Annotated in this window: 44 protein-coding genes and 6 tRNA genes; 10 read left to right on the top strand and 40 right to left on the bottom strand. The window is 51.6% G+C overall.

Going from position 1 to position 48552, the window contains the following annotated elements:
- Positions 1-26: 26 nt before the first annotated feature.
- From GXX34_02750 to GXX34_02660, 19 genes are all read right to left on the bottom strand, one after another.
- Positions 27-102: transfer RNA gene (locus GXX34_02750), tRNA-Phe, on the bottom strand.
- 11 nt (positions 103-113) lie between these two features.
- Positions 114-190, bottom strand: a tRNA-Asp gene (locus GXX34_02745).
- 6 nt (positions 191-196) lie between these two features.
- Positions 197-272 (bottom strand) — tRNA-Val (locus GXX34_02740).
- Between the two features lie 100 nt (positions 273-372).
- Complete coding sequence (gene speB, locus GXX34_02735; protein ID HHW06443.1) at positions 373-1257, bottom strand: agmatinase; 885 nt, start codon at positions 1255-1257, stop codon at positions 373-375.
- A 12-nt stretch (positions 1258-1269) separates the two neighbouring features.
- Complete coding sequence (gene speE, locus GXX34_02730) at positions 1270-2103, bottom strand: polyamine aminopropyltransferase (GenBank protein ID HHW06442.1); 834 nt, start codon at positions 2101-2103, stop codon at positions 1270-1272.
- Between the two features lie 137 nt (positions 2104-2240).
- Positions 2241-3371, bottom strand: coding sequence for an SAM-dependent methyltransferase (locus tag GXX34_02725; protein HHW06441.1), 1131 nt, complete (start codon positions 3369-3371; stop codon positions 2241-2243).
- Between the two features lie 42 nt (positions 3372-3413).
- Positions 3414-4103: a hypothetical protein gene (locus tag GXX34_02720; protein HHW06440.1), complete on the bottom strand. Its 690-nt coding sequence runs from the start codon at positions 4101-4103 to the stop codon at positions 3414-3416.
- 117 nt (positions 4104-4220) lie between these two features.
- Positions 4221-5000 (bottom strand): helix-turn-helix transcriptional regulator, encoded by a 780-nt coding sequence (locus GXX34_02715; GenBank protein HHW06439.1) that lies wholly within the window; start codon positions 4998-5000, stop codon positions 4221-4223.
- A gap of 157 nt (positions 5001-5157) precedes the next feature.
- Positions 5158-5394, bottom strand: coding sequence for a zinc ribbon domain-containing protein (locus tag GXX34_02710; GenBank protein HHW06438.1), 237 nt, complete (start codon positions 5392-5394; stop codon positions 5158-5160).
- Between the two features lie 78 nt (positions 5395-5472).
- A complete protein-coding gene (gene ychF, locus GXX34_02705; protein ID HHW06437.1) occupies positions 5473-6567 on the bottom strand; it encodes a redox-regulated ATPase YchF in 1095 nt (364 codons plus the stop codon).
- Positions 6568-6673: 106 nt separating this feature from the next.
- Positions 6674-8446: an acyl-CoA dehydrogenase gene (locus GXX34_02700; GenBank protein HHW06436.1), complete on the bottom strand. Its 1773-nt coding sequence runs from the start codon at positions 8444-8446 to the stop codon at positions 6674-6676.
- 22 nt (positions 8447-8468) lie between these two features.
- Positions 8469-9647 carry an acetyl-CoA C-acetyltransferase gene (locus GXX34_02695; protein HHW06435.1) on the bottom strand — a complete coding sequence of 393 codons (1179 nt, stop codon included), beginning with the start codon at positions 9645-9647 and terminating at the stop codon, positions 8469-8471.
- Positions 9648-9665: 18 nt separating this feature from the next.
- The gene (locus tag GXX34_02690) at positions 9666-12041 is read right to left on the bottom strand and encodes a 3-hydroxyacyl-CoA dehydrogenase/enoyl-CoA hydratase family protein (GenBank protein HHW06434.1); all 2376 of its coding nucleotides are present in this window, start codon (positions 12039-12041) and stop codon (positions 9666-9668) included.
- A 20-nt stretch (positions 12042-12061) separates the two neighbouring features.
- Positions 12062-12652 (bottom strand): TetR/AcrR family transcriptional regulator, encoded by a 591-nt coding sequence (locus GXX34_02685; GenBank protein ID HHW06433.1) that lies wholly within the window; start codon positions 12650-12652, stop codon positions 12062-12064.
- Between the two features lie 141 nt (positions 12653-12793).
- Positions 12794-13453, bottom strand: coding sequence for a cytochrome b/b6 domain-containing protein (locus GXX34_02680; protein ID HHW06432.1), 660 nt, complete (start codon positions 13451-13453; stop codon positions 12794-12796).
- 2 nt (positions 13454-13455) lie between these two features.
- Positions 13456-14433, bottom strand: a complete 978-nt coding sequence (locus GXX34_02675; GenBank protein HHW06431.1) for a 4Fe-4S dicluster domain-containing protein — start codon at positions 14431-14433, stop codon at positions 13456-13458.
- 137 nt (positions 14434-14570) lie between these two features.
- Positions 14571-16502, bottom strand: coding sequence for an aconitate hydratase (locus GXX34_02670; GenBank protein HHW06430.1), 1932 nt, complete (start codon positions 16500-16502; stop codon positions 14571-14573).
- 116 nt (positions 16503-16618) lie between these two features.
- Positions 16619-17365, bottom strand: a complete 747-nt coding sequence (locus tag GXX34_02665) for a hypothetical protein (GenBank protein ID HHW06429.1) — start codon at positions 17363-17365, stop codon at positions 16619-16621.
- A gap of 269 nt (positions 17366-17634) precedes the next feature.
- A complete protein-coding gene (locus GXX34_02660) occupies positions 17635-18852 on the bottom strand; it encodes an MFS transporter (GenBank protein HHW06428.1) in 1218 nt (405 codons plus the stop codon).
- A gap of 136 nt (positions 18853-18988) precedes the next feature.
- Between GXX34_02660 and GXX34_02655 the strand changes: the two genes are divergently transcribed.
- From GXX34_02655 to GXX34_02640, 4 genes are all read left to right on the top strand, one after another.
- A complete protein-coding gene (locus GXX34_02655; GenBank protein HHW06427.1) occupies positions 18989-19699 on the top strand; it encodes a hypothetical protein in 711 nt (236 codons plus the stop codon).
- A 94-nt stretch (positions 19700-19793) separates the two neighbouring features.
- Positions 19794-19955, top strand: a complete 162-nt coding sequence (locus tag GXX34_02650; protein HHW06426.1) for a spore coat associated protein CotJA — start codon at positions 19794-19796, stop codon at positions 19953-19955.
- A 19-nt stretch (positions 19956-19974) separates the two neighbouring features.
- Positions 19975-20223: a spore coat protein CotJB gene (locus tag GXX34_02645; GenBank protein ID HHW06425.1), complete on the top strand. Its 249-nt coding sequence runs from the start codon at positions 19975-19977 to the stop codon at positions 20221-20223.
- 18 nt (positions 20224-20241) lie between these two features.
- The gene (locus GXX34_02640) at positions 20242-20814 is read left to right on the top strand and encodes a manganese catalase family protein (protein ID HHW06424.1); all 573 of its coding nucleotides are present in this window, start codon (positions 20242-20244) and stop codon (positions 20812-20814) included.
- 82 nt (positions 20815-20896) lie between these two features.
- Here GXX34_02640 and GXX34_02635 read toward each other — a convergent pair whose 3' ends face one another.
- The 5 genes from GXX34_02635 to GXX34_02615 form a co-directional block, all read right to left on the bottom strand.
- On the bottom strand, positions 20897-22462 hold the full coding sequence (locus GXX34_02635) for a sodium/proline symporter (protein HHW06423.1): 1566 nt from the start codon (positions 22460-22462) through the stop codon (positions 20897-20899).
- 160 nt (positions 22463-22622) lie between these two features.
- The gene (locus tag GXX34_02630; protein ID HHW06422.1) at positions 22623-23168 is read right to left on the bottom strand and encodes a hypothetical protein; all 546 of its coding nucleotides are present in this window, start codon (positions 23166-23168) and stop codon (positions 22623-22625) included.
- Between the two features lie 18 nt (positions 23169-23186).
- Entirely contained in the window at positions 23187-23924 is a 738-nt protein-coding gene (locus GXX34_02625; GenBank protein ID HHW06421.1) for an amino acid ABC transporter ATP-binding protein, read from the bottom strand.
- A gap of 20 nt (positions 23925-23944) precedes the next feature.
- Positions 23945-24598, bottom strand: coding sequence for an amino acid ABC transporter permease (locus tag GXX34_02620; protein HHW06420.1), 654 nt, complete (start codon positions 24596-24598; stop codon positions 23945-23947).
- 22 nt (positions 24599-24620) lie between these two features.
- On the bottom strand, positions 24621-25484 hold the full coding sequence (locus GXX34_02615; GenBank protein ID HHW06419.1) for an amino acid ABC transporter substrate-binding protein: 864 nt from the start codon (positions 25482-25484) through the stop codon (positions 24621-24623).
- A gap of 169 nt (positions 25485-25653) precedes the next feature.
- Here GXX34_02615 and GXX34_02610 point away from each other — a divergent pair, with 169 nt between their 5' ends.
- A complete protein-coding gene (locus GXX34_02610) occupies positions 25654-26658 on the top strand; it encodes a polyprenyl synthetase family protein (GenBank protein ID HHW06418.1) in 1005 nt (334 codons plus the stop codon).
- A 3-nt stretch (positions 26659-26661) separates the two neighbouring features.
- Here GXX34_02610 and GXX34_02605 read toward each other — a convergent pair whose 3' ends face one another.
- On the bottom strand, positions 26662-27726 hold the full coding sequence (locus GXX34_02605; GenBank protein HHW06417.1) for a tetraprenyl-beta-curcumene synthase family protein: 1065 nt from the start codon (positions 27724-27726) through the stop codon (positions 26662-26664).
- Positions 27727-28065: 339 nt separating this feature from the next.
- Here GXX34_02605 and GXX34_02600 point away from each other — a divergent pair.
- The 3 genes from GXX34_02600 (at position 28066) to GXX34_02590 (ending at position 30967) form a co-directional block, all read left to right on the top strand.
- Positions 28066-28141 (top strand) — tRNA-Met (locus GXX34_02600).
- A 391-nt stretch (positions 28142-28532) separates the two neighbouring features.
- Positions 28533-29624 carry an inositol-3-phosphate synthase gene (locus tag GXX34_02595; protein HHW06416.1) on the top strand — a complete coding sequence of 364 codons (1092 nt, stop codon included), beginning with the start codon at positions 28533-28535 and terminating at the stop codon, positions 29622-29624.
- Positions 29624-30967 (top strand): NTP transferase domain-containing protein, encoded by a 1344-nt coding sequence (locus GXX34_02590; GenBank protein HHW06415.1) that lies wholly within the window; start codon positions 29624-29626, stop codon positions 30965-30967. The genes GXX34_02595 and GXX34_02590 overlap by 1 nt, the downstream gene beginning before the upstream one ends.
- Here the strand turns inward: GXX34_02590 and GXX34_02585 are convergent.
- From GXX34_02585 to GXX34_02575, 3 genes are read right to left on the bottom strand one after another with little or no spacing between them, the layout of a single operon-like run.
- On the bottom strand, positions 30948-31814 hold the full coding sequence (locus GXX34_02585) for a histidinol-phosphatase (GenBank protein HHW06414.1): 867 nt from the start codon (positions 31812-31814) through the stop codon (positions 30948-30950). The genes GXX34_02590 and GXX34_02585 overlap by 20 nt on opposite strands.
- Before the next feature lie 44 nt (positions 31815-31858).
- On the bottom strand, positions 31859-32974 hold the full coding sequence (locus GXX34_02580; GenBank protein ID HHW06413.1) for a glycosyltransferase: 1116 nt from the start codon (positions 32972-32974) through the stop codon (positions 31859-31861).
- Positions 32975-32981: 7 nt separating this feature from the next.
- Positions 32982-34091, bottom strand: a complete 1110-nt coding sequence (locus GXX34_02575) for a DUF362 domain-containing protein (protein HHW06412.1) — start codon at positions 34089-34091, stop codon at positions 32982-32984.
- 154 nt (positions 34092-34245) lie between these two features.
- Between GXX34_02575 and GXX34_02570 the strand changes: the two genes are divergently transcribed.
- Positions 34246-34330, top strand: a tRNA-Leu gene (locus GXX34_02570).
- 53 nt (positions 34331-34383) lie between these two features.
- Here GXX34_02570 and GXX34_02565 read toward each other — a convergent pair.
- From GXX34_02565 to GXX34_02520, 10 genes are all read right to left on the bottom strand, one after another.
- The gene (locus GXX34_02565; protein ID HHW06411.1) at positions 34384-35232 is read right to left on the bottom strand and encodes a copper transporter; all 849 of its coding nucleotides are present in this window, start codon (positions 35230-35232) and stop codon (positions 34384-34386) included.
- Between the two features lie 77 nt (positions 35233-35309).
- Positions 35310-36908: an ABC transporter substrate-binding protein gene (locus GXX34_02560; protein ID HHW06410.1), complete on the bottom strand. Its 1599-nt coding sequence runs from the start codon at positions 36906-36908 to the stop codon at positions 35310-35312.
- A gap of 81 nt (positions 36909-36989) precedes the next feature.
- A complete protein-coding gene (locus GXX34_02555; GenBank protein ID HHW06409.1) occupies positions 36990-38030 on the bottom strand; it encodes a nicotinate phosphoribosyltransferase in 1041 nt (346 codons plus the stop codon).
- Between the two features lie 28 nt (positions 38031-38058).
- Positions 38059-38646, bottom strand: coding sequence for a lytic transglycosylase domain-containing protein (locus GXX34_02550; GenBank protein ID HHW06408.1), 588 nt, complete (start codon positions 38644-38646; stop codon positions 38059-38061).
- A gap of 75 nt (positions 38647-38721) precedes the next feature.
- Positions 38722-39330: a dephospho-CoA kinase gene (locus tag GXX34_02545; protein HHW06407.1), complete on the bottom strand. Its 609-nt coding sequence runs from the start codon at positions 39328-39330 to the stop codon at positions 38722-38724.
- Positions 39331-39343: 13 nt separating this feature from the next.
- On the bottom strand, positions 39344-40183 hold the full coding sequence (mutM, locus tag GXX34_02540) for a bifunctional DNA-formamidopyrimidine glycosylase/DNA-(apurinic or apyrimidinic site) lyase (protein HHW06406.1): 840 nt from the start codon (positions 40181-40183) through the stop codon (positions 39344-39346).
- Positions 40176-42809, bottom strand: a complete 2634-nt coding sequence (polA, locus tag GXX34_02535; protein HHW06405.1) for a DNA polymerase I — start codon at positions 42807-42809, stop codon at positions 40176-40178. The genes mutM and polA overlap by 8 nt, the downstream gene beginning before the upstream one ends.
- A 153-nt stretch (positions 42810-42962) precedes the next feature.
- Positions 42963-44147: a hypothetical protein gene (locus tag GXX34_02530; GenBank protein ID HHW06404.1), complete on the bottom strand. Its 1185-nt coding sequence runs from the start codon at positions 44145-44147 to the stop codon at positions 42963-42965.
- Between the two features lie 14 nt (positions 44148-44161).
- Positions 44162-44764 carry a sigma-70 family RNA polymerase sigma factor gene (locus tag GXX34_02525; GenBank protein ID HHW06403.1) on the bottom strand — a complete coding sequence of 201 codons (603 nt, stop codon included), beginning with the start codon at positions 44762-44764 and terminating at the stop codon, positions 44162-44164.
- Positions 44765-44934: 170 nt separating this feature from the next.
- Positions 44935-45297, bottom strand: coding sequence for a winged helix-turn-helix transcriptional regulator (locus tag GXX34_02520; protein ID HHW06402.1), 363 nt, complete (start codon positions 45295-45297; stop codon positions 44935-44937).
- 196 nt (positions 45298-45493) lie between these two features.
- Here GXX34_02520 and GXX34_02515 point away from each other — a divergent pair, with 196 nt between their 5' ends.
- Complete coding sequence (locus tag GXX34_02515; GenBank protein HHW06401.1) at positions 45494-46072, top strand: GDSL family lipase; 579 nt, start codon at positions 45494-45496, stop codon at positions 46070-46072.
- A gap of 472 nt (positions 46073-46544) precedes the next feature.
- Here GXX34_02515 and GXX34_02510 read toward each other — a convergent pair.
- Both GXX34_02510 and GXX34_02505 read right to left on the bottom strand, forming a co-directional pair.
- A tRNA-Leu gene (locus GXX34_02510) sits at positions 46545-46631 on the bottom strand.
- Positions 46632-47010: 379 nt separating this feature from the next.
- Positions 47011-48474: an ISLre2 family transposase gene (locus tag GXX34_02505; protein ID HHW06400.1), complete on the bottom strand. Its 1464-nt coding sequence runs from the start codon at positions 48472-48474 to the stop codon at positions 47011-47013.
- Between the last annotated feature and the right edge of the window lie 78 nt (positions 48475-48552).

Below are 48552 nucleotides of genomic sequence, written 5' to 3'. Positions count from 1 at the left end.
TCTACCACTGAGCTACTTCCGCGTGATGGTGCCTCAGGGCGGAATTGAACCGCCGACACGAGGATTTTCAGTCCTCTGCTCTACCGACTGAGCTACCGAGGCAGGAAAGAAGATGGCGGAGCTGACGGGATTCGAACCCGCGATCTTCGGCGTGACAGGCCGACATGTTAAACCCCTACACTACAGCTCCGTACCGTGGTGGGCGATGACAGACTTGAACTGCCGACATCCTGCTTGTAAGGCAGGCGCTCTCCCAACTGAGCTAATCGCCCATCATGCAAAGTTTATTATACACAAATTGCTATCCAATGTCAAAGACATTTTTGCCCGCCCCGCCGCCGGGACAGCAACGTCATTCTATCACAAGGGCCATCACTTGTCAAAAGTTTTTTCTTTCCTGAGTTGGAGCCCGATCAATGCTTCCCGCACCAGTTTGGCCGCCAGTAAAGCCGTCCGCTGGGATACATCCTTGTCCGGCAGCACCTCTACGATGTCCAGGGCAACTACCGGCAGTTTCATCACCAGCAATAAAGCCTCCAGTATTTCCTGTGAAGAGCATCCTCCCGGTTCGGGCGTACCGGTACCCGGGGCAAAAGCGGGATCAACCACATCGATATCAACGGTCACATAGACCGGTCTCCCATCCCAGTCTGCAACAACGCCCCGGAGGGGTTCCAGCACCCGGTGGGCAAAAAAGTTGGTATTGTTCTTGCCGAAACTGTATTCCTCAGCCGTGCCGGAACGAATGCCGAATTGGTACACGTTTTCCGGCCCCACCAGGCCGGCCACTTGATACATGACCGTGGCGTGCGACAACTCCTCCCCAAGGTAGTCCTGCCTAAGGTCGGCGTGAGCGTCAAAATGAAACACAGCCAGGTCCGGGAAAAAAGCCTTCGCCCCTTGCACCAGCGGCAAAGTAACCAGGTGTTCACCGCCTAAAGCGATGGGGATCTTGCGATCCCCATGACAGGCTTGGGCCACTGCCTCAATGCGTGCTAAACTGGCCTTCACGTTGCCAAAGGGCAAGTCCACATCGCCGGCATCGAAGAACCGCACTTCCTCCAGGGAACGGTGCTGGTAAAAGCTGTACTCCTCCAGCCCCTCTGACACATTCCTGATGGCCTGCGGGCCGAAACGGGAACCGGGCTGAAAACTGACGGTGAAATCCATGGGTACACCGAACAAGACAAAGTCCGCCGTTGCGTAATCAGGCTGGCTTCCCATAAAACCCAGGCTGCGGCGCACAAAAGGATGCATGCCGGCCTCCCCCTAAGCCTCAATGATTTCCTTTACAAAAGGAGGCAGCACAAAAGCAGCTTTATGAATTTCAGGAGAGTAATACTTCGTATCCAGCTCCGGCATGCCTACAGGGTCCACCTGTTCCGGATCGTATTTCTTGCTTCCCAGGGTGAACGACCAGCAGCCGCCGGGATAAGTAGGAATATGAGCCAAAAAGAGCTTGCCAATGGGGAAGATATCCCTGACGTCTTTCATGACCCGCTTGATCAAATCGGCGTTAAAGAACGGGGACTCGGTCTGGGCCACCAGTATACCTTCATCGGTCAGGGCTTCATACACAGAAGCATAGAATTCCTTAGCAAACAACCCCACCGCCGGCCCCACGGGATCCGTGGAATCCACTACGATTAAATCATAAGTGTTCTTGTGTTCTTTCACATGCTTAATCCCATCATCAAAGATTATTTCCACCCGGGGATCCTGCAATCCAATGGAAATTTCCGGCAAGTATTCTTTCGACACTTCCACCACCCTGCGGTCGATTTCTACCAGGGTAGCCTTTTCAATACTTTTATGTTTGAGGATTTCCCTGATACTTCCGCCGTCGCCGCCGCCGACGACCAGGGCCCGCTTGGGATTCTTGAGCGTATTCAAAGCCACATGAGTAATCATTTCGTGGTAAACAAACTCGTCCTTGACGGACGTCTGGATCACACCATCTAACAACAGCATGCGCCCGAAAGCCTCAGTATCAATTACCATTAAATCTTGAAACTCCGTCTTTTCACTGTGCAAAGTGGCTTTTGTGCGGCAGGAAATGGCCAAAGACGGCGTTTGCAATTCGCTGAACCACAAGCCTTCCATTTACGTCTCCTCCTTAGCTTTGGTAATATTACGCCACTGAATTCTTATTATAACAACCTGGGCCAATTCCAGCAAGACCAGCCTTGCAATACCTGGCAGCATCGCTTAATATGCCCATCACCCGCCAAATAACACGGTTACATGACAGAAAACCCTTTTAGACCCAGCAAGTCCGGGATTTCATCCAGTCCTTTTTGCTGGATTAGTACCCGAAAGCGCTCTCCCATGCGATCCGGCATTAAGAGCTCTTTCAGGGCTAAGGCCATTCTCTGCTTTTCCCACGGGCTCAAATCAGGGTCCTCCAGAGCTTTTCCTACGCCCAAGCCTGCCAGGAATTTCATTTGATTGGTAAAGCCCGTGGTCTTGAAACCATACTGCTCACCATATTTCATTAATGCGCTAAAATTAACATGGCTGGTGATGTCCTTAAGCCCTACGTCTTTCAAGGGTTCTGCATCGGCCCGGTGCTGCCGGTAGCACATCACCGTACCGGCCCTGCGCAAGGGATGAGCCAATTCCCGGACTTCATAGCCATAATCGACGGTCAGGACAAAACCACAGAACAGGTACCGGCCGATATGGGATAACCAATCCAGGGCCCGGAGGTTAATTTCCGCCTCTTGTCCTTCTTCCAGTTGAAAACCAAGAAAAGGAAAATACTCCGCCAATTGAGGGTGAGACAAGGGGCCCAGGATTTCCACGAGCTCTCCGTCCCGGTAATCCACATAGATTTCTTTCAGTTCACCGTCCACCAGTTTCACCCGGTGAACCGGGAAAGCATCAATCAACTCGTTGGAAAAAACAATACCTTTGACAGGCTTGCCTCCGTTGACGGCCGCCAGGTCATCAATCCATCTTACTTGCGACAAAAAAGGCTGCAGCAAGCTGCGCTGCTCTTCACGCATGTAATGGCTTCTTTCGCAAATATAGTATGTAACCCCGCCTTGCAGTTCCGGCCGTTCCTTGGCAAAACTCTCCAGGATATCCTTGGCCAAGAATCCCTCACCGGCCCCGTATTCTACCAGCGCCAGCCCCTCCCAACCCAAGAAGGAACCCATCTGGATTAACTGACGCGCCAGGGCCTGTCCAAACAGGTGGCTCACATGGACACTGGTGTAAAAGTCTCCCTGGCGGCCGATTTTCTTGCCCGGTTTAGTGTAATAGCCGTACTCGGGATGATAGAGGGCTAATTCCATAAAAGAAGCGAAGTTGACCGGACCCTCGTTTAAAACTTTCCGGATGATGATCTCTTCCAGCTGACCCATCATTGTTAACCGTCCTTACACAAGTATTGATTAGTCACTTTGTATTCATATCTCGTCAAAATATTGCTGGGCGGCTATGCGCCAACCTTCATCCAGGTGCTGCAGTTTGATAACTCCATGAAAATAAACCGGCTCCTCGCCGGGAGAAAAAGTCTCCTGGACTGTCACCTGTACCAACAACCAATCCTGTCCCCCATCGAGCCGCAAGCTCTCCGTCAACCGGTACACGCTGTGCCAATCGGTCTCCCCTTCAACAAAAAGCCAGGTGTCATCAAGTACTTCCTCTACCAGGGCCTGGGTGTAGTATTGGGACAAATGCCGGGCCAATTCCTCTTTAGAAGACAAGCTCAACCACAAAGTATCAGCCAGGGCCTCAGCGATGATTTTGCTGGCTTGCTCCGGAATCACCTGATCGTCACCACGGTTTGAAATAATGATGGCTTGAATCCCAGGTATCCATTTGACCTTCAGGCCAAGTTCCTCCCAAAAATCTCGCAGGGGCAGCCAAGACCGTTCATCAGACCTTGACAACCGTTGGCCGGGCTGCAGCTTTGCTGCCAAGTTAATCAATTCGGTTTGCAGGGCGTAAACCCTGCCGCCTTCTTGTCTTAAAGTTAAATTTACTTCTTCTCCCAGCAAATAAACCCGGTAATCCGGCCCTTGTGCCAGGGCAGGGCCCATACCAGGTAACCATAAGACCAAGGCCAGCAACAGTACCCTTGAAACAACTTGCACTCCCATCTACCTCCTCATGCACCGTTACATACTTATTCTTTTTCCATTTTCTGGTTCCTCCTCCCCATAAAAAAAACCAGTCATCATTTTCTGACAACTGGTCCCTCAGCATGACGTTTAATGGCTAAATACATGGCTGCCGTGCTTCTTGTAAAGCTTGATAAAATCAAAAATGAATTTCAGTTCCTCCGCCGTACAACTGCAGATCAAGCGCAACACCGATTGGACTTTGGGATCTTTCAGCAGCTCCCTCAGCTCCGGGGACATGGCCCTGAGCAAGTCTTCCACCCCGGCATCATCAATGAGAAAATAACAGGGCGAAACACCTACCGCTTCGGCAATTTTCTCCACTGTCTGCAGGGAGGGCTGAACTTTGCCTTGTTCAATTTGCCCTACCAATCCAGCCGAGATGCCGGCTTGTTTAGCCAGCTCTCCCTGGGTCAGACCCTGCTCTTCCCGGATCATTCTTAACTTGCTCCCTAAAATACCACCCCTGCCGACCAGGTCTTGCAGGCTAACCTCCAATGTGCGAGCAATCTTCTTCAATGTGTCAATCGCAGGGTACACATTCCCTCGTTCAATCTCACTCAGATAAGAGACGGATATATCAGCTTTCCCGGCGAATTCAGACAAGGTCCACCCTTTCTTCTCTCGCAGCAGCCGCAGTTTTTCACCCAGCATGATTCCTTTCGAGTCAGTGGTTATTTCTACCAGCTGGCTCTTCGGCACGTTGAGAGCTGCGGCAATTTTGTCAATGGTTTTCAAAGAAGGCTTTTTTGCCCCTCTCTCGATTTCGCTGAGATATGAGACTGATATACCGGCCTTGGCAGCAAATTCAGCCAGGGAACAATCCCTTTCTTCCCTTAGCTGGCGTATTCTCTCACCTTTGATTAGCATTACCGGTCGCTCCTAATCCAAGAAATTTTCGGAAATACTATATTCCACTAAAAGAATCTTATACTCTTTGCGTAACACTGTCAAGACCGACACACCGGCCCACGTAGCCAAAGCCAGGCAAAAATTAAGGGAGGCACCCCCTCCCTTGCTCTTAACCTCACGTAAACCGGGAACCAGGAGGACTGGAGCAACCGCTGCCCCCAACCCCGAGGATGTTGATACCGGTAAACAGTTGGGTCAACTCCCGGGCCCCACATTCCGGGCAGGTGACGTTCTTTCGCTCCCTCATCGGTACATTGACCGCGAACCGGTAACCACAAGCATTGCATTTGAAATCGTAAAACGGCATCCGCTGCCCTCCTTCCTGGCGCACAATTCTGTTATTATCATACATCGAGGGTGTTCCGCTGTCAATAGTTTCAGCGAAATATGCTCAGCGTCTCACTGGTCGCCAGGAAACAGGTTTTCCCAGCTACACATTGAACCGGAAATTAATAATGTCCCCGTCCTGCACAATATAGTCTTTTCCTTCGAGCCGGGCCAACCCTTTTTCTTTCACTTTCGCCATGGAGCCAAGCTCGAACAAATCTGTGAAACTGACCGTTTCCGCCCGGATGAAGCCCCTTTCAATATCGCTGTGGATTTTGCCGGCCGCTTGTTTGGCGTTCAGCCCCTTTGTAATGGTCCAGGCCTTGACTTCATCTTCCCCGACGGTCAGGAAAGATATTAAACCTAAATGCTCATAAACAGTTTTGGCAATGCGCTTCACCCCCGGCTCGGCAATGCCCAGCTCGCCCATGAACTCAGCCCGGTCTTCCGGGTCCAGCTCGTCTATTTCCACTTCCGCCTTCAAGCATACCTCCAGCAAAGGTAACCCCTTTTCCCGGGCATATGCACGGACGGCTTCCCGCTGGGGATAATCCTGATTAGTTAACTGCTCCTCATCAACATTAACGACAATAATCATGGGTTTAGCGGTGAGAAACCGCATGTGCCTGAGGGACTCTCTCTCCTCTTCCGTCAACTGGATCTGGGACAAGGGAATTTCATTTTCGAACGCCTGCTGGAGTTTTTCCAGGGCGCTGAGCTCCATGGCGTTTTCCTTCCCTTTTTTCTTACCCTGGTTAATCCGGCTGATCCGCTTTTCTATTAACTGTAAATCAGCAAACAATAATTCCAGATTGATGGTCTCCAGATCCCGTATAATGTCTATGGACCCTTCCACGTGCATAACCTGACCATTATTAAAAGCTCTTACCACATGAATCAGGGCATCTGCTTCCTGCACCGCGGACAAAAACTCATTTCCGGAACCCATGCCCTGGCTGGCACCCCGCACCAGCCCCGGCACGTCCGTTACTTCCAAAGTGGCATAAGTGACCTTCTTGGGCTTGTACAGCTGCGCTAAAAAATCCACCCGCTCATCGGGTATTTGAGCCAGTTGGGTGTGAGTGTTGGTCTTCCCGGTCATGTATTCGCTGGTAGCCAAGCCTGCCTTGGTGAGCAGGTTGAATAACGTGGTTTTTCCTACCATGGGCAATCCAACTATACCGCAAGATAATGCCATTTTTTGTTCACCTCTTGTTCATGTTCCCTCCCTATTTTACTGAATCAGCCCATGACTGTAAAGAAATAGAATAGACCCCTCCGCCCGGAGGGGTCTACGCAGGCGCCTAGCAAATATACTTTTCGGCGTCAATGATGGCATCGGCGATGGCACGTCTTAAAGTAATGGTATTCTCCACATCAAACCGTGCCAGTTTCTTCAGGGCCGACTGCAGTGTCTTGAGGCTGTCGCCGGTCTCCACGGCAGCCAAGGTATTCTTGGCAATGAGCTCGCATTTTTGGAAAGCGTTATGGGTGTACAGTTTCGCCATCTTGATCTTCAGATCGGCAGCGGCTTCCCCGGCGGCCTCCAGAGCCTTCTTCGCCCGCAGCAAGGCGCTCTCGGTGGCGTAAATCTCGATAATCATATCGGCGGCATTCATGAGGATTTCTTGTTCATCTTTCAGGGCCATGCCCAGTTTCTGCACCGCCGTGCCGGCTGCCATGAGGAACATTTTCTTCATGTTGGCCAGCTTAGCAAACTCGACGCCCAGTACACCCTCCGGTGCGGCAGGCATCAGGCTCAGCAGTTCACCCTGTAGCTTTTGGGCCGCGCCGAGCAGGTTCAACTCGCCTTTCATGGCCTTTCTCAACAGCGTGGCAGGAATGAGGAGACGGTTAATTTCGTTGGTTCCTTCAAAGATCCGGTTGATCCGGGAATCCCGGTACATTCTTTCTACCGGATACTCCTGGGTAAAGCCGTAACCACCATGGATCTGGACCGCTTCATCCACGCAGAAGTCGGCCACTTCGGACCCGAAGACTTTGTTAATAGAGCACTCGATGGCATACTCACCGATGGCGTTAGCTGCAGCCCGGCCCGCATCTTCCGCATTGGGGTCCAGGGTAGCAAGGATGCTGTCAATTAAGCCACCGGTCCGGTACACCACGGACTCCGCCACATAGATCCTGGAAGCCATTTCGGCGATCTTGTGCTTGATGGCACCGAATTCGGCAATGCTCTGGTTGAACTGCTTTCTTTCCTTGGCGTATTTTACGGTCACGCCCAAACCCTCTTTAGCGGCGCCTACGGCAGCGGCGGCCAGCTTGTAACGCCCGATATTGAGGATGTTGAAAGCCACCAAATGGCCTTTGCCGACTTCACCCAGCACGTTCTCCACAGGGACTTCACAGTCTTCAAAGATAACGCTCCTGGTGGAAGAACCTTTGATCCCCATTTTCTTTTCTTCGGCACCGGTACTCAAACCGGGGGTGCCGGCATCCACGATGAAGGCGGTAAAGTGTTCCCCGTCAATTTTCGCATAGGTGACGAAGACATCGGCAAAACCGGCGTTGGTAATGAAGATTTTTTCCCCGTTTAATATATACTTGGTGCCGTCCGGGCTCAGCACCGCCTTGGTCTTAGCCGCCAGGGCATCGGAACCGGCGCTGGGCTCCGTCAGGGCGTAAGCCGCAATCTTTTCCCCGCTGGCCAAGGCCGGTAGGTACTTTTCTTTCTGGTCCTTGTTGCCGAAGAAGACAATAGGCAGCGTGCCGATACCGGTATGGGCCGCAAAGGACACGGCAAAGGATCCGCCGGAGGCAACTTTTTCCGTAATGAGAATGGAGCTGATTTTATCTAATCCGGCGCCGCCGTATTCTTCCGGAATATCAGCGGACAATAGACCAAGTTCCCCGGCACTCCGGAGCAGTTCTTTGCTTAATCCTTCTTCCTGGGCTTCAATCCGGTCGATGTGAGGTTTGACTTCACCGGCAACAAAATCCTCCGCCGTCTTGGCAATCATCCGGTGCTCTTCCGTAAAATCTTCCGGGGTAAAGATTGAAATATTCTCGGCATCTTCAATTAAGAAACTTCCACCTCTGACAAAATCATTGGACATGTCAATCCCTCCTGAGCAAAAGTTATACTCTTTCAAAGACCGCCGCAGCACCCATACCGCCGCCGATGCACATGGACACAATGCCGTACTTGCCGTTACGACGGGCCAGCTCATGCATGAGGGTCACCGTCAGCTTGGTCCCGGTGCATCCCAGCGGGTGGCCCAAAGCAATGGCTCCGCCGTTGACATTGACTTTGTTGACATCCAATCCCAATTCCCTGATGCAGTAAAGGGCCTGGGAGGCAAAAGCTTCATTCAATTCAATCAAATCAATGTCTTCTAACTTCACGCCGGCCAGTTTCAAAGCCTTGGGAATTGCTACTACAGGCCCGATGCCCATAATATCCGGGTCAACGCCTCCCACGGCAAAGGAACGGAACACGGCCATGGGTTTTAACCCCAGCTGCTGGGCTTTTTCGGCGGACATCACCACTACTGCCGCCGCGGCATCACTGGTCTGGGAAGAGTTACCGGCAGTCACTGTCCCGCCTTGCTTGAAAACAGGCTTAAGCTTCGCCAAAGCTTCCATGCTGGTTTCCGGGCGCACGCCTTCATCGGTGTCAAAGACCACTTCCTTGGTAACTACTTTATTATCAGGCCCGATGCTGGTTTTTTTCACCGTAACAGGCAAAATCTCGTCTTTAAACTTGCCTGCTTGAATAGCCTGCCAGGCCTTGCGGTGGCTTTCCACGGCAAAGGCATCCTGATCCTCACGGCTGATGCCAAACCGGCTGGCTACTTCTTCGGCCGTTAACCCCATGGTCATGTACGCTTCGGGCATGTGCTCCATCAAATAGGGGTTGGGAGCGATCTTTTGCCCGCCCATCGGTACTACGCTCATGCTTTCCACGCCACCGGCCACAATCACGTCGGCGAAACCGCACATAATTCTTTCGGCGGCCAGGGCGATGGATTGCAAGCCGGAGGAGCAAAACCTGTTGATGGTAAAGCCGGGCACGGAATTCGGCAGCCCGGCACGGAGCGCCACAATCCGCCCTAAATTCATGCCCTGTTCGGCCTCAGGGAAAGAGCAGCCGATGATCACGTCGTCTATTTCCTGCGGGTCCAGTCCTTTGGCCCGTTCTACCGCTTCCTTAACTACGGCACCACCCAAATCCTCAGGGCGGCAGTGTCGTAATGTACCCCGGGGGGCTTTACCCACCGCAGTTCTTACTCCAGATACAATTACCGCTTCACGCATCTTGTACCCTCCTCTCTTTTAGTTCCGTAAGGGCTTGCCCTTTAACAGCATATGCCGCATCCGGTCTTGGGACTTGGGCTCACCGACCAGGCTCATGAAGGCTTCTCTTTCGATGTCCAGGAGATACTCTTCGGTCACCACCGTACCGGCGGGCACCTTACCACCGGACAAGACAAAAGCTACCTTCCTAGCCAGGTGAGCATCATATTCGCTGATGTAATTGCCTTTGAGCATGGTGTAAATAGCCGCTTCCATCACAGCATAACCGTTTTCGCCCACGACGGGAATCTGCACCGGTGCAGGGGGCCGGTAACCCTTCTTAACCATCTCTAGCACAGCGTTCTTGGCGGCGTGCAGCAGGAAATCGCCGTTGACGCAAATCTCATCGGAAGCGCGCATATAACCTAAGTCTTTCGCTTCTTTAGCACTGGTGGACACTTTGGCCATGGCAATAGTTTCAAAGGTTTTGTTGACAAATGGCTGCAAGTCCACTCTGTCCACATTGGCGGCACCTTCTAAGTTCCGGATCAGCAATTCTTTATTGCCACCGGCGCCGGGAATGAGACCCACACCCAATTCAACCAGGCCCATATATGTTTCGCCGGCAGCAACGATTTTGTCCGCAGCAGCTGAGATCTCATAACCCCCGCCTAAAGTCATACCAAAGGGAGCAGCTACTACCGGGAAGGTGGCCCGCTTCATCCGGAGGAAGGAATACTGGAACTCTTTCACCATTCTTTCGATGTCGTCCCAATTCTCGTCTTCCGCTTCCATCAGGATGAGCATCAGGTTGGCGCCGACGCAGAAGTTCTTGCCCTGGTTACCGATAACCAAACCCTCGAAATTCTTCTCCAGGTTATCAACGCACCAGTTGATCATTTGAATGATGTCAACACCCAGTGCATTGTTGGGAGAAGTAAATTCCAAGCAGGCCACCCCGTCACCCAGGTCAATCAACGCGGCCCCGGAGTTGGAGTGTACCGCTTTATTCTGTTTTTTCAAATCTTTTAGAACAATTAATTCTTTCGGCTGCTCAATCAACTTGTACTCCTGCGACTTGAAGTCGTAGCAGAACAAGCCTTCTTCGTTTTTCACATAGAAGCTCTTGTTGCCTTTGGCCAGGAACTCAGCCACGACGGCCGGTATCTCTTCGCCTTCTTCCTTCATCCTGGCCACAGAGGCTTCCACGCCAATGGCGTCCCACACCTCAAAGGGACCTAGGGACCAGTTGAAGCCCCACTTCATGGCTTTGTCAATGGACGGGATGTCATCAGCGATAACGCCGAGCTGTCTAGCACTGTACAGCAAGGTCTTCTTCAATGTTTTCCATGCCAGATTCCCGGCCCTGTCCTTAGCATTTACCAGGTTCTTAATCTGGTTGGCCAGCCCCGGTATATTCTTGCTTTGTTCCACGGAAGCAAATTTCGGTTTTGCCAGGGGCTCGTATTCCATGGTTTGATAATTCAAATAATAGATTTGCTTGCCGGCCTCGGTCGTCTTCTTCGTGTAGAAACCTTGTTTCGTCTTGTCCCCCAAAAGGCCCTTCTCGACCATGTTTTTTAATAATTCCGGCACTTTAAAAGCTTCTTTTTCAAAGGGGTCATCAACATTTTCCAGCACGTTGTTGGCCACATGGAGGAAAGTGTCCAATCCTACCAAATCCAAAGTACGGAAGGAAGCGCTCTTCGGCCTCCCCATGGCCGGTCCGCTGATGGCATCCACTTCTTCCACGGTATAACCGTCTTCCAGCATGATCCTGGTGGTTTCCAGCATCCCGTAAGTACCTATCCGGTTAGCAATGAAGTTGGGTGTATCTTTGGCCACCACGACCCCTTTGCCCAAGACCTTTTCGCCAAACCTGACCATTCCCTCCAGGATTTCAGGCAGGGTGTCGTTGCATGGAATGATTTCCAACAGCTTCATGTAACGGGGTGGATTGAAGAAATGGGTTCCCAGGAAATGCTGCCGGAACTCTTCAGGCAGATCTTCCACCATTTTATTGATGGAAATTCCGCTTGTATTGGAACTGACAATCGTCCCCGGCCGGCGATGCTGGGCCACTTTCTGCAGCAGCTGTTTCTTAATGTCTAATCTCTCTACGACGACTTCAATAATCCAATCCACTTCACTCAGCCAGTGCATGTGGTCTTCAAAGTTACCTACTTTAACCAACCTGGCATCGTTCTTGCTGTAAAATGCCGCCGGTTTAGACTTAATTGCCGCTTCCAAACCTTTCTGGGCCAAGCTGTTTCTCTGTTCCGGGCCGGCGCCCTCAGGTAAGTCCCGTGGTACGATATCCAAGAGATATACCGGAATACCCACGTTGGCCAAATGAGCGGCGATACCACTTCCCATGATACCGGCGCCCAATACCGCCGCCTTGCGAATCTTAATCACGAAACCATTCCTCCTTTTTATTTATTTTTTACCAATGCAGCTTTGAGCATGGCATACAGTGGCTCAGCCAGGGAGATTAGTTCATATTTTTTGGTGGTCATTACCCAACAGGTAACTACTTCATCAATGGCACCAAAGACCAGCTTGCGGGCCAGTCTTACATCCAGGTCCTTGCTCACCTGTCCCTCTTGCTGTCCTAGCCGGATCACCTCCTCAATGACATTAAAATAACTCTTAAGCGGAGCGGAAATGCCCTGATTTATCTTAGGATCTATTTGCCTCAACTCGATTTGCGTCACCATCGCCTGAGCCGGGTTAGCCCCCAGCATTTCTAAATGGTGGTAAACCAAGGTTTTCAACTGCTCACAGAAGCCCTTTGACGCCTCCAGTTTATTCCTCAATGCGGCTACAAAGTCCCCCATCTTTTCGGTAAACAAAGAAATCAGGATGTCCTCTTTGCTCTCAAAATACAAATAAATGGTTCCGTCAGCTACTCCGGCCTCCTTAGCAATGCGTGACACTTGCGTCTTGTGATAACCGTTTTCGGCGAATTCCTTGACGGCCGCTTCCAGTATCTGTAGGTATTTTTCTCCTTTTTTGATCGGCATAAGGGTCTCCCTTTCAAATTGATGAATGACCATTCATTCTTAACTTCCATTATATGAATTCCAGGCCATGAAGTCAATCAAAATTCAAAGAATTTTCTTGCAAAAGACAGCAAAGAAAAAATGCCTGTGCGGTACAGGCATTCAGGCTGAGGGTTTATCCGTCCGGTGCAGTTTCGCATAGTACCACAAGGGATGTCTCTTCTTGGCATATTCCGGATTAACCCTACCGGTAAACATACTCGGCACGAGAGGCCAGTTGGGCTTTAGCAGGAAAGCCGCCAAATGGGCGATGATGCCGAGCAAGAGAAATATCATCGACAAGTTGTGTAGGTGGGTATTGAGGGATATAAAACCTGCGGGCAAGTACACGCCCGGGAAGTTTTTGATCATCTTGACTATCCCGGTGATGATGATTACAGCGAACCAGAAGACCATATAAGCGTAGGCCAGTCTCTGCTCCGCCAGGTATTTCCCTTGGGGCGGTTCTTCTCCCAGGCCGAACATGGCCTTGATAATTAAGAAGCTTTCCTTCACGTCCCCTTTCCTGGGGATAATGTCATAATTCTTCGTAAAAAACAGGTAACAAAGATGAAGAACGGCGGCAAAGACCAGCACGATGCCGGCAATATAATGCAGCATCACCGTAATGCCATAATCTGAACTCCAAGCTAAACCGGGTAACTGGTCCACCATGTACCGCTTGTAAACGGGCATCTGGCCAATCCCGGTAAAAATCAACGTAAAGGTGGAGAGCACCACCAACCAGTGTTGGATACGGACCGCCAGGTTATGTCGCTGCATTCCTATTCCTCCCCTTTCATGGTTTTGACCGCAGCATAGCCGGCGGCAAAAATCCCGGCCAGCGGGGCAATGACCAGACTCTTAGCGATGCCGTTCACCGAATCCAGGTAATTCTCTACCTCCGGTTTCATACCCGGGACTGCCCCTTTCTCAACCAGGGCCTCATGGATTTTCTCGAAAGGTACCGGCGATACGTAAAAGGTAGAGGTCCCACCGTTTTCAACCTCACCATAAATGTAACCGTTCATCCCTTGGGCCCTGGCCCGGGCTTCTTGTAACATTGTTTCCTTTGCACCAAACAACAGGGCCTCCCGGGGGCAGGCTTCCACACAAGCCGGTACTCCTCCCGCCTTAATCCTGTCATAACAGAGATCACATTTGTACATTACACCGCCACCCACGTACTTTGGCGCCACCTGCATGTATAAACCCACCCCCGCCTGTCGCTGCGGTATCTGCCAGGGACAGACGTCACGGCACTTGGCTCCTCCAAAGCAAAGAGAGTGATTAATTAACACCGGGCCTTCCGGGGTCTTTTCCTGAGCACTGAATGGGCACAGGTTGGCACAAGGCGGGTTGTCGCAGTGCATGCACCTGCGTTGAATGTGCAGCTCATACTGCCGGCCCTCATGTTCCACCTGGACCGTTTCTACGTAGGTCCAATTGTACGGCGTCAGGCGATTTATCAAGTCCTGTTTGCCGGACCAGTCCTCATGCTTTTTCTGCGGCCAGTAGTTGGGGATGTCTTTTACTTCTACCCGGGGAAACTTTTCTTTATTCTCCGTCCGGCAGGCCTCCACACAAGCCGGCACGGGCCGTTCCTTACACCCATTACACTTACTTAAATCAATTAAAGTGCCCACGGCTCCACTGCCGGTCGCAGCCCTTGCCCATTTCCCGGCTCCCGACAAAGCGACAGTGCCTGCGACACTCGACGCAACGGCTCTTTTGATGAAAGTCCTCCTCGAAATAGGCGGCAATCGTATTCCCTCCCCTTAAATATACCCCCATGGGGTTTGATGTTTTTATTTTACCAACCGAATAATTCGCTGTCAATATGATTCAGCGAATGCCGGGCATGAAAAAAAGAGAGGCCTTTGGCGGCCTCTCCACCGTATCAGTGTGCCCGTGATTTTCTTACATAATTTAGCAGACCACCGGCCAGCACAATGGCCAACTCCCGGCCGGTCAGGTTGTGTTCCAGCACGATTTCCGTTCCCTTGGTGAGGTTCTGGAACACGATCTTGTTCCCTGCTTGCAGCTGTGCCGGCAGGTTCACAACGCGCAAGCGATCATCCCGGTCGATGCCGTCGTAATCCTGGCTGTTAACAAAAGTAAGCGGCAGGATCCCCATGTTAATCAAATTGGCTTTATGAATTCGAGCGAAGGATTTAGCGATCACGGCTTTAATCCCCAGGTACATGGGCGCCAGCGCAGCATGCTCCCGGCTTGAACCTTGCCCATAGTTTTCGCCACCGACAATAAAACTCTTGCCTGCTTCTTTAGCCCTGGCGGCAAAAGCAGGATCAATGCCGGAGAAAGTATATTCCGAGATGGCAGGAATGTTGGAACGCAGGGGCAGTACTTTGGAACCGGCTGGGACGATATGGTCGGTAGTAATATTGTCCCCCACTTTGAGAATAACCGGTGCCTCAATTTCCTCCGGTAAAGCTTCATTGATCGGCAGGGGTTTAATATTCGGACCCCTGATAATCTCTATTTCCGCCCCGTTTTCCGCCGGCGGCAAGATCATGCTGTCGTCGATGATAAACTTGTCCGGCATGGGGACGCTGCGATATTCGCCCAGGGTACGCGGGTCTACCAGCTTCCCGGCCAGGGCTGCGGCGGCTGCCACTTCCGGGCTGGCCAAATACACCTGTGCACTCTTGGTCCCGCTTCGACCCTCAAAGTTGCGGTTGATGGTGCGCACCGAAACGGCATTGGTGGCAGGTGCTTGTCCCACCCCTACGCAGGGACCGCAGGCGCACTCCAAGATACGGGCTCCCGCCATGATCAGGTCACCCAGGGCCCCGTTGTCGACTAGCATCTTCATCACCTGGCGGGATCCCGGCGCCACCACCAGGCTCACGTCCGGATGGATTCTCTTTCCTTTCAGAATCCAAGCCGCTTGCATCAGGTCTTTGTAGGAGGAATTGGTGCAGCTCCCTATCACCACTTGATCGACCTTGATTTCCCCTAATTCCGCTACAGGCCGCACCGCATCAGGACTATGGGGGCAGGCTACCAGGGGCACCAGTTCGTCCAGTTGGATGACGATTTCTTCGGCATAAACGGCATCCGGATCCGCCGCCAGCGGCTGCCAGTCCTCTTCCCTACCCTGGGCCTTAAGATACTGGCGGGTTAACTCATCGCTGGGAAAAATAGAGGTGGTAGCACCGAGTTCCGCCCCCATGTTGGTAATCGTGGCCCTTTCAGGCACGGTCAGGTGCTGCAGTCCATCACCGGCATATTCGATGATTTTCCCAACGCCACCTTTAACTGTTAAGCGGCGTAACACTTCTAATATAATATCCTTCGCCGTCACCCAAGGAGCCGGTTTACCGCGCAGCTCGATTTTGGTAATACTGGGCATCCGGAGGTAAAAAGGCTCTCCTGCCATCGCCGTGGCTACATCCAAACCGCCGGCTCCGATGGCCAGCATCCCCATGGCCCCGGCGGTAGGAGTGTGGCTGTCAGCGCCCAGCAGCGTGTCACCGGGCTTGGCAAAGCGTTCCAAATGCACTTGATGGCAGATACCGTTCCCGGCTTTGGAATAATAAAGACCGTATTTCTTGGAAAAAGTCTGCAAAAAGCGGTGATCGTCGGCGTTTTCAAACCCGTTCTGTAAAGTATTGTGATCCACGTAACTAACCGAAAGTTTCGTTTTCACTCTCGGGATCCCCAGGGCTTCAAACTGCAAATAAGCCATGGTGCCAGTAGCGTCCTGCGTCAGGGTTTGGTCGATCTTGATAGCGATTTCTTCACCCGGCACCATTTTCCCTGAAACTAAGTGCTGCTCAATGATTTTTTCCGCCAGAGTTTTGCCCAACATCCATCTCTCCTCTTCTAAAACCTGTGCAAAGTCTATCTATTTTAATAAGTATACTAAAAATCATGTAAAAAAGCCACAGGGTCAACTGTGGCTTTAAGAGTTAAAGTTGATTTCTATTTACCGATAAACATCTGGGTCCAGTAGTGACCGTAACTGCCGCCTTGGGCATAACCCACGCCGATATGAGTATACTGGCTGTTCAGGATATTAGCCCTGTGGCCGGAACTATTCATCCATGCCTGCACCACTTGCGCCGGTGTGGCTTGTCCGGCAGCGATGTTCTCCCCTGCCGTACGGTAGCTGATACCGTACTTCTTCATCATGTCGAAGGGAGAACCGTAAGTGGGTGACGTATGGGAGAAGTACTTTTTGTCCCTCATGTCTTGAGACTTTAATCTTGCCACTTGGGACAGCTGGGCATCATAAGTCAAAGGCTTTAATCCGGCTTTAGCTCTCTCCTGGTTTACCAGCTCCACTACCTGCATTTCAAAACTGCTGGCATTAGACGGGGTAGAGGGGCTGGGAGCCGGCTTTTGGGGCTGGGTAGGTGTTTCCTGCGGCTTAGCAGGTGTACCGGTGCTGCCGGAGTTGCCCGCATTACCGGTATTGCCGGGTGTTACAGGAGTTTGTGAGGCAGGTTGCTGTACCCAATAATACTTACCTGTGGCAGTATCATAATACAATTTGTAAGTGGTTGTATAATTAACCGTCTGAGTTGGAACCGAGTAGGAGTAATAGTACGTGGTCTTATAGTTAGTTACATATCTACTTGCCGCATCTGCACTTTCCGTTGGTAGGACCGGTAAAACCACCAAAGACAGAACCAGTGCCACGGTTGCCAGATACTTTGCTAACTTCATCTCGTTACCCCTTTCCAAAGATTAGGATTGAATTGCATCCCCAAATTTTCCCAAACACTCTAAAACGGTAACACCCCCTTGTCCACCAGCTCGAGCTCCCACAATCAACGTTCCTCAGAGTGTAAAGGAAAAAATGGGAATTATCACTTGTATACTAAGATTATACTCGTCCATCTCAGGGATGGATAGTAGTAAATTGTTCCAAAAGCCTCTCAAGCCAAGGGCGTCAATGCTTGGCGAGTTCAAAAAAAAGAACCTTGCGGTTCTTTTTAGCTCACCACACCGACGTACTTCCGCTGCACTTTAGCGAAGATGAGAGACAGCAGCAAGCCAACGGCCGGCAAGAAAGCTATGGTCAACATCGTCACATCAATCCCCAGGTGGTCAGCCACCAATCCCAGTAACACGGCCCCCAGTCCACCGGTACCGATGGCAAACCCCAGCATCAGCCCCGAAGCAATCCCGACGGCGTTGGGCATGAAAGACTGGCCCAGCACGATGGTAGAAGAAAACGTGGAAATCAATACCCCGCCGGTCAGGCTTAAGGCTATCACGCTTAGCCAGGGCGGCGCAAACAGGAACAACAGAATCAACGGCGGCATTAAACCCATGGACCAGGCGATTAATTTCGTTTTACCCATGCGGTCCGCTAAGGGTCCCCCCAACACGGTACCGACAGCACCTGACAATAGGAAAACGGAAATCAGCGTGCTGCCGTAACTCTCCGACGCCCCGAGATAAGTCACAAGATAAAGAGGGATGAAGGTAGTGAGCCCAGTCTGAATGAAAGATCGCAGCACTACGATGATGCACAACAGGATGAGGGGCTTCCAGTACACCTGGCTGCCGGAACTTTCAGGCGCACCACCTTTCGCCGCGCCGGAGCCACGGGGTGCACTGGGTATGTAGGGCAAGTAATGCCACAGCAGCCCTGCGACAATAATCCCCGGAATCAATAGGTAGACTGTCCCCTTCACTCCCCCCACCGCAAGAAAGGCTGCCATAATAGCCGCTCCCAAACCATAACCTAAATTACCCCCAACGGAAAAAATGGACATGGCTGATGCTTTGGCGGTACCGCTGGCAAAATGAGCAGCTTTAGAACCTTCGGGATGGTAACTGGCGACTCCGATGCCGCTCAGCAGAACCAGTAATAAAATAAGGCCGAGATTCCCGGCAAATCCCATCAAGGCCATCCCTAAAGAGGCCAGCAACACTCCTCCCGGCAGTAACCATAAGGCTGTTTTCCTGTCACTATACCAACCGAAAACAGGCTGGATGATGGAAGAGCTAAAATTAAAAACCATCATGATGGTAGCCGCCAAGGTATAGGACAACCCGTACTCAGTGAACAACCTGGGCAGAATCACAGGTAAAGCACCCTGATTGATGTCAGCGGCCAAATGACCCAAACTCAACAACACTAACACACGATAGTCCGGCTTGATTGACACGTTGCTCTTAATCAATTCAGGATTAACTGACAAGCTTTTTTCATCTCCTTTCACTGTAATTCAAGATTGTAACTCTTGCCAATGCAACCTGTCAACCCGGGAATTACGATTGACACGACGGATTTTAATACGTAATATGATTTCAAAGAGTGATAAAGGACTGAAGGTTATGTACCCGTTAAGTCATATCTATGTGTCATACTGCACCTTGAATGAAATGGATGCCCCTACGGCGCTGGGCAGTGTTTTGCCAGACATTTTGGTAGGTACCGGCATTCTCTGGCGCAAAGCCCATCGTTCCACCGAAGCTCCCTTCCGGGAACATTTGACTTCCCCTGCACTGAGACTGGGGGCGGTCTTGCACGGGATCGATCTGCCCGGGTTGGATTACTTCAGCGACATTGCCTATCAAAACGGCCGGGGTTATGCCTATCAAAAGGCAGCTCTTATTGAACAAGATGTGGTCGCACTGGGGGTGCACCCGGATCATGCCTTGTGGCGAGGACATAATTTTATTGAAATGGCGATTGAAATAAGACTGTCCCAGCAATACCCGCAGCTTTGGGAACATCTATTTGAGGCCCAAAACGGCACTAACCTGTTGAGCCAGGTGGAAAAACTGGCCTGCGCCCTGGAAGCATCGCATCCTGACAGAGCACCTCTCGTGCTGCAGCGTTTTCTCACCATTCAAGGAAATGAAGACGCACTGGCTCAGGATTATGCGGCAAAACTAAACAACTTTTATTCCTTATCCCTCACTCCCGCGGATTGCCAAGCAATTATCGGCAAATCTCTCCACATTATCGAAAGCGACTATCACGTTTTCCTGACACATTGTATAACCGCCATCCAGCAGTCACTGGCCAAAGGGCTCGTTTAAAGAGCCTTTTTTATTTTGGCACCATCGGCAAAGTATTCCATACTATATAAAAAAAAACATTTATGTCGTAGGGGGAGTATTAATGGACAACAGGATGTTTAACGATCCAAACGCCGGTATCATCAGGCCTCCCAAACTGAGGCTGGCCACGGCTTATGTTCCCTGGCAGCGCTACGGACGTACCTTTTCACCGCGGGAAGCCTTGATGAAAGGTACATTATTCCCTGAACTCTATCAACCTTACGGAAGATACTAGCACCGGAGGAGGTTACCAAATGGATCCCAAAAGAAGAGAACTCTTACGCCAAATTCAAGAATTGGAATTTGCCGCTATTGAGCTGACCCTTTTTATGGACATCCACCCGGAACAAAGGCAACCTGTGGACGACTATAACCAGATTGTCGAACGTCTCAAGCAGGTGAAGGCAGAATACGAACGCTATTACGGGCCCCTGATGGCCTTTGGTGAATCAAAGGTCGACCGCTGGTCCTGGACCGATGATCCCTGGCCCTGGGAATTATAGAAAAGGAGGCATGCATCCATGTGGGTTTATGAAAAGAAGTTGGAATACCCGGCTAAAGTGAGCAAACCTGACGCAAGAATGGCCAAACTGCTCCTGGCCCAATACGGGGGACCGGACGGTGAGCTGTCCGCAGCTTTACGCTATCTCACCCAGCGTTATACCATGCCCACCGGTAAAGCCAAAGGTTTGTTAACCGATATCGGCACGGAAGAGCTGGCTCATCTTGAGATTATTGCCACCCTTGTATATAAGCTCATGAAAAATGCATCCCTGGAAGAAATCAAAGAGGCCAGCGCCGCAGGATACTATATCCACCATGACCGGGCCCTTTACTATGTGGACGCCAACGGCGTGCCCTGGACCGCCGCTTACATTCAATCCACCGGAGACCCGGTGACGGACCTCCACGAAGACATGGCGGCAGAACAGAAGGCCCGTACCACTTACGAGCATTTAATTCAGATGACCGACGACCCGGATTTAATTGATACCCTCAGGTTCCTCCGGGAAAGGGAAGTGGTGCATTTCCAGCGCTTTGGGGAAGCTCTCAACAGCGTGCAGGAGCACTATGCCCACAAGTGGGCTTTCTAGCGAAAGGCCGGAGTAAGCAAAGCCGGTGGGTCGCGGGATAAGAAGGCGGAGAGCTGTAGCGCCGTTACAGCTCTCCCATCCTTTAAGCCACCATATTCCGTACCAGGTCAAATTCGTCTTGGATTTCTTTGGACTCTTCAGGCGACAGGTAAGATACAATCACAATAGCAAGACATGACAACAGGAATGCCGGCAGCAGTTCGTAAATGTTAAATGCACCGCCCAAAGGCCGGATGAGCAGCTTCCAGATGAATACCATACTGCCGCCGGTGATCATGCCGGCAATGGCCCCGGCTCGCGTCACTCTCTTCCAGAAAAGGGAGAACAGCATGATCGGGCCAAAAGTGGCACCGAAGCCGGCCCAGGCAAAGGAAACAACCATGAAAATTACGCTGTTCTCATCCAAGGCAATCACCATGGCCACCAGCGCAACAATGAGGAGCGTCAGCCTGGAAACCAGCAACACCTGCTTGTCCGTGGCATCCCTTTTCAAGATGCCTTGATAGATATTCTTAGAAAGAGCAGAAGCAGCAATCAGCAGGTAGGAATCTGAAGAACTGATGGTTGCCGCTAGGATACCGGCCATCACAATGCCGGCCACAAAAGGTACGAAAAAGTCCATGGACATGACAATAAAGATTCTTTCCGCCGCACTTTGCGTAAGCAGCTCCGCCGGATAAAGGATACGGCCTATGAGTCCAATGAAAACAGCCGCCGTAAGAGAAATAACGACCCAAACCACCGCGATTCTCCTGGACATGGTTAGCTCCACCGAATCCCTAATAGCCATAAACTTCAACAAGACTTGCGGCATGCCAAAGTATCCCAAGCCCCAGGATAAAGTTGAAACAATGGTGATAAACCCGTAGACGGCTGCATCACCAAATACAGGCCGACCGCCGGCCCCAAGTTGCTGCACACCGTCGACGACCTGAGGTTGGGCAATGCCAAAGAACTCAAAAAAGCCAGGTATGGATTTTGCGTTGGCGATCACAGCCCCAATGCCTCCGGCATGGGCCACGCCAAAAATCAATACCACAGACAACGCAAAGAACATGACTACACCCTGCATAAAATCGGAAGCACTTTCGGCCAGAAAGCCGCCGATGAACGTATAAAGCACCACAAATACGGCACCGGCAATCATCATAGACACATACGAGGTATTAAATAAGGTGCTGAATAGTTTCCCAACGGTGACAAAGCAGCTGGCAGCATAAACACTGAAAAATATGAGAATAAACAAAGCTGCAATAGTAAGGATAACTTTCTTTTCTTCCTTGAACCTATTGCTGAGAAAGTCCGGGATGGTAATGGCATCTCCGGCCACATGGGAGTAAACCCGAAGCCTTTTGGCCACGAACAACCAGTTTAAATACGTACCGATGGCAAGTCCAATAGCCGTCCAGGCTGCGTCAGCCAAACCACACCAGTAAGCAACGCCCGGCAGCCCCATCAACAGCCAACCGCTCATATCAGAAGCTTCTGCCGCCATGGCGGTAACCCAAGGACCAAGGGATCTACCGCCAATCAAGAAATTATGACTACTTTCACTTGCACGTCCAGCATAATACAGTCCAATGACTATGACCATCAAAATATAAAGGGTCATTGCAATGATAACTTGAAAGCTTGCCTCCACGTTCATCCTCCCCGAATAATTATTTTGTCCGGCAGCTCAACTGACATCGATGGCAACACCACCCCCTCAAGCATCTTTAATCATTTTTGCCAAAAACGGCAGCAGAGCCCTAACTTGCCCCAGCGCATTAGACTGGGCGGTGCCGCAGGCAACACGCTTGTTCCTGCTAGAAATCCCTCGGTTTACAGATAATCTCCTTGATTTTAGTATCGAAAAACTTTTGGGAGTGAGCCGGTAACACCACGATGGCCGTATCAGCCCCTTGACCTGTGCCACCAATGGAAATGACCTCTTGGCCATAAGGGATTAACCCCGCATCCAAGGCCATTCCAGCAATTTCCACAGCCACTTTTAGCCCTTGCCCGAGCATTCTTAGGCTTGCGGCAATAATCTCCGCCGGGTAAACGCCGCCGAACTTAAAGCGCAATGCCCTGTCCAGCCCGGCCATCAAATGGGTTGTCGTCAGGCACTTGACACCCTGAGCCTCTAATTCCCGCCGCACATCGGCGGGCATTTCATCTTCACCGGGAGCGGAAAAGCCTACATGATGAGTGACGCAAACCACTTGCAAACCATGTCCCAGGCACAACTTGGCAGTACGCCCCGTATTGGAGGCAACTACTAAGTACTCGATACCCAGCTCTTTGGCCCGCTTAATGGCCAGTTGCACCGTCTTTTCAGTGTTCTCTCTACCCTGTTTATCCCAGTACATAGTATCCCTCCAGCTCGTTTATAAAAGCTTCCGCAAAAACTCCCTGGTCCGTGAATGCTTCGGTTCGCTGAAGATTACTTCCGGGGTGCCTTCCTCCAGTATCCGTCCCTCATCCATAAAGATGACCCGGTCCGCCACTTCCCTGGCAAAACCCATTTCATGGGTCACCACCACCATGGTCATCCCTTCTCGAGCCAGATCCTTCATGACCGCCAGTACTTCTCCTACTAATTCAGGGTCTAGGGCGGAAGTCGGTTCATCGAACAGCATAATCTGCGGCTCCATGGCCAGGGAACGGGCAATAGCCACCCGTTGCTGCTGCCCACCGGACAACTGGCCGGGATAGGAATCTGCCTTATCTGCCACGCCCACCTTAGCCAGCAAAGCCATCCCCTTTTCCCTGGCTTCCCGGACAGGCATTTTCTTCACGGTAATACATCCCTCGATGACGTTTTCCAAGGCAGTCATATGGGGAAAGAGGTTAAACCGCTGGAAGACCATCCCGATCCCCTGGCGCAGTTGGTAAATCTCCTTGGACCTGGCATGACGCTTACCGTTATCAATGGTAAAACCGTTGACCGTGATCGAGCCTTCATCAATTACTTCCAAGTAATTTAAACAGCGCAAGAGGGTGCTTTTACCGGAACCGCTAGGTCCGATGATAACGACAACTTCCCCTTGGTTTACTTCTAAAGACACATTCTGCAAGACTTTGAGCTTGCCAAAACTTTTGGAGACATTGGAAATACGGATCACAAAGGTCCCTCCGGCATCAATCATTCAGGTAAGGTGAGTTTCTTTTCCATATATCCTACGATCACAGTAAAAATACTCGTAAGGATCAGGTAGATGACCGCCACGGTGGCATACAGCTCAAAAGGACGGAAATATGTTTGGTTCAGCAATTGAGCCGAGCGGAGCAGGTCCACCATGGTGATAACAGAAACCAGAGAAACGTCTTTCAATAGAGTAATGAATTCATTTCCCATGGGAGGCAACAAGCGGCGATAAGTCTGCGGGATAATGACCCGGCGCATGGCCTGGCCGTAGGTCATACCTAAAGACAGGGCCGCTTCCATTTGTCCTTTTTCGATAGATTGGATGCCGGCCCTGATAATTTCCGCAATATAGGCACCCCCGCAAAGGCTTAAACCTATGACCGCTGCCGCATAGGGTGTCAGAACAATTCCAATGGCCGGCAGGCCGTAGTACAGGAAAATTAGTTGAACCAAAAGGGGGATTCCCCGGAAAAACCAGGTGTATAATCCCCCAATTTTATTAAGCCAAGGCCGGTGATCAATTTTCATCAAGGCTATCAGCAGCCCAATGATGGTGCCAAAAAGAATGGCCAAGACGGCCAACTGGATGGTCATGACCATTCCTTTTAACAAAACAGGCAGAACCGACCAAATAAACTGTAAGGAATCCATGCTCACTCACCAAGCTGTCGATTTATTCTGGAACGACGTTTTCACCAAACCATTTCATGGAAATCTGTTCCAAAGTGCCATCAGCCTTCATTTCGGATATGATCCTGTTCAACTCGTCCAGCAACTTGGTATCCTCTTTCCGGGTGGCAATGGCAAACAATTCTTCGTTCAAAGGTGTGGCAATCTCAAAAACCCCGGGACGCAGGGCCAAGAAGTGTGCCGCCACGGTTACGTCCACGATGGCTGCATCAAGCCTGCCGATTTCCAGATCCGCCAGGCACTCGGGGAACTGCTTGTATCTTTTGACTTCCTTCAAGCCTTCCAGTTCCTTCACAACTTCTTCCCCGCTGCTGCCGCCTTGAATACCCACCACTTTCCCGGCCAAGTCTTCGGCGGTTTGGACCCTGTCATCTCCCGCTCTCACCAGAGCCACTACACCGGCTACCACATAGGGCTGGGTGAAATTGACCTGCTTAGCACGTTCCTCGGTAATGGTCATGCCGGAAATGATCACGTCAAACCTTTTCGTTTGCAGGGCGGAAATCACACCGTCCCAATCGGTCGGCTGCCACTCAATCTTAATACCCATGCGCTTGGCGATTTCCTCACCCATATCAATGTCAAAACCAACCAGTTCATTATTCTCATCGCGGAAACCCATGGGCGCGAAGGAATCATCCAGCCCGGCGACCAGCACTCCTTTTTCCTTAATTACATCCAAAGCGTCGACTACCTCACCGGCATTGGCATCCCCTTCGGCCTGGGATTGCTCACCCTGTTCCCTTGCCGGCGGCGGTGCCTCTGAACTCCCGCTGCAGCCAATCAAAGCTACCGCCAGTCCAAGAACTAGCAGAAATAATAAAATCCTTTTGCTCTTCCTCTCCATCTTCCTCTCTCCTTACCCTTAATGGTTTCTGGCTGTTACCATTTTAACTTGTTAAAGCAACGGCAGTCAAGCTCCTTTCTCAAAGACCGGTACACCGCAAATCATTACTTAAATAAGGACAAAAAGGGAATAATCTTACTCAGACAGAAAAACACGGGGATGATTATCCATGAAAACAATATTATCTTTTCGCCAAAATGAACAAATCCGGGACCTCATGGCCGGCACCGGTTTCCTGCCGGAATTGGCCGCAGTAGAAACAAAACTGCGCGCCATCCTGAGCGAGAATTGCGGCGCCGTCAAAGAAGTGTCCCAGTACCTCTTGGAAGCGGGCGGCAAAAGAATCCGCCCCATGTTGGCCTGTCTTTCAGGGCGACTCCTCAACGCCGATTTTGAGGACGTGGTAACATGCGCCTCCGCCATCGAATTAATCCATATGGCTTCACTGGTTCATGATGATATTATTGATAATGCAGATACGCGGCGCGGTCTACCTTCTATCAACGCTCGTTGGGGCAACCATGTGGCTGTCTTGACCGGGGATTTCTTGTTCGCCAGGGCTTTTCGCTTGCTTTCTTCTGCTCGTTTATTACCCGTGCTGGAACTGGTGGTTGACGCCATTGAAGCCATGTGCGACGGTGAAATAGAGCAATCACTGGCCAGGGGTAAATGCATCCAATCGGAAGCACTCTATTTAGAGCGGATTGAAAAAAAAACCGGCAAACTCATCGTTGCCAGCTGCTCTGTAGGGCCGCTGCTGGCAGGCAGCGAACCCATAAAACTTTTTTCTTTGCAGAATTACGGCCGGTGGTTGGGTTATGCTTTTCAGATCATTGACGATATTCTGGACCTCAAAGGGGACAGCAAAACCCTGGGCAAACCCACCGGACTGGATTTGAGCCAGGGTTACTTCACCCTGCCTCTGATCAAACTCGTGCATCACCCCCAGTACGGCAGTAGGACCGGCGAACTCTTAGACCGGCTGCCCGGGGACCCGGCTGCCTTGCAGGAGCTCACCAGCCTTTTGGAAGACTCAGGCGCCATTCATGCGGCACAGGAGGAGGCCAAAATGTTCGTGGAGGCTGCCAAGGAACAATTGGGTGTATTTCCTAGTTCTAACGCCACAAAAATGCTGGCTTCCATTGCAGATTATGTCCTGGAGCGCATGCATTAAAGGTTATAGTTTTTTTGAAGCTCTTAGCTTTTGACAGATCCGGTGCATGATCAAAGCCTTGTACCCTCCGGCGGCCAGGATCCGGCTGGTAATTCCTTTCTTATCTCCCTGCACGGCTTTAGGATCGGATAAATACATCGCCAGCAATCCTTTGATGACCAACTCATGAAAAAGGTGTTCAGGCAAAGCGGCTGTTTTAGCTAAAGCTTGCTCCACAAACAGAATCAGCCTTTGTTGACAGGTAGTCCCGTCGCCGTAGTAATGGAGAAAGTTCAAGTCCCCTTCCTCCCTGTCTTCTTCTTGATCAATGTAATAATCCAGTAGAATGTGCAACCCGGTCACCCAGGGAAAATATGCTTCTTTAATTTGTAAGACCTCCTGGGCTGTCAAATCTTCCTTGAAAGCCGCCGCTGCCAGCATAAACATCCCCAGGGTCGAACCGGTGGCAGCCCCAAATTCCCAGGGAGTGAGTTCGGGCGGTTTGTGCCTGGCAGCCCAGTTAAGCATCATCTCCTCCCGCACGTCCAGACTGAGATGTTTGGTACTCTGCAGATCAATATAGTAATTGACTAGCCGCAACAAGTCCTCCTGAACCTGTCCATAACCCGGCAGGTACCCAGTAATGACTTCCCGGCACTCCCGGACCAGGGCGCTGAGATAGCCTCCGTCATCTTGATAGGGAAAAAACTTGTAATAATCATGGCACGGCTCCCGGGCCGGAATCACGGCATCCTGCATGGCTAAATGGAGCTGCCGGAAGGCCTTTTCCTCATAGACGCCGGCCCTGTCACAGAGATTATCCAGGTAATCACTGATGGTCTGCAAGGCCACCACAAAACGGACAAAGGGCTTGACCTCAACTCCCGGAAACAAAGCGTAAATGCTGCCTCCCTGGGCGTGAAAACGCTTTGTCCGGATACTGGCCAAAGCCTGGTACCGCAGCGCTTCACAAGGGCAGTGCTCCAACAGGGCCGCCCATTTTTGCAGTTCCTCATCCACCAGGGGAAACACCCCTTGTACGAATTCCTTGATCACCAAAACTTGGTGCCCTAAATGGCGTATTTTCATGCCTAATCCCCTCTAACTGGTTATCTTCCCTTATTCTTGCCCCGGTGCGGCAATTTAAACAGCGTCCCATTGAGCTTCCTCTCCTGCCGCACTTAGCGGATGCCGGTTACCTGCAGACACCTTGACACCCATGCTGCCCGTGTTTTCATGTCAATTACTCCTGCAGCCATGCAGGGTCAACTGGTAAATTAGCATAGTTTCATCCTCCCGGCAAGACCCGTTTTTCAGCAACAACAGGGCCGCGGGCGGAATAGGTTAGCGGGATGACAGCATCCGTCTTCCTTTGTCCTCACAATTTTTGGGATTTGACAGGTTCCGTGAAAGCTGATATAGTATTGCTGCGGGGTGGAGCAGCTGGTAGCTCGTCGGGCTCATAACCCGAAGGTCGTGGGTTCAAATCCCTCCCCCGCAACCAAGCTTCATATGTGATTGTCACCGAAGCCGCTCGTCTGGAAATAGACAGCGGCTTTCTTTGATCCTGTTTGATGCCCTTTTCATCCCTGCAGGCAATAACAATTTAAGAAAAATAAAATACTTTTTTTATCTTGCCACCTTGTCTTTACCAAAATTTCTGCTATAATGTTGTTAGCAGCGCTGCTAGATGAGTGCTAATAAAGCAAGGAAAGAGCATTCCTTTAGGCTGTTCATGGGTAGCTTGGCTTGATGGGAGTGGTTTTCCTTGTAGAATACTATACTAATGGATTTGTCAAACACTCCCGCATTAAGGAGTGTTTTCTTTTGGGTGAAATCCGGATGAGCCCGCCTGAATAATAAATTACACATTATTATTTGGGAGGGGAATGCACATGGGTAAAATCAATGTCGCTATTGCAGGCATCGGCAATTGTGCCAGCGCTTTACTGCAAGGTATTGAAATGTACAAACACTCACCGGAGAACACCATCGGTTTAATGCATGACAACCTGGGAGGTTACACTCCCGGTGACATTAATATCGTTGCCGCTTTCGATATCGATCAACGAAAGGTCGGCAAGAAACTGAAGGAAGCTGTTTTTGCCAAGCCGAATTGCACCACGGTGTTTTATGAGAACCTTCCGGATTATCCTGTTACCGTCCAGATGGGCCATGTCCTGGACGGGGTCTCGGAACACATGGCCGATTATCCCGATGACCGGCGCTTTATCGTGGCCGACGCGGAACCTTGCGATGTGGTTAAAGTGCTGAAAGAATCCGGCGCCGAAATGCTCATTAACTACCTGCCCGTCGGTTCAGAACAGGCAGCCCGCTTCTACGCAGAAGCCTGTTTGGAAGCCGGTGTAGGATTCATTAACGCCATGCCGGTTTTCATTGCCTCGGATCCCGCCTGGGCGAAAAGATTTCAGGAAAAAGGACTGCCGCTTATCGGCGATGATGTTAAGAGCCAAGTAGGGGCCACCATTGTCCACCGTACCCTGACCAAGTTGTTTGAAAACAGGGGTGTTATCCTAGACCGTACTTACCAATTGAACTTTGGCGGCAACACCGACTTCCTGAACATGCTCAACCACAGCCGGTTAACATCCAAGAAAAAATCGAAAACCCAATCCGTGCAATCTGAGCTGAAAGTCTCCCTGGCAGATGATATGATTCACATCGGTCCCAGCGACTACGTCCCCTGGTTGAACGACAACAAGATCTGCTATATTCGCATGGAAGGCAGGGGCTTCGGCAATGTCCCCCTCACTTTGGATGTGAAGCTATCCGTGGAAGATGCTCCCAATAGCGGGGGGGTCATCATCGATGCCATCCGCTGCATGAAACTGGCCTTAGACCGGGGCACCGGCGGTATCCTCCATTCTATTTCCGCCTACACCATGAAATCTCCTCCGGTACAATACACCGATACGGAGGCCAAACAGATGGTGGAAGATTTCATTGCCGGCAGGAGGGAACGATAGTGCGAGCGGTGATCCTGGCCGCCGGAGAAGGTAAGAGGCTCAGGGCTAGTTTTGACCGGCCCAAGCCTCTTATCCGTTTATGCGGCTTATCTTTAATCGAAAGAAGCATTCTCTCTTTGCGGGCCTGTGGTATCAAGGAGTTTGTCGTGATCACCGGCCGTTACCGCAGGGAAATCGAAACCCACCTGGGGGACGGGAAGCGGTTAGGCGTAGCCGTCGAGTACTTGCACAACCCGGATTGGGCATTAGGCAACGGTGTCTCCGCCTATACTTTTCACCGGGCCTACCGCCCCGGCGAAAGATTCTTGCTGGTCATGGCAGACCACATTTTCGAGCCAAAGGTGCTGCAGGACTTTTTGGCGCAAGAACAACGCCTGGCGCCGGACCAGGTCCTGCTGGCCGCGGACCGCGATTTGGAGCAGGTCTTTGACTTAGAGGAATGCACCAAAATAAAAATGTCCGGCGACAAGCCGGAAAGGTTGGGAAAAGACCTGAAAAATTTTTCCTCCGTCGATTGCGGCTTGTTTATGGGCACCGGAACCCTGCTCGATGCCCTCGGGGCTGCCATTGATAAGGGAGCATATGCTCTCACCGATGCCGTCAATGCCCTGGCCGCCGCAGGACGGCTAAAACTCCATTTCATCAGCGGCCGCTGGATCGATGTGGATGACAGGGACAGTCACCTGCAAGCGGAAAAAATGCTCCTTAACGCCTTGATACCTTCCAAAGACGGGTTTATTTCCAAAAACCTCAACCGCCGCTTTTCCCTGCCGATTACCCGGCAGCTGGCCAAAACGAAAGTTACCCCCAACCAGATTACCTTCCTTTCCCTGGTAGTGGCGGCAGCCTCGGCACTGGCTTTCGGCCTGGGCCGGCCCTGGGCGGGAGGACTGCTGGCCCAGTTTTGTTCCATTCTGGATGGGGTTGACGGGGAAATTGCCCGGTTGAAGTTCCTTCAAAATAAATTCGGCGCCCTTTTCGACGCCGTGTTGGACCGGTACGCGGATTACATGATTGTGTTCGGCATGGTTTACGGCTGGTATGCCCAAGCAGCCCATCCTTCCGCTTTAGTGTTCGGTGTCTTGGCGCTAACCGGCATCCCCATGTCCATGCTTTTTAAGGAAAAATACCATGCTCTCACGGGCAGCACCTATATACCCGAACTTCACGACGGTGTACTGCATTACCTTCCCGCCAACCGGGACGGGCGGCTGTTCCTGATCATGCTGGGAGGTATTTTCAATCAAGTCCCCCTGGTCTTAATCTTGCTGGCCCTCATCACCCACCTGCAAGCTCTGGCCCGCCTGGTCAAAGCCAGGCAGCTCATGCAGCATCACGGGTAGGACAAGGTTTCCTTTGGGTAAAGACATAATTTTCCAGCCGGTACCGCTCCAGCAGCGCCAGAGCCTCATCAATATCCCCGCCCAGCTCCGCCAGGGAATGGGCATCCGATCCGACGGTAAAAATGGCGATGCCATGCTGGGCGGCTAATGAAAGAATTTCTTCCGCCGGGTGAAAATCCTGTAACCCGCGGCGCCGGCTGGAAGTATTAATTTCCAGACCCATTCCCCTTCGTGCCATCTCCGCAAAAACCGGCTCAATGAATCCTCGATGGGCCGTGAAAACGGCATCCCCGTAGAAGCTGTAACCGTACCTGCGATAGAGATCCACATGAGCAATGCAATCAAATAAGCCGGTTTGGACCGCTTCCATCAGCACCCGGAAGTAGGCTTGGGCCATTTGGGTGACACTTTTCCGCCGAAAGTAAACCGGGCTTTCTTTCTTGGAGGAAATGGAAATGTGATCGAGACAATGAATCGCCCCCAGCACATAATCGAAGGGATAATTGTCTATCATTCTTTCGATGTCTTTTTCTACACCGGGGCAATACCCGATTTCGACCCCGGCCCGCACCGTCAAACCTTCCTCATTAAACCTTTCCCGCACCTCCAGTAATTCTTGAAAGTACCGGTCCAGCCAATGGGGGTCGTGGACCGGAACCCGGCGACCGTCCACATAAACAAAATTCTCCACCTGCTCCCTGACCGGGTCCAGTTCCACATGGGTAGTAAAACAGATCTCTGCCAGGTTCAATTGTAATGCTTTCTCACAATACTCATACATGGTAACCGGCGAAGCATCAATGGAATAGTTGGGATGTACATGGTAATCCGTTCTCCGTTTCTGCATGGAACAGCACCTCTTTCCTGATATCTCCGTCACCGAAATGTTCCTTACGATGTCAGCCGCCTGCCTTTGCCATCCACCCGGTAAGAGATACCCCGCCAGGTCAAATCCCCGGAAACAACCGTTCTGACATAGATATAAAGAAACAGGCAATCAGCAATCGGTATGCATAAGGTTTCCGCTCCGGAAGTACCGGCGGTACGGGAAATCAGGAAGCCGGTGAGCATTTTGCACCCCAAATGTATACCTGCAGCCCACAAAAAGCTCGGCTCCAGAAACATGATACCGGCCAGCAGTAACGGCAGGTAAAAATAAGCCACCACCAAATAAGGAACTTCCAGAGCCAGGTGCAGCATCCTCCGGTAGATGATGGCACCTCGCGCCATGAGACTCACCGCATCTTCTTTCGTTTTCGCTCCCACGGGGGAATAGATCTCCGGACCAACGGCGATGCCGTATCCCGCTTCTTTCACCAGAAAACCTAACTGCACATCTTCCACCACATAATCGCCTATGGCCTCGATGCCCCCAATTTGCTCCAAAACCTCTCTCTTGATGGCCACTGTCCCGCCGGCCACTCCCAATTTGAATACCGAAGCCCAGGGGAGCCATTGAGCCAAAATGGTGGCGTTGAGATGCAGTTGGTAAACCAAAGCCCAGAATCCCCTGGCCTCCACATGAATGGGAAGAGCCGAGACCAACCCTAATCCCCGGCCGTACAGCTGCGAGGTAATCCGGGAGATGAAATCAGGAGCCACCCGCATATCAGCATCACTTAACACCAGGCAATCGTATTTGGCCAGTTGAAGGCCGTAATACAAGTTGCTGCACTTGCCGGTCCAGGGATGCTTGACCGGATTCACGGTAATGCGGATATCCACCTCCGGATACTCATGCTTGAGCTTCTCAATTAACGGCAAGGCCGGGTCCTGGGGATCCTGCAAGGCGAAAATTAACTCGTAGGGAACAGATAACTGCTGGCAACAAAAAGATTTAAAATTTTCATATGCTTCTGCGTCTACCCCTTTGACGGGTTTAATGACGGAAATGCCCTCGGGTTCACGGCCTCCTTGGATGCTCCTGATCCTGGACAACCCGACTAGAAAAGCAAAAAAATGCAGCAGGATACCTATGCCGAAAACGGCCGCTATGATGACCGGCATCTTTCACTCACCTCCCGGCCAGGTAGTTTTCCAAGAAATTTATGATTTCCCTGGCTGTCGGCGGGCATTTCTTGAGGCAGGAGCTGTAACCCCCGGTGCATGTTCCGATACCGATGCCGTCGCCCTGCCGGTTCTTGTAGCCCTGTCCAATGACAATGGTTTGAGGCAAACCCGGCAGCTTTCCCTCTTCCCGGAGCCGCTGAAGGGCATGCACTAAGCCGCCGACACAAGGGGAGCAAGCCTCTTTTTCTGTAAACCAGGGCCGCAGCAGGTCTACCTGAAAGCCGGGTTCAATCTCTTCCACCGCCTGGCTCTCCACCCGGTTTAATGCCAGGACATCTCCGGGCAGGAGTTCGGCACGCCCCACCCCCAGCGCGGCGGCCATTTCTATGTAAGGGATGTCATTCACCTCGTAACCCAACAGTTCCGCCACATAAGCATCAATCAACACCGGATCCCGGCCTGCAATTACCCGCCCCATCCGGACCGGGTTTCCCCCTTCTTCATGGGTTAAGTCACCGATAATCCCGTCCACCACGGTGAGATGGGGCCGCAAAGCCTTGTTTAAATACGCGATGGGTTCATGCAGCCCTAAACGATGAAACCGCCTTTTTTCCGCGTCAGGGACACACCCTTTCATATTTTTCAGGGCACAGGTGATTCTTGTTTGGCAGTGCGCTTTCAGCACCGGCAAATTAATTAAGTAGTCAACTTGCAGGGGCTGCCGGCAAACCAATAGCTTGTACCCATTAATGTCTCTTTCCTCATAATCATCCTTTTTTAAATCGATCAGGGGTACGTCAAATTCCTGCTGCAAAGCCATATAGCCGCAGTGTCTAAAAGCGTCTTCCGTTCGTTCCCCCATCCAGGAGCTCTCCATGATCATGATCCGGCAAAAGCCATGCTCTCTGAGATACCGGATTACCCCCGCCACCAATGCCGGGTCAGTGGTGGCTCCCCAGTGGGAGGGCTGGGCTACCACCAAGTTAGGCTTGAGGCCTATCAAAGGGTTATTCACTCCCAGGGCTTTGATCTCTTCCGCCACGCCCATGGCCTCCAGCATGCGATACGCCATCTCATCCGCCCGGGTTCCGTACATGACCCAAATGTTGTGCATTCACCAACACCTCTTTACCGGTTATGGACCGGCACAGCATAAAAAAATCACGGCCAAAAAGCACCGGGTTTGCTTCCGGCCAGACTTGACGAAGCACCTTCACTTGTGCTATAGTATCATACGTAGTGAACAACCACATAATATTATAACACATGTCGGAGTGGCGGAACCGGCAGACGCGTACGTTTGAGGGGCGTATGGTGCATACCGTGAGGGTTCAAGTCCCTCCTCCGACACCAGTCTGTAAAGGAAAGCGTGGTAATGGACCACGCTTTTTTGCTGCTCCCGGGTCTTAAGCGTCGTCCACAGGCGGCAGTAAACCCCAGGCCTCCCCACTGGTGCCGTAATAGCCCGGAAACCCCATCAAAGCCCAGATCAAAGCCACCTGTCCATAAACCGTATCCACTCTTTCCACCGTAATGTCCGCCCACTTCCGGTAATGGGGCAGGTAGGAATAGGGCATGCCCGAGACCTCCACACCGGCTACGATGATTCCTTTTTCCCGCAACAAGGAGATCAGCGGCAAGTCCAGCTCTTCGCAAAGCATATCTTCCCTGGTAGCGGTACCCCCCAGGACAATCACTGCGTCTAATGGAATGCTGCCTGCTTCAGGGGCTGCTTCCCCCGGCAAAGACAGCCAGGTCCACACCATTTCCACCATTTCCGGCACGGGCCCTGCGATAGCCATGGGTGCCTCGTCTTTTTCACCTTCCGGTATTGCTTTAAGGGGCCGGTCGTCCTGTCTAAAGATAGTATTCAAATCGATTAAAGATACTATTTCGGCGCCGGCCAGCTCCAAATTGGCGGCCAGCCCATCCGGTAAAGGGGTACCGGTGGTCTGCACGATGGCTATTCTCTTACCCTTTAAACGGTCTTTAATAACATACGGCAATGCGGTTTGCGCGAACTGCTCCAGCACAGCCTTATCCTGCTGCTGCCTGGCTATTTCCTGGCGCAGGAGGGCATTTTGCCCCCTTATCGACCTGAACTCTTCTTCCAGGCGGTCAATTAAGTATTTCTGCTCATTGACCAGGGCTTCATCATCAACCACCGTAATCCCTACCAGGATCCCCAACCCCAGAGCCAGGAACACAGCCGTCAGTGAGGCAATGTGGTAACGGAGGTCAAACATCATGCTCACCTTTTAGCTTTTTATTCCCTAGTATCCGGCTCCGGCGGCCTCCTTATACCACCCCTAGTCATTCTCGCCACATTTTGTCAACGGACTGGTAACCGGGAGCACTTTTCCCACATGACCAAGCCCGGCGGCAGGACAACAACGTCTTGCACATCTTCCTGGAAGGCGACAAATGTCTTGCTGCTCCCCAGGGACAAGATGGCATAATCCTCCTGAACTAACTGCTCAATTTCCAGCAAGCTCTCCAGCCGTTCACTATCATCGTCAGCCTGCGTATCAATGAAGAAGAACCGGTCGTCTACCACGGGATTCGTGTAGCCCCCCCAATTGGCAAGGCCAGGGGAAGCAAAATGAGATGCAAGAAAGAACTCGGCCCAGGGGGTTGAGCTCTGCCAGTAATCCAGGTAAAAGCCGGCTTCCCCGCTGCGTACCGCCCTTTGAAACTCAGCTGCAGGCAGGCCCTGCAAGTGGACGGTGAAGCCGCATCGTTCCAGCTGTGTTTTCACTTCCGCGGCGATGGAAGCCCATGGCTCTCCTTCCCGGTGCGTTAAAGTTAGACCTGGTACCGGTTCGTCACCAGGCAAAACCACTGCCCCGGCACCGGGTTGATAGCTGTAACCGGTTCTGGACGGCCGGCCCTCCATCAGGGAGCGGGGCAGTAGGCCGGACAGGGGTTCTCCCTGAAATATTTGGGCCAGTACGTGCCGGTCCAGGCAGCGGCTGATGGCTTCCCGCAATGCCAACCTGCTAAAAGGCTCACGACCGGTATTAAAACCGAGATAGTACAGGTCCGAACCCGGCAAGACCACGGTTTGTGCAGGCGACGCGAAATACTTCCGGTAGAGATCGTTAGGCAGCAAGGCCAAATCCAAGTATTCCGCTTCAAAATCCGCGCTCAGCATTTCTAAGTCCGGATACTGGATAAACTCCAGTCGCTTGGATTGGGGGGCCTCCCCGTGATACTGGTCAAAAGCCTGCAGGGTCACCTGCACCCCTCCAATCCATTCCACCAGGGCAAAAGGGCCGGTCCCCGCCAGGGCTACCACCGGCGACTGGTAGTCGCCGGGCTCGCCGTAATACTCACCCACCAGTTCCACCACTTTCATATCCACCACCGCCGCCCCCGGGTGGGCCAGTACTTGCAAGAAACGGTTGTCCGGTTTGGTCAAGTTAATTCTCAAGGTGTAAGGATCCGTTACTTCCAGCCCCGTCACATGCAAAGCCCGGCCCGAAGCGAATTCAATGGCCCCGGCCACGGAAAGAAAAGCGTTGGCTAAATCCACCGGCTCTCCTAGGGCCAGCACTCTTTGCCAGGAAAACTTCACGTCCTCGGCGGTTAATTCCCGGCCGCTGTGGAATTTGATGCCTTGACGCAAGCGGATGAGATAGGAGTGCCCTTCAGGACTCACCTCCCACTGCTCCGCCAGTAAAGGGACTAGCCTACCGGTGTCAGGTTCCAAAGCAAACAAGGTTTCATAGATAGCGCGAGCTACCTGCATCTCACCAAAGTGCTTGATTTTTACCGGATCCAAGCTCTCGATCTGATGCACCAGTCCTACTCGGAGGGCTGCCGGATTCACCGTATTTATTCTCTTATTGGCATGGGGCTCAAATCTTTCCTGCCGGCAGCCGGTAGTGACAACAAGTAAGACCGAGAGTACCAGCAGCAACATTTTCATTCTCCCGCGCGCACTCACCGGTTAACATTTCCTTTCCGCCAGATTTCTTTGGTCAATGAAAAAGACCGGAAAACCGGCCATTTAAAGAATCCGTATTAAGCGTTCTGATGCGGTCAAGCCGGGCAAGCGTCCCCTTTTGGCAATCGGCTGACCGTTCACCATCTTCAAATCCATGGTCATGTCAATCGGAGCAGCCCCTGAAATATAGCTGCCGACACCAAAAGCAGATGCACCGGCCTCACTCAGGATACTGATCCGCTCCGGGGACAGTCCTCCGGAGACAAAGATGCCCACCCGGTGAAACCCTTGGGCATCCAGACGGAAACGAATTTCCCGTACCAAATCCGGGGTCACCCCGCCCCGCTCGCTGGGAGTATCCAATCGAATACCGTCCAGTGCTTCTCCCAAGGCATGAGCCAGCCGCAGGGCCTCTTCCGCCTCATCTTTAAAAGTATCCACCAGGATGACCCGCTTGGCGTTGGCAGGCATCCATTGATGATAAGCCTTAGCCGTTTCTACGGTGTCGCCGACAATGAGGAACACGGCATGAGGCACTGTCCCCTGGGGTTCCCGGCCGACCAGCTTGGCACCAAGAATACAGCTGGCTCCGTCGCACCCACCCACCAGCGCCGCTCTCTCCATCACCGGCGCCACCGCCGGGTGCACATGCCTGGCACCAAAGCAAATAACGGGCTTGTCACCGGCCGCTTCTTTAGCCGCTCTGGCTGCCGTGGCCCACCCGGAAGAACTGGCCAGCATGCCCAGCAAAACCGTTTCAAAAGCCCCAAACTGGCTGTAGGGGCCTTGAATCCTCATCACTACTTCTTTTGCCTTAAAAGGAGCTCCTTCCGGCAGGGACCATACCTGCACCGGCTTTTCCTTGAGGAGGTTTTTCACTTCCTCCACCCCGGCCAGAATACCTTCCCTGCGGCCGAAGACCTCCGCCACCACCTCGGTATCAGATAAGCCCAAATGGGACAGTATCTCCAAAGTCCTAATAAAATAGATGTCAGTCGTGACCCCACTCCGGATCTCGTCATGGTCAGCGGAAAAAAACAACCGTTCAGGCTGCACCTGAAATTCTTCAACCTGTTTCAATGTGGTGATTTCTTTCCAGTTCAAGAGTTCCACCTCTTAACACATATCTTTGTCAAAAACACTTATTCGGTATTATTCCCCAAAAACCTCCTTTTGTCGATAATTTTGCATACCAGCCGTAAATACGCCGGTAAGATTCGTACCCTTCCATGACTTTTTCCACAAAGTCCCTGGTCTCGGGAAAAGGAATCTGGTGCAGGTTCTCCGCCTCCCCGTTCCAGATCCCTTCACTGAGCCATTGTCTCACATTGTTGGGTCCCCCGTTATAGGCCGCCAGGGCCAGGGGCAAACTCCCTCCGAAATCCTCCAGCAATTTGGCCAGGTACCAGCATCCTATTTTTGTATTATACTCCACATCAAAGAGCAGATCCGGATGATATTCCTCACCTATTTGCTGGGCCACCCACCGGGCAGTGTCCGGCATCAATTGCATCAATCCCCTGGCCCCCCGGACCGATTGAGCTTGGGGGCGAAACTTGCTTTCCACCCTGATCACGGCCATGGCCAGGTAAGGATCGATGTTAACTGCCTCCGCCTGAGCAAAAACAGTATCCCGGTAAGGCAGCGGGTACAACAACCGCCAAAACCATGGTACAAATAATACTGCCGCTGCCAAGGCGGACAGCAGAAAGAATATCATCCCTGTTTTGAACAGTACGCGCAGCCTAGCCACCTTTTCCCTCCAGCCGATCTGAAATCTGCATTCTTCTAGATTCTATCTTCTTGCGGCACTTTTTAGTCGTCTCCATTGTCTTTTGATTTCCCGGCGCACTTGTTCCAGGCTTTGCCCCGTGGAAATCACCACATCACTGTAAGCCATTTGTTCCGAGGATGGCAATTGGCTCCCGATCCGCTGCATGGCGGCTTCATAACTCAGCCCGTCCCTTTCCATCACTCGTTTCACCTGGATCTCCGGTGCCACCGTAACGAGCCAAACTTCATCAACCATTTCCGTCATGCCTGCTTCAATCAACAGCGGGGCTTCAATAACTACCACGGCCCCGGGATCCCGCTGTTCTATCTGCCCCAGCTTCTCCCGGACGGCGTTTTTGATTGCTGGATGGGTAATTTTGTTAAGTATTTTTCGTTTAGTTTCATCGGCGAAAACGAGGGAACCGAGCTTCTTCCGGTCCAGGCTCCCGTCAGCCTGCAAGACATCATGCCCAAAATATCTCACAATCTCTTGTAAGGTTGTGCTTCCCGGAGCCACCACTTCCCGCGCTACCCGGTCGGTATCAATGACCACGGCCCCCAGCTGCGCCAGCATGGATCCGACCGTGCTCTTGCCGCTGCCGATGCCTCCGGTGAGACCGATGATATACAAAGGCGACACCCCATTATCTATGCTCCACATGTCCCTGGCAGCCGGGGCAGAAATAGGTACCCCTGCCGGATACTTTTGTTCTCCGGATGGTTGCACCACACCGGCGGCACGGTTTCCCCTGGCGGCCGTAGACCCTCAGCAGGTTTTGAAAACCTCCTTGCTGCCCCGCCCCATCCACGTAGTTGCGAATTGATGTGCCCCTGTGCTGGATTCCCAGGTTCAGCATTTTGGGCACAGCTTCCCACAAGGCGGATATCTCCTCTGGTGACAGCTCACCGGCCGGCTTTTCCGGGTGAATCCCAGCCTCGAACAAGATCTCATCAGCGTAAATATTGCCGATACCTGCCACTATGGTTTGGTCCAATAAAAGGTTTTTAATGGGACGCTTTTTATTTTGCAGCACAGCCGCCAACCGCTCGGCGGTAAAATCGGGGGATAAGGGCTCCATGCCCAGTTCACTTAATCCTTTTAACTTGTTCATCTCGGTTTGAGACACCAGATCAATGGTGCCGAACTTCCGCTGGTCCGCATAGCGAAGTTCCCTTTCCCCGGACAAGGAAAAGACGAGATGGGTGTGCTTAGCCAAGCCGTCCATGGCGTGAGCCAAAACCAGCTGGCCCGTCATGCGCAAGTGCACGACAAGAACATATCCTTCCGACAAAGTAAGGAGGAGAAACTTGCCGCGCCGGTCAATGGCCAGAAACTCTTTACCTATTAAGGTCTGTTTAAAAACCTCCGGCTCCGGTTGTCTGATATTGCCCGGGTAATGAATGGACACCTTCGTAATCTTTTCACCCGTCAACTGGTCAGCCAGGGTGCGTTTCACTGTTTCTACTTCCGGCAGCTCAGGCATGGTCGTCCTTCCTTTCTATGGTCACCATATCATACCAATTAGGTCCGGCCTTCACATCCACCTCTAGGGGAACCTGCAAGGACACCACGTTTTCCATGATATTCCTCACTAAACGTTCCACTTCTTCCAACTCGTCTTTGGGCACTTCAAAAATTAATTCGTCATGGACTTGGAGAATCATGGCCGCAGCCAGGCCCCGTTCCCGGAATACTTCTTCAATTTTAATCATGGCCAGTTTGATAATATCCGCCGCCGTTCCCTGGATCGGGGTATTCATGGCCGTCCGCTCCCCGAAGGCACGGATATTGCGGTTAGAGCTGAAGAGATCCGGTAAATAACGGCGGCGATTTAACAGAGTTGTAACGTATCCTTTTTCCCTGGCATCCAAAATGATTTGGTCAATGTATCTTTTCACCCCCGGGTACCTGGCAAAATACAAATCAATATACCTGGCGGCATCTTTCCGGCTGATGCCCAGGTCCCTGCTTAAGCCGTAATCGCTGATGCCGTAGACGATGCCGAAATTAACCGCTTTGGCCTGCCGTCTCATTTCCGGCGTAACCCGGTCCAGAGGCACCCCGAAGACCTCACTGGCCGTGCGAGCGTGAATATCTTGTTTCTTTCGGAAGGCATCAATCAGGTTGGCATCACCGGAGATGTGGGCCAGTACCCTGAGCTCGATTTGAGAATAATCTGCTGCCAGCAAGAGCCAGTCTGCCTGGGACGGGATGAAGGCTTTCCGGATCAAGCGACCTTGCTCCAGCCGGATGGGAATGTTTTGCAGGTTCGGCTCCTGGCTGCTCAACCTGCCGGTAGCCGTCACCGTTTGATTGAAAGTCGTGTGCACTTTACCGGTAGCCGGATCCGCTAGGGCTTTCAACCCCTCCACGTAGGTTCCGTGCAGTTTTACCAGTTGGCGGTACTGCAAGATGCCGGCCACAATGGGATGCCGCGGCGCCAATTCCTCCAGCACCTCCGCATCGGTGGAATACCCGGTCTTAGTCTTTTTCACCGGCGGCAAACCCAGTTTTTCAAAGAGAATACGGCCTAATTGTTTCGGGGAGTTGATATTGAACTCCTCCCCGGCCAGCTCGTAGATTTCCCGGGTAATTTCATTGATGCTCTCTTCCAGTTCCCGCCCCATGCTGTCCAGTTGGGGCAAATCCAGCTTCACCCCGCGGGCTTCCATGGACGCCAGCACCGCCACCAGCGGCAGCTCAACTTGGGTATAAAGCTCCAGCATCCCGGTGTCCGCCAGCTTCCGGCGCAACACCTCATGCAAGCGATACACCATCAGCGCCCTTTTCCCTAAGGATAACCCGGTACTGCTTTCCTGCACCAGGGGCAGGTTCAGGTGTTCCAGGACAATCTCAGGTAAGCCTTTCTGACCGCTGTTGGGGTTTAGGAGATAGGCAGCCACCATGGTATCCCCATACAGGTTGAACCGGCCCAGGCCGGGCAAACCCAGTATCAACATCGCCTTTTTGGCATCGTGCAAGATGAATGCCGGTGCAGAGCTGCCAGCTGTCTCCCGCACCAGGTCGAGAACGCGCTGCTCTTGACCGGGCTCCACTTCATAACCGAATGCACCGTCCTCTGTGGCAAAACCGATGCCTTTCAGACCAGCCCTGAGGGCGGAAGCGCCGTCCAGCTCCAGCTCCACAGCCACCAGCCGGTGGGTCATGGCTTCCTGCCAGCGGGCAGCATACTCGGACCAGCTCGTTAAAACGGTGGGCTGGTCCTGCTTTACCGCCACCCGGTCCGCCGAGTCCCCCATTTTGTCCAGTACCGCCGGGATCAAGCTGTTAAACTCCAGGTCCTTGTAGTACTGCAAAAGCTGGGCATAATCAGGACTTTGATAAAGGCAGTCATCTAAACAAAATTCCAGTGGCGCCAGGCAATCTATGGTCGCCAACTCCTTGCTGAGCAAAGCCTGTTCTGCATATTGAGTCAGGCTTTCCTTCAATTTAGCCCCGGAAATGCTGTCCAAATTCGCCAAGACGTTTTCTACACTCCCATACTGCTGTATCAGCTTGAGAGCTGTTTTTTCTCCCACACCCGGCACACCGGGAATATTGTCCGAAGCATCTCCCATCAGTCCCTTCACATCGATCAACTGGATAGGTTGGATGCCGTATTTCTCCGTGATTTTGGCCGGATCGTAATACTCTAACTGGCTGATGCCTTTACGCGTCAGCATGACTGTAATCGACGGGGACACCAATTGCAGCGCATCCCTGTCCCCCGTTAAGATCAATACTTCCATCCCCTGTGCTTCAGCCTTTTTGGCCATCGTCCCGATCAAATCATCGGCTTCATAACGGTCCAAGGCAAAACTGGCGATGCGGAGTGCCTTCAATAGTTCTTCAATTAAATTAAACTGGGGCACCAGTTCCGGCGGTGTGGCTTTCCGGTGTCCCTTATACCCCGCATAACGCTCCGTCCGGAAAGTGTCCCGGCCTTTATCAAAAGCCACGGCTATGTAATCTACCTGTTCTTCCGCCAGGATCTTGCCAAGCATTGTCACAAACCCGTACACCGCATTGGTAAATACGCCCTGCCGGTTCGACAGCAGCGGCAAGGCATAAAAAGCCCGGTGAGCCAAGCTGCTGCCGTCAACTACCAAGAACCTCTTTTTCTTACCGTTCACATGAATACACCTCTAATCCCTCAATGGAAGTTCCGTTTATTAGTTTTGCCATACTGGTCAGAGTGTCAAAAATAAAAATTCGGTATGCAAGAAATAATTTCCTGCATACCAGTTTCCTACCTCACCCGCTTACTTTTTTAAGATAATCTTGATTTCCGAAGGGGGTAATTCTTCTTCCAACTGCTGCAACTCCCCTTCTATTTCCTTCAATTGAGCTTGAACTTTCGCCAGTTCCTCTTCCCAGACCTGCGTTTCCTCCAAAGCCCCGCCGCTGGCAATCAGCGCATTTAACTCGCTCTGCTGCTGCCACAGCTCTTCTTGCGACCTGCTCAGCTCGTTTATTCTTTCGCCCAGCTCAGGATTGGAGAGAACTTCCCCGGTAACAAAACCTGTTCCTCGCAGCTGCTCAATAATGCTTCTCTGCAGGTGAATTGGTACCAGCATGACCAAAACAGTGATCCCGTTTTCCTCGTGGCGGGCTACCCCCAAGCCGTTTCGATAGGCTAGGCTTTCGACGGCATGCCGGCTTTGCTCAACCGCTTCCGTGGTGAGGCTGATTTCAATGACCAGCCCTTCCCCGCCGGGGGGTGCTCCTTGCAGGACCAAAGCCCTGGCATCGGCTTCCGGCTTATCTATTTCATCTCGGCCTGCCCCTGCTTCCGTATGATCCGGCGGTGTTTCTCCCACCGCTTCCGGAGGCAGAGACCTTAAAGCCACTTCAAACACCCTGTTTTCGTCTTCCCCGGCCGGGGGAGGACTGGGTTCCGGCGCCTCTGCTTTTTCGATTACCGGCTCATCCCAGGCCACGGCAGCCCCTGCATTTTGCTCAGGGGTTTTCCCTGCAGCTTCCATACCGGCGGCACGTTCCTCTGAAGCTATATCACCGGCAAAAAGCTGCATTTCTACGGCTTCGCCGACCGTGCTCGCATCCTCCTGGGCAATTTCCGCCTGCCCCGTCAAGTCCACCGGAAATCTGGCCCACCCGCCGTCAAACCACAAGCCCCAAGCACCGATCAGAAGCAATATTCCTGCCGCCGCACCGAGAGAGTACCATGGCTTCTTCGCCACTTTACGCCAGATGCCCCGATTTTCTTCCTTCCGTAATCGCTCGGCCACTTTATCTCTAAACCCCGGGGGAGGCTCCAGTTCTCTCAGGGAGTGCATTATGGCAGAGGTGACTTGCAGCTCGATGTATTCATCATAGCAGCCTTTACATCTCTGCAAGTGTTGTTCGATTTCTTGTCGTTTGGCTGAGGGCAGTTCGTTATCGATATAAGCAGACAATTCCTCTCGAACGGCTGCACAATCAAGCATGCGTCTCCCTCCTTTCACTCTACTAGACGTGAGGTGCTTTGAAAAAGTTCCTTATTGGCGGCAATCAGGTCCCGCATCGCCTTGCGTGCCCGGTTAATCCTCGACTTTACGGTCCCTAGAGAGCACGCCAGTATTTGAGCGATTTCTTCGTAGGTGAAACCTTGGATTTCCCTTAAGACCAAAACCTGCCTGTATTCGGGGGTTAGCTGATTCAACAGCTTCTGAATGGTTTCCTGTAATTCTATACTCTCATAAACTCTTTCGGGGGCCAGGGACCAGTCATCCTGCTCCCGCGTAATAAAACCATCATCCGTCATAATCGGGGCATCAAGGGAAACAACTACCTGCTTCTTTCTTTTTCTCAGTTCATCCCGGCACACATTAGCGATGATATGATAAAGCCACGTCTTAAAAGAGGCTTCTCCTCGAAAACTCTTGACAGCGCGAAAAGCCCTGACAAACGCTTCCTGGGCCAGATCGCTGGCGTCTTCAGGATTCCCCATAAAACGGTAAGCTATGGTATACACTTGTCTTTCGTACAGAGCAACCAGCTCACCGAAAGCCTCTACGTCTCCTTGTTGAGATCTTGCAATTAAGGTTGCTTCGTCTCTTTCCACGGCCATCCCCCCTTTTCTCCCCCGCAAGATTTCTCCTGCTTCAAGGTTTGAGCCTCTTGTCATTATAACACAGGGCCTATTTAAACTAAATAGATTAGATATACCAGGAACCGTCTTTGGCCCAAAATGAAAAAGGCCTCGACATAGCGAGACCTCCTCCGGCACGAAGATTAATCATGACGAATATGCACTAAACCCTGATCAAACAGCGAAACAATATGCTCGTCATCCAGGGAATAATAAACATTCTTCCCTGACTTGCGGAATTTTACCAGGCGCAGGTTGCGCAGCACCCGCAGCTGATGGGAAATGGCCGATTGGCTCATATCTAATACCTGGCACAAATCGCAGACGCATAGTTCTTCTTGCCGCAGGGCTTGAATAATTCTAATGCGCGTTGGGTCACCCAAGGCGCGGAAAGTCTCGGCCAATTGGGTTACTTCTTCATCGGTGAGCCGGTTTTGCTTCGCTCTTAACACGGCTTCTTTGTCGATACAAACTTCTTCACAAAGGGGTTCCTCATTACGAGACAAGTCATCACCACCTATATTTGAGTTTCTTGCCTTCTTTTATTATAACTATCATGGTACCTAACAGCCAATAATTCTAAAGAATGGTCGTTTTCCCCTTTCCGTACGTTCTGGTACAATCTACAGTTGTTACCGGCAGGTAAATCAGTTAAACTAGTGTTAGTTAATACCAAAACTTAGATGTCAGGCAGGGATGCACATGTTATTCGTCTGTCTTGGAGACAGCATCACCTATGGATATCCTTACGGGCCGGACGCCTCCTGGGTCCACCTGACTCAGACTGCCTTCATGGGAGAACTGGTCAACAAAGGCCATAACGGCGACACCACTGCCGATATGCTGGCCAGGTTCGAGGCCGATGTCATCGCACTGGCGCCTACCGATGTGGTGGTCCTAGGCGGCACCAATGACGCCTGGTACAAAACACCGCTAGCCGTCGTGCAAGAAAACATCATGAGGATGTTTCACCTGGCGCGCCGGCATCACATCCGTTTTCATTTAGGACTGCCCATCCCCATTAACAAGTCTGCCCTGGATGACCCAGACTTGCCGGGCACCTTGGCATCGGTTCCGTACCTGGATAACTACCGGTCTTGGATGCAATCCTTCGCCATGGAGCAGAAGATTAATATCATCGATTTCTATACCCCCTTGCTGGAGGGCGACGGTGCCGGCAATCCCGCCTATTACGCGGACTCTTGCCACCCCAATCGCCGGGGCTATGAAATCATGGCTACCACCATGATTGGTTATCTACAAACGGCTAACCTGGCTTAACGATACCGGCGGCCGGTTTTTTGTTTTCAGGCAACACACCCGAGAGCTCTTGACCTATGGCATTCATGATGTTCCCGCTATGTGTATCTATCCAACTCCTCGTCATTTTATTAACCCGGTCAAATAGGACCCACCTGAGATTAACGTTTTTGGCTCCTTACAAAAGGGGCCGGAGGCTCCCTGTTAGAGGCAGCAGCCGGTCTCGACACCACCGGCCGTGACATCAATCCCCGGACCACTGCCGCAGGAAAAGCCAAGTCTACCGTGATAGAACCAACGGTGCCTCATAAAACGTGACAAATGATACAAAAAACGGAGGAACTTCCCTCCGGCAGCTTGTTGACAAACTGCTGCTTTGTCGTTCGGTGTTAATTGCCGGCTGCAAGGAGCCCTGGTCGCTCCATGGGTCCCGCGCCGCCGGTACATGAATGGCAAAGAAAAAACCGCATTGACATGCGGCTTTTAGTAAGCATGGTGCCCGAGGTGAGACTCGAACTCACACGGCTGTAAAGCCAACGGTTTTTGAGACCGCCTCGTCTGCCTGTTCCGACACTCGGGCAAGTGATATACAGCTTGAACAATTGATATATTAGCACAATAAAGCCGCCCTGTCAACGGCGGCTTTATTCTTGTTTGTGTCAAGTACAAGTAGGCAATTTTTTTGTCTTTCCTGAATCCATCTTAATTCTCTAGGAAAGTTTCCGTTTTTTTAGACGCTCAGCCTGGTGTGGCTGCGCCCCAAAAAGGCTAACAGCTTGCCTTCTCCACGTCAAGGCCAAGCCCCATGGGGTGGCCTTACGGCCAGCCTTGACATGGAGCCTCGAGCAAGCCGTTTCGACTGGCCAGGGGCAGCCACCTACGGCTTCGCTTTGTCTGTTATTGTTCATAGGGATAGTGTTTTTGGGTACCGCTAAATAAGCCTACCTGCTATAACTCCTTTAACGGTAGGTTAATTCACCAAAATCCTGCATGTTAAATAGATTGAGAATAACTCGCCTCCCATTGGTCATCTTGTAATTGGAATAGGGGAGTTTCCCCCGATGTAAGGGATGTATGTTCTTTTTGATGGCTTTGTCTATGGTCTTTCTGGTGTTTGTTATGGTCTCTTCAAACCGCTCGGTTAATTGCTCTGATACTTGTCCTGAGATGAGACCGGCCAGCTTTTCCTTAAAGTTCTCTCCCATTTTAATGGCTATGATTTTTGCCAGGTTAGTGGCTCCTTCTTCGCTCCAGCTCTTGGCTCCTTTCATACGTTTGGCAAATAAATCCACGTTCTTTTCCATGGTGCCAAGGGTCCGGTATTCCAACCCTTCTGGTGGAGATTGTATTTCTATTCCTTTTCTGTCTTTGTAGCTGATTATGCCTTCTTCATTGTTTCTGATATAGGTCTCCAGGTCGTTAAGTTTTTCTATTTCATCGACAAGGCCGTCACATTGATATCTCAATTCTTCCAGTTTGGCATATACTTTGTCAAATTCACCGGCCTTAAGCCATCTGTGGATATGGTATCTTGCTTTCTTGTCTTTTACGTTTTTGATTATGCTTTTTGATAGGTGATAGGGATCCAGTTGAAAGAGGCCTGTTTTGGGCTCATGGTCGTATTTAATCCAGCTTGCTCCGTCGCCGTTTAGTATCCGGTACTTTATCTTATCCATGTTGTATTTGCCGGCTAGGATGGCTTCTCTTAGGTCTTGAAAGTACTGGGCTTGGTGATAACCGGCAAAGACTGTTTTACCTACTGTTCTGTATTCCTCGGAGGACGGATATCGGGGCTCCCAACCTTCATAAGCTATCCCTACTTTCATTTCTTTACGGCCATTGCCTCTTTTGGGCCTGCTTTTGCCTTGCATGGATAGCCAGATCCCGTCTGCTTCTTCGAAAAGTACCGGAACTTCCCGGTCGCCACATAATTCATGATTTTGATTAGCTTCGATGAGTTCTTTTTCTGCTTCCCGTTGTCTTTGGCCTACGGTTTGAATGATATCCCATACTGCTTGGTGGCTTATGGTTTGGTTGGTTAGTTCGGTGATTGTTTCGGCTACTTGACGGTAGGCTTTATGGCAGCTGAGTTCTATGATCTTTTCTGCCAGGTTAGAGGATATGGTTCCGATTTTTTCGAAACCAAGGGCTTCGTCAAGTAAGTAAATGTGCTGAACCTGACCGTCATCGGTAACCTTTTTGTAGATGTTTCTACTGAATACCACTTCTCCCATAAGGGTCTTAATGGTGGTGGTTTTCTTGCCTTTATGTCTTAGTTGAGTTTTGTCTCTTTTCCTCGCTAGGTCTTCATCTGCTTGTTCCAGGAACTGCTGCATCATATTTCTGGCGATTTCACAGCCCAATTCGAAAAAATTTCGTTCTAGGTCCTTGAATGTTAAGTCTTTTATGGGTAAACTGATCATGTCACGTCTCACCTCGTTTGTTGGTATACGCAACTACAAACATACAGGAAAGACGTGAGTATGGGAAGGGTTTTTTTA

The organism is Clostridia bacterium, from assembly GCA_012840125.1.
Taxonomy (GTDB): Bacteria; Bacillota; DULZ01; order DULZ01; family DULZ01; genus DULZ01.
The sequence above is the reverse complement of the archived record's forward strand: the minus strand, read 5'-3'. Positions and strand labels throughout refer to the sequence as shown.

Excerpts from the sequence above, each read along its gene's own strand:
- speB (HHW06443.1), bottom strand. The coding sequence starts at position 1,257 with ATGCATCCTTTTGTGCGCCGCAGCCTGGGTTTTATGGGAAGCCAGCCT.
- speE (HHW06442.1), bottom strand. The coding sequence starts at position 2,103 with ATGGAAGGCTTGTGGTTCAGCGAATTGCAAACGCCGTCTTTGGCCATT.
- GXX34_02725 (HHW06441.1), bottom strand. The coding sequence starts at position 3,371 with ATGATGGGTCAGCTGGAAGAGATCATCATCCGGAAAGTTTTAAACGAG.
- GXX34_02715 (HHW06439.1), bottom strand. The coding sequence starts at position 5,000 with ATGCTAATCAAAGGTGAGAGAATACGCCAGCTAAGGGAAGAAAGGGAT.
- GXX34_02710 (HHW06438.1), bottom strand. The coding sequence starts at position 5,394 with ATGTATGATAATAACAGAATTGTGCGCCAGGAAGGAGGGCAGCGGATG.
- ychF (HHW06437.1), bottom strand. The coding sequence starts at position 6,567 with ATGGCATTATCTTGCGGTATAGTTGGATTGCCCATGGTAGGAAAAACC.
- GXX34_02700 (HHW06436.1), bottom strand. The coding sequence starts at position 8,446 with ATGTCCAATGATTTTGTCAGAGGTGGAAGTTTCTTAATTGAAGATGCC.
- GXX34_02695 (HHW06435.1), bottom strand. The coding sequence starts at position 9,647 with ATGCGTGAAGCGGTAATTGTATCTGGAGTAAGAACTGCGGTGGGTAAA.
- GXX34_02685 (HHW06433.1), bottom strand. The coding sequence starts at position 12,652 with ATGCCGATCAAAAAAGGAGAAAAATACCTACAGATACTGGAAGCGGCC.
- GXX34_02680 (HHW06432.1), bottom strand. The coding sequence starts at position 13,453 with ATGCAGCGACATAACCTGGCGGTCCGTATCCAACACTGGTTGGTGGTG.
- GXX34_02665 (HHW06429.1), bottom strand. The coding sequence starts at position 17,365 with ATGAAGTTAGCAAAGTATCTGGCAACCGTGGCACTGGTTCTGTCTTTG.
- GXX34_02655 (HHW06427.1), top strand. The coding sequence starts at position 18,989 with ATGTACCCGTTAAGTCATATCTATGTGTCATACTGCACCTTGAATGAA.
- GXX34_02650 (HHW06426.1), top strand. The coding sequence starts at position 19,794 with ATGTTTAACGATCCAAACGCCGGTATCATCAGGCCTCCCAAACTGAGG.
- GXX34_02645 (HHW06425.1), top strand. The coding sequence starts at position 19,975 with ATGGATCCCAAAAGAAGAGAACTCTTACGCCAAATTCAAGAATTGGAA.
- GXX34_02640 (HHW06424.1), top strand. The coding sequence starts at position 20,242 with ATGTGGGTTTATGAAAAGAAGTTGGAATACCCGGCTAAAGTGAGCAAA.
- GXX34_02635 (HHW06423.1), bottom strand. The coding sequence starts at position 22,462 with ATGAACGTGGAGGCAAGCTTTCAAGTTATCATTGCAATGACCCTTTAT.
- GXX34_02630 (HHW06422.1), bottom strand. The coding sequence starts at position 23,168 with ATGTACTGGGATAAACAGGGTAGAGAGAACACTGAAAAGACGGTGCAA.
- GXX34_02620 (HHW06420.1), bottom strand. The coding sequence starts at position 24,598 with ATGGATTCCTTACAGTTTATTTGGTCGGTTCTGCCTGTTTTGTTAAAA.
- GXX34_02615 (HHW06419.1), bottom strand. The coding sequence starts at position 25,484 with ATGGAGAGGAAGAGCAAAAGGATTTTATTATTTCTGCTAGTTCTTGGA.
- GXX34_02610 (HHW06418.1), top strand. The coding sequence starts at position 25,654 with ATGAAAACAATATTATCTTTTCGCCAAAATGAACAAATCCGGGACCTC.
- GXX34_02605 (HHW06417.1), bottom strand. The coding sequence starts at position 27,726 with ATGAAAATACGCCATTTAGGGCACCAAGTTTTGGTGATCAAGGAATTC.
- GXX34_02595 (HHW06416.1), top strand. The coding sequence starts at position 28,533 with ATGGGTAAAATCAATGTCGCTATTGCAGGCATCGGCAATTGTGCCAGC.
- GXX34_02585 (HHW06414.1), bottom strand. The coding sequence starts at position 31,814 with ATGCAGAAACGGAGAACGGATTACCATGTACATCCCAACTATTCCATT.
- GXX34_02580 (HHW06413.1), bottom strand. The coding sequence starts at position 32,974 with ATGCCGGTCATCATAGCGGCCGTTTTCGGCATAGGTATCCTGCTGCAT.
- GXX34_02575 (HHW06412.1), bottom strand. The coding sequence starts at position 34,091 with ATGCACAACATTTGGGTCATGTACGGAACCCGGGCGGATGAGATGGCG.
- GXX34_02560 (HHW06410.1), bottom strand. The coding sequence starts at position 36,908 with ATGAAAATGTTGCTGCTGGTACTCTCGGTCTTACTTGTTGTCACTACC.
- GXX34_02550 (HHW06408.1), bottom strand. The coding sequence starts at position 38,646 with ATGATATTCTTTCTGCTGTCCGCCTTGGCAGCGGCAGTATTATTTGTA.
- mutM (HHW06406.1), bottom strand. The coding sequence starts at position 40,183 with ATGCCTGAGCTGCCGGAAGTAGAAACAGTGAAACGCACCCTGGCTGAC.
- GXX34_02530 (HHW06404.1), bottom strand. The coding sequence starts at position 44,147 with ATGCTTGATTGTGCAGCCGTTCGAGAGGAATTGTCTGCTTATATCGAT.
- GXX34_02515 (HHW06401.1), top strand. The coding sequence starts at position 45,494 with ATGTTATTCGTCTGTCTTGGAGACAGCATCACCTATGGATATCCTTAC.
- GXX34_02505 (HHW06400.1), bottom strand. The coding sequence starts at position 48,474 with ATGATCAGTTTACCCATAAAAGACTTAACATTCAAGGACCTAGAACGA.